Origin of the sequence: Acidovorax sp. Root267 (genome assembly GCF_001429215.1) — a bacterium.
In the GTDB taxonomy this organism is placed as follows: Bacteria; Pseudomonadota; Gammaproteobacteria; order Burkholderiales; family Burkholderiaceae_C; genus Acidovorax; species Acidovorax radicis.
The window spans coordinates 394856-449799 of the sequence record NZ_LMJC01000029.1 but is presented as its reverse complement, the minus strand read 5'-3'; the positions used below and the strand labels follow the sequence as shown (position 1 = coordinate 449799).

General features: G+C 67.0%; 53 protein-coding genes (2 of these 53 running past the window's edge). 27 read left to right on the top strand and 26 right to left on the bottom strand.

The window, feature by feature from the left end; translation table 11 throughout:
- Window positions 1–559, bottom strand: the 5' portion of a protein-coding gene (locus tag ASE39_RS18430; protein ID WP_010462987.1) for an IclR family transcriptional regulator. Its footprint begins 224 nt before the window's first position; the window shows 559 of its 783 coding nt (coding positions 1–559); the start codon lies at window positions 557–559; the stop codon falls past the left edge of the window.
- A gap of 103 nt (window positions 560–662) precedes the next feature.
- On the opposite strand from ASE39_RS18430, the gene ASE39_RS18425 reads away from it, so the two are divergent.
- Window positions 663–1676, top strand: coding sequence for a fumarylacetoacetate hydrolase family protein (locus ASE39_RS18425; RefSeq protein WP_057272073.1), 1014 nt, complete (start codon window positions 663–665; stop codon window positions 1674–1676).
- Between the two features lie 330 nt (window positions 1677–2006).
- Window positions 2007–2987 (top strand): tripartite tricarboxylate transporter substrate binding protein, encoded by a 981-nt coding sequence (locus tag ASE39_RS18420; protein WP_057272072.1) that lies wholly within the window; start codon window positions 2007–2009, stop codon window positions 2985–2987.
- 193 nt (window positions 2988–3180) lie between these two features.
- Here the strand turns inward: ASE39_RS18420 and ASE39_RS18415 are convergent, their stop codons facing one another.
- A complete protein-coding gene (locus ASE39_RS18415; protein ID WP_057272071.1) occupies window positions 3181–3594 on the bottom strand; it encodes a VOC family protein in 414 nt (137 codons plus the stop codon).
- A 256-nt stretch (window positions 3595–3850) separates the two neighbouring features.
- Here ASE39_RS18415 and ASE39_RS18410 point away from each other — a divergent pair, with 256 nt between their 5' ends.
- From ASE39_RS18410 to ASE39_RS18390, 5 genes are all read left to right on the top strand, one after another.
- On the top strand, window positions 3851–4186 hold the full coding sequence (locus ASE39_RS18410; RefSeq protein ID WP_057272070.1) for a hypothetical protein: 336 nt from the start codon (window positions 3851–3853) through the stop codon (window positions 4184–4186).
- 29 nt (window positions 4187–4215) lie between these two features.
- Entirely contained in the window at window positions 4216–4533 is a 318-nt protein-coding gene (locus ASE39_RS18405; protein ID WP_057272069.1) for a hypothetical protein, read from the top strand.
- A 314-nt stretch (window positions 4534–4847) separates the two neighbouring features.
- Window positions 4848–6011: an iron-containing alcohol dehydrogenase gene (locus tag ASE39_RS18400; protein ID WP_057272068.1), complete on the top strand. Its 1164-nt coding sequence runs from the start codon at window positions 4848–4850 to the stop codon at window positions 6009–6011.
- A gap of 120 nt (window positions 6012–6131) precedes the next feature.
- Entirely contained in the window at window positions 6132–6812 is a 681-nt protein-coding gene (locus ASE39_RS18395) for a type 1 glutamine amidotransferase domain-containing protein (RefSeq protein WP_057272067.1), read from the top strand.
- A 258-nt stretch (window positions 6813–7070) separates the two neighbouring features.
- The gene (locus ASE39_RS18390) at window positions 7071–8141 is read left to right on the top strand and encodes an alpha/beta fold hydrolase (RefSeq protein WP_242421486.1); all 1071 of its coding nucleotides are present in this window, start codon (window positions 7071–7073) and stop codon (window positions 8139–8141) included.
- A gap of 92 nt (window positions 8142–8233) precedes the next feature.
- Here the strand turns inward: ASE39_RS18390 and ASE39_RS18385 are convergent, their stop codons facing one another.
- The gene (locus ASE39_RS18385) at window positions 8234–9136 is read right to left on the bottom strand and encodes a LysR family transcriptional regulator (RefSeq protein WP_010462967.1); all 903 of its coding nucleotides are present in this window, start codon (window positions 9134–9136) and stop codon (window positions 8234–8236) included.
- A gap of 185 nt (window positions 9137–9321) precedes the next feature.
- Here ASE39_RS18385 and ASE39_RS18380 point away from each other — a divergent pair, with 185 nt between their 5' ends.
- The 6 genes from ASE39_RS18380 to ASE39_RS18355 all read left to right on the top strand — a co-directional run bounded on the left by ASE39_RS18380 (window position 9322) and on the right by ASE39_RS18355 (window position 16576).
- Window positions 9322–10050, top strand: a complete 729-nt coding sequence (locus tag ASE39_RS18380) for a pirin family protein (protein ID WP_010462965.1) — start codon at window positions 9322–9324, stop codon at window positions 10048–10050.
- A gap of 138 nt (window positions 10051–10188) precedes the next feature.
- Window positions 10189–10878, top strand: a complete 690-nt coding sequence (locus tag ASE39_RS18375; RefSeq protein ID WP_057272065.1) for a hydrolase — start codon at window positions 10189–10191, stop codon at window positions 10876–10878.
- A 160-nt stretch (window positions 10879–11038) separates the two neighbouring features.
- Complete coding sequence (locus ASE39_RS18370) at window positions 11039–12940, top strand: amidohydrolase (protein ID WP_057272064.1); 1902 nt, start codon at window positions 11039–11041, stop codon at window positions 12938–12940.
- A gap of 2 nt (window positions 12941–12942) precedes the next feature.
- Window positions 12943–13353, top strand: coding sequence for a DoxX family protein (locus ASE39_RS18365; RefSeq protein ID WP_057272135.1), 411 nt, complete (start codon window positions 12943–12945; stop codon window positions 13351–13353).
- The gene (locus ASE39_RS18360; protein WP_242421485.1) at window positions 13343–15040 is read left to right on the top strand and encodes an MFS transporter; all 1698 of its coding nucleotides are present in this window, start codon (window positions 13343–13345) and stop codon (window positions 15038–15040) included. The genes ASE39_RS18365 and ASE39_RS18360 overlap by 11 nt, the downstream gene beginning before the upstream one ends.
- Window positions 15041–15274: 234 nt before the next feature.
- On the top strand, window positions 15275–16576 hold the full coding sequence (locus tag ASE39_RS18355; protein ID WP_082615502.1) for a PDDEXK nuclease domain-containing protein: 1302 nt from the start codon (window positions 15275–15277) through the stop codon (window positions 16574–16576).
- A 75-nt stretch (window positions 16577–16651) separates the two neighbouring features.
- Here ASE39_RS18355 and ASE39_RS18350 read toward each other — a convergent pair whose 3' ends face one another.
- A complete protein-coding gene (locus ASE39_RS18350) occupies window positions 16652–18751 on the bottom strand; it encodes a molybdopterin oxidoreductase family protein (RefSeq protein WP_057272063.1) in 2100 nt (699 codons plus the stop codon).
- A gap of 128 nt (window positions 18752–18879) precedes the next feature.
- On the opposite strand from ASE39_RS18350, the gene ASE39_RS18345 reads away from it, so the two are divergent.
- A complete protein-coding gene (locus ASE39_RS18345; RefSeq protein ID WP_010462952.1) occupies window positions 18880–20028 on the top strand; it encodes an ABC transporter substrate-binding protein in 1149 nt (382 codons plus the stop codon).
- Window positions 20029–20173: 145 nt separating this feature from the next.
- Here the strand turns inward: ASE39_RS18345 and argE are convergent, their stop codons facing one another.
- On the bottom strand, window positions 20174–21334 hold the full coding sequence (gene argE / locus ASE39_RS18340; protein ID WP_057272062.1) for an acetylornithine deacetylase: 1161 nt from the start codon (window positions 21332–21334) through the stop codon (window positions 20174–20176).
- Window positions 21335–21410: 76 nt separating this feature from the next.
- Between argE and ASE39_RS18335 the strand changes: the two genes are divergently transcribed.
- The 4 genes from ASE39_RS18335 (at window position 21411) to ASE39_RS18320 (ending at window position 26985) form a co-directional block, all read left to right on the top strand.
- Window positions 21411–22622 (top strand): M20 aminoacylase family protein, encoded by a 1212-nt coding sequence (locus ASE39_RS18335; RefSeq protein ID WP_057272061.1) that lies wholly within the window; start codon window positions 21411–21413, stop codon window positions 22620–22622.
- A 118-nt stretch (window positions 22623–22740) separates the two neighbouring features.
- Entirely contained in the window at window positions 22741–23838 is a 1098-nt protein-coding gene (locus ASE39_RS18330; protein WP_057272060.1) for a M14 family metallopeptidase, read from the top strand.
- A gap of 244 nt (window positions 23839–24082) precedes the next feature.
- A complete protein-coding gene (locus ASE39_RS18325) occupies window positions 24083–25090 on the top strand; it encodes a helix-turn-helix transcriptional regulator (RefSeq protein ID WP_057272059.1) in 1008 nt (335 codons plus the stop codon).
- 233 nt (window positions 25091–25323) lie between these two features.
- A complete protein-coding gene (locus ASE39_RS18320; protein ID WP_057272058.1) occupies window positions 25324–26985 on the top strand; it encodes a tannase/feruloyl esterase family alpha/beta hydrolase in 1662 nt (553 codons plus the stop codon).
- On the opposite strand, the gene ASE39_RS18315 is transcribed toward ASE39_RS18320, so the two are convergent.
- On the bottom strand, window positions 26966–27868 hold the full coding sequence (locus ASE39_RS18315; RefSeq protein ID WP_057272057.1) for a LysR family transcriptional regulator: 903 nt from the start codon (window positions 27866–27868) through the stop codon (window positions 26966–26968). The two genes, ASE39_RS18320 and ASE39_RS18315, sit on opposite strands and share 20 nt — an antisense overlap.
- A 76-nt stretch (window positions 27869–27944) precedes the next feature.
- Here ASE39_RS18315 and msuE point away from each other — a divergent pair, with 76 nt between their 5' ends.
- From msuE to ASE39_RS18300, 3 genes are all read left to right on the top strand, one after another.
- Complete coding sequence (msuE, locus tag ASE39_RS18310) at window positions 27945–28541, top strand: FMN reductase (RefSeq protein WP_057272056.1); 597 nt, start codon at window positions 27945–27947, stop codon at window positions 28539–28541.
- Between the two features lie 45 nt (window positions 28542–28586).
- Window positions 28587–29579, top strand: coding sequence for a DUF1852 domain-containing protein (locus ASE39_RS18305; RefSeq protein WP_057272055.1), 993 nt, complete (start codon window positions 28587–28589; stop codon window positions 29577–29579).
- Window positions 29580–29655: 76 nt separating this feature from the next.
- Window positions 29656–30681 carry a methionine synthase gene (locus ASE39_RS18300; RefSeq protein WP_057229497.1) on the top strand — a complete coding sequence of 342 codons (1026 nt, stop codon included), beginning with the start codon at window positions 29656–29658 and terminating at the stop codon, window positions 30679–30681.
- A 140-nt stretch (window positions 30682–30821) separates the two neighbouring features.
- On the opposite strand, the gene ASE39_RS18295 is transcribed toward ASE39_RS18300, so the two are convergent.
- The 4 genes from ASE39_RS18295 to ASE39_RS18280 all read right to left on the bottom strand — a co-directional run bounded on the left by ASE39_RS18295 (window position 30822) and on the right by ASE39_RS18280 (window position 34723).
- Window positions 30822–31988, bottom strand: coding sequence for a mandelate racemase/muconate lactonizing enzyme family protein (locus ASE39_RS18295; RefSeq protein WP_057272054.1), 1167 nt, complete (start codon window positions 31986–31988; stop codon window positions 30822–30824).
- Window positions 31989–32036: 48 nt separating this feature from the next.
- The gene (locus ASE39_RS18290; RefSeq protein WP_199864303.1) at window positions 32037–32735 is read right to left on the bottom strand and encodes an SDR family oxidoreductase; all 699 of its coding nucleotides are present in this window, start codon (window positions 32733–32735) and stop codon (window positions 32037–32039) included.
- Window positions 32725–33699, bottom strand: coding sequence for a tripartite tricarboxylate transporter substrate binding protein (locus ASE39_RS18285; RefSeq protein ID WP_057272052.1), 975 nt, complete (start codon window positions 33697–33699; stop codon window positions 32725–32727). The genes ASE39_RS18290 and ASE39_RS18285 overlap by 11 nt, the downstream gene beginning before the upstream one ends.
- A gap of 76 nt (window positions 33700–33775) precedes the next feature.
- Window positions 33776–34723, bottom strand: a complete 948-nt coding sequence (locus ASE39_RS18280) for a dihydrodipicolinate synthase family protein (RefSeq protein ID WP_057272051.1) — start codon at window positions 34721–34723, stop codon at window positions 33776–33778.
- A gap of 116 nt (window positions 34724–34839) precedes the next feature.
- Here ASE39_RS18280 and ASE39_RS18275 point away from each other — a divergent pair, with 116 nt between their 5' ends.
- A complete protein-coding gene (locus ASE39_RS18275) occupies window positions 34840–35790 on the top strand; it encodes a LysR family transcriptional regulator (protein WP_057272050.1) in 951 nt (316 codons plus the stop codon).
- Between the two features lie 42 nt (window positions 35791–35832).
- Here ASE39_RS18275 and ASE39_RS18270 read toward each other — a convergent pair whose 3' ends face one another.
- Window positions 35833–36222, bottom strand: coding sequence for a tautomerase family protein (locus tag ASE39_RS18270; protein ID WP_057272133.1), 390 nt, complete (start codon window positions 36220–36222; stop codon window positions 35833–35835).
- Between the two features lie 100 nt (window positions 36223–36322).
- Between ASE39_RS18270 and ASE39_RS18265 the strand changes: the two genes are divergently transcribed.
- Window positions 36323–37180, top strand: coding sequence for a LysR substrate-binding domain-containing protein (locus ASE39_RS18265; RefSeq protein WP_057272049.1), 858 nt, complete (start codon window positions 36323–36325; stop codon window positions 37178–37180).
- A 45-nt stretch (window positions 37181–37225) separates the two neighbouring features.
- On the opposite strand, the gene ASE39_RS18260 is transcribed toward ASE39_RS18265, so the two are convergent.
- Both ASE39_RS18260 and ASE39_RS18255 read right to left on the bottom strand, forming a co-directional pair.
- Window positions 37226–37786, bottom strand: coding sequence for a DUF922 domain-containing protein (locus ASE39_RS18260; RefSeq protein WP_057229482.1), 561 nt, complete (start codon window positions 37784–37786; stop codon window positions 37226–37228).
- A gap of 65 nt (window positions 37787–37851) precedes the next feature.
- Window positions 37852–39486: a wax ester/triacylglycerol synthase family O-acyltransferase gene (locus ASE39_RS18255; RefSeq protein WP_057272048.1), complete on the bottom strand. Its 1635-nt coding sequence runs from the start codon at window positions 39484–39486 to the stop codon at window positions 37852–37854.
- A 249-nt stretch (window positions 39487–39735) separates the two neighbouring features.
- On the opposite strand from ASE39_RS18255, the gene ASE39_RS18250 reads away from it, so the two are divergent.
- Window positions 39736–39990, top strand: coding sequence for an acyl-CoA-binding protein (locus tag ASE39_RS18250; RefSeq protein ID WP_010462918.1), 255 nt, complete (start codon window positions 39736–39738; stop codon window positions 39988–39990).
- A gap of 79 nt (window positions 39991–40069) precedes the next feature.
- On the opposite strand, the gene ASE39_RS18245 is transcribed toward ASE39_RS18250, so the two are convergent.
- On the bottom strand, window positions 40070–41002 hold the full coding sequence (locus tag ASE39_RS18245; RefSeq protein ID WP_057272047.1) for a hydroxymethylglutaryl-CoA lyase: 933 nt from the start codon (window positions 41000–41002) through the stop codon (window positions 40070–40072).
- Between the two features lie 212 nt (window positions 41003–41214).
- On the opposite strand from ASE39_RS18245, the gene ASE39_RS18240 reads away from it, so the two are divergent.
- Complete coding sequence (locus ASE39_RS18240) at window positions 41215–42276, top strand: ornithine cyclodeaminase (RefSeq protein ID WP_057272046.1); 1062 nt, start codon at window positions 41215–41217, stop codon at window positions 42274–42276.
- 11 nt (window positions 42277–42287) lie between these two features.
- Here ASE39_RS18240 and ASE39_RS18235 read toward each other — a convergent pair whose 3' ends face one another.
- From ASE39_RS18235 to ASE39_RS18220, 4 genes are all read right to left on the bottom strand, one after another.
- Window positions 42288–42992 (bottom strand): nitroreductase, encoded by a 705-nt coding sequence (locus ASE39_RS18235; protein ID WP_057272045.1) that lies wholly within the window; start codon window positions 42990–42992, stop codon window positions 42288–42290.
- A 17-nt stretch (window positions 42993–43009) separates the two neighbouring features.
- Window positions 43010–43417 (bottom strand): polyhydroxyalkanoic acid system family protein, encoded by a 408-nt coding sequence (locus ASE39_RS18230; protein WP_057272044.1) that lies wholly within the window; start codon window positions 43415–43417, stop codon window positions 43010–43012.
- An 11-nt stretch (window positions 43418–43428) separates the two neighbouring features.
- Window positions 43429–44580: an aminopeptidase gene (locus ASE39_RS18225; RefSeq protein WP_057272043.1), complete on the bottom strand. Its 1152-nt coding sequence runs from the start codon at window positions 44578–44580 to the stop codon at window positions 43429–43431.
- A 96-nt stretch (window positions 44581–44676) separates the two neighbouring features.
- Window positions 44677–45780 carry an IPTL-CTERM sorting domain-containing protein gene (locus tag ASE39_RS18220; protein ID WP_206779134.1) on the bottom strand — a complete coding sequence of 368 codons (1104 nt, stop codon included), beginning with the start codon at window positions 45778–45780 and terminating at the stop codon, window positions 44677–44679.
- A 299-nt stretch (window positions 45781–46079) separates the two neighbouring features.
- Between ASE39_RS18220 and ASE39_RS18215 the strand changes: the two genes are divergently transcribed.
- A complete protein-coding gene (locus ASE39_RS18215) occupies window positions 46080–46754 on the top strand; it encodes a DNA-3-methyladenine glycosylase I (RefSeq protein WP_057272132.1) in 675 nt (224 codons plus the stop codon).
- Here ASE39_RS18215 and ASE39_RS18210 read toward each other — a convergent pair whose 3' ends face one another.
- The 4 genes from ASE39_RS18210 to ASE39_RS18195 all read right to left on the bottom strand — a co-directional run bounded on the left by ASE39_RS18210 (window position 46755) and on the right by ASE39_RS18195 (window position 49661).
- A complete protein-coding gene (locus ASE39_RS18210) occupies window positions 46755–47954 on the bottom strand; it encodes an MFS transporter (protein ID WP_057272041.1) in 1200 nt (399 codons plus the stop codon).
- Between the two features lie 21 nt (window positions 47955–47975).
- On the bottom strand, window positions 47976–48398 hold the full coding sequence (gene arsC, locus ASE39_RS18205; RefSeq protein ID WP_057272131.1) for an arsenate reductase (glutaredoxin): 423 nt from the start codon (window positions 48396–48398) through the stop codon (window positions 47976–47978).
- Between the two features lie 71 nt (window positions 48399–48469).
- Complete coding sequence (locus ASE39_RS18200) at window positions 48470–49147, bottom strand: DUF1045 domain-containing protein (protein WP_057272040.1); 678 nt, start codon at window positions 49145–49147, stop codon at window positions 48470–48472.
- Between the two features lie 52 nt (window positions 49148–49199).
- On the bottom strand, window positions 49200–49661 hold the full coding sequence (locus tag ASE39_RS18195; RefSeq protein WP_010462900.1) for an Lrp/AsnC family transcriptional regulator: 462 nt from the start codon (window positions 49659–49661) through the stop codon (window positions 49200–49202).
- Between the two features lie 97 nt (window positions 49662–49758).
- Here ASE39_RS18195 and ASE39_RS18190 point away from each other — a divergent pair, with 97 nt between their 5' ends.
- The gene (locus ASE39_RS18190) at window positions 49759–50727 is read left to right on the top strand and encodes an EamA family transporter (RefSeq protein WP_057272039.1); all 969 of its coding nucleotides are present in this window, start codon (window positions 49759–49761) and stop codon (window positions 50725–50727) included.
- Here the strand turns inward: ASE39_RS18190 and ASE39_RS18185 are convergent.
- The 4 genes from ASE39_RS18185 to ASE39_RS18170 all read right to left on the bottom strand — a co-directional run.
- Window positions 50672–51070 (bottom strand): RidA family protein, encoded by a 399-nt coding sequence (locus tag ASE39_RS18185; RefSeq protein WP_029414001.1) that lies wholly within the window; start codon window positions 51068–51070, stop codon window positions 50672–50674. The genes ASE39_RS18190 and ASE39_RS18185 overlap by 56 nt on opposite strands.
- A complete protein-coding gene (locus ASE39_RS18180; protein WP_057272038.1) occupies window positions 51070–52728 on the bottom strand; it encodes an AMP-binding protein in 1659 nt (552 codons plus the stop codon). Before ASE39_RS18180 ends, ASE39_RS18185 begins: the two co-directional genes overlap by 1 nt.
- A 4-nt stretch (window positions 52729–52732) precedes the next feature.
- Window positions 52733–53950 (bottom strand): acyl-CoA dehydrogenase family protein, encoded by a 1218-nt coding sequence (locus ASE39_RS18175; RefSeq protein ID WP_057272037.1) that lies wholly within the window; start codon window positions 53948–53950, stop codon window positions 52733–52735.
- Between the two features lie 164 nt (window positions 53951–54114).
- A protein-coding gene (locus ASE39_RS18170; RefSeq protein WP_057272036.1) for an enoyl-CoA hydratase family protein crosses the window boundary here: on the bottom strand, window positions 54115–54944 show its 3' portion. 25 nt of this gene lie beyond the right edge of the window; only the last 830 of its 855 coding nucleotides appear in the window; its start codon lies off the right edge, out of view — the gene reads right to left on this strand; it ends in the stop codon at window positions 54115–54117.

The following is a 54944-nucleotide window of genomic DNA, read 5'->3' as shown; positions in this document are numbered from 1 at the left end:
CCAGCAGGGCGTTCACCTCGGTCATGGTGGAGGGCAGGTCGGTGCGCCGCATCTTCACTGCGCGGGCCAACTCGTCCTTGAGCAGCGGGGCCACCACATCAGGCGCCATGTGCGCCGCAAAGCAGCGGCCGGTGGCCGACGACAACAGCGGCATCACGTCGCCCAGCCGCAAGTTGGCAGTGACAGCCTGAGGCGATTCCTCCCAGTGCACGATGGTCGGGCCGTGGTTGCCCCACACGGCCAACGCCAAGGTGTGGCCGATGCTTTCCATGAGCTCGGGCATGCGCTCGCGCGCCAGGCGCACGGCATCGAGCCGGGCCAGCGAGGCCAGCCCCAGCTTGAGGGCGGCGGGGCCCAGGTCGTATCGCGCGTTGCGCGGGTCCTGCGTGACCAGGCCCAGGCGCTGAAAGCTCACCAGATACCGGTGCGCCTTGGCCGCGCTCATGCCGGCCGAGGCCGCCACATCCTTGAGCATCAGCGGCCCGCGCGAGCGTGTCAGCCCCTCCAGCAGGGCAAAACCCACCTCGACCGATTGAATTCCTGCACGTTCTTTGTCCATGTGCACTAAAATTTGCGAGTTTTGTTTAGTTAAATCAATTTACCCAAGCGTAATTCGTGTTGGGTGAAGACTTTCAACCCCTTGAGACAAAGGTCCTGCCACCATGAAACTTGCTACCTACAAAGACGGCTCGCGCGACGGCCAACTGGTCGTTGTCTCCCGCGATCTGGGCACGGCCCATTATGCGACCGGCATTGCCAGCAAGCTGCAGCAGGTGCTGGACGACTGGGGCTTCCTCTCGCCCCAGCTGCAGGACCTGTACGACCAACTCAACAGCGGCCGCGCGCGCCACGCCTTCCCCTTTGACCCCGCCCAGTGCATGGCACCGCTGCCGCGTGCGTACCAGTGGGCTGACGGCTCGGCCTACATCAACCACGTCGAACTGGTGCGAAAAGCGCGTAACTCCGAAGTGCCGGAGAGCTTCTACACCGACCCGCTGATGTACCAGGGCGGCAGCGACGACTTCATCGGCCCGCGCGACGACGTGGTGGTCCCGAGCGAAGCCATGGGTATCGACTTCGAGGCCGAGATCGCCGTCATCACCGGCGACGTGAAGATGGGCACCAACGCCGACCAGGCGCTGGACGGTATCCGCCTGATGATGATCGCCAACGACGTGAGCCTGCGCAACCTGATCCCGGCCGAGCTGGCCAAGGGCTTCGGCTTCTTCCAGAGCAAGCCCGCCACCGCCTTCAGCCCCGTGGCCGTCACGCTGGACGAGCTGGGCGACGCCTGGGACCACGGCCGCGTGCACCTGACCGTGCAGTCCACCTGGAACGGCCGCAAGGTCGGCATGTGCGACGCCGGTCCCGAGATGACCTTCCACTTCGGCCAGCTCATCGCCCACGTCGCCAAGACGCGCAACCTGCGCGCCGGCTCCATCATCGGCAGCGGCACCGTCAGCAACAAGGGCATCACCGACGCCAGCGGCCGCACCGAGTGGCCCAAGGGCTACAGCTGCATCGCCGAAAAGCGCTGCATCGAGACCATCCAGGACGGCAAGCCCAGCACGGACTTCATGAAGTTCGGCGACACCATCCGCATCGAGGTCAAGGGCAAGGACGGCGCCAGCATCTTTGGCGCCATCGACCAGACGATTGCTGCGCCTGAAGCCTGAGCCTGAGCCGCGACGGCCACTGCAACTGCAACCGTCGCCACAGCCAGTGGCTGCTGGCAGCGTTAGCAGTAGCGGTAGCGAGCGAATGTGCAGTGGCCTTGTCCGGCAGGGCGGGCCCCGCGCACCGCTCGTTCTGCAGGGCGCGCCTGCCAGCCCACCCCCCACCCGTTCGGGCTGAGCCTGTCGAAGCCAGGGCCGAGCGATGGAACACCGTGTTCAGCCCCCAGGCTCCCGCAGCAGGTGCAAAATATCAATAAAAACAGCCTCTACCGCTTGATAGTCAAGCGCTAGCAGCTATTAAATTCATAGTAACTACAAGGAGACAGCCCCATGCAACGCAGAACCCTCTTGTCCGCCCTGGCCGCCGCAGGCGCCTCCACCGCAGCCCCGTGGGCCGCTGCCCAGCAGGCCGCCTGGCCTGACCAACCCCTGCGCTGGGTCGTGCCGTACCCGGCCGGCGGCGGCACCGACGTGCTGGCGCGCACCGTGGCCGAGGCCATGCGCCAGACCCTGGGCCAGCAGATCATCGTGGACAACCGCCCCGGCGCGTCCACCAACATCGGCGCGCAGATGGTGGCCACCGCCAAGCCCGACGGCAATACCTTCATGTCGGCCGACAATGCCGTGCTGGCCTTCAACGAGCACCTGTTCACCAAGCTGCCGTTCAACCCCGAGAAAGACTTCACCTACGTGGGCGGCATCAGCCGTTTTCCGCTGGCGCTGGTGGTCAACCCCGCGTTCGAAGCCAAGACGGTGAAGGAATTCCTGGCCTACGCGCGCGCCAACCCCGGCAAGCTCAACTACGCATCGCCCGGCAACGGCTCGCCGCACCACCTGGCGATGGAGATGTTCAAGAACCGCACCAAGACCTTCCTCACGCACATCCCCTACCGGGGCGCGGCGCCTGCGCTGCAGGACGTGATGGGCGGGCAGGTGCCCTGCATGTTCCTGGACCTGGCCGCCGGCCTGCCCGTGATCACCTCCGGCAAGGTGCGCGCCCTGGCCATCGGCTCGGCCAAGCGCGTGGCCGCGCTGCCCGATGTGCCCACGCTGGCCGAAGCCGGCGTGCCCAACACCGAGGTGTTCGCCTTCCAGGGCATCCTGGCGCCCGCCAGCCTGCCCGCTGCCATCACGGCGCGCTTGAATGCCGACCTGAACAAGGCCCTGCTCAACCCCGCCGTGGTCAAGCGCATGAACGACTTCGGCATGGAAGCCCTGCCCGGCACGTCGGAGCAGTTCCGGGCGATGGCCCGGGCGGAGTCCAAGCGTTGGGGGGAGATCATCAAAACGGCTGGGGTGAAGCTGGACTGATGCATTGATCCCCGGTGTGAGCGCCGTGCCACCAGTGAGCGCTCCAAACGAGGCATCGTCGATCTGTCCAAGCCTGCGCATCAGACTGCGACTGCAGGCTGCAGCCCAAGGGCTTGCACCAATGACCTGGCCAAGCCAGCTCCGCGGTTCGACCCACATATTTGCCGCGCCGTTTCAAGCGCGAGGAGGCAGGCTACTCCGGCAAGTGGCACACCGCTTCCACGTTGTTGCCCTCAGGGTCGATGACAAAGGCGCCGTAGTAGTGCTCGTGGTAGTCGGTCCGCAGGCCGGGGGCTCCGTTGTCCTTGGCGCCGGCGGCGATGGCGGCGGCGTAGAAGGCATCCACCTGCGCCCGGTTTGCTGCCCGCCACGCCAGGTGGCAGCCCGTGGTGGCCGGCGGGCCGCCATATGGGGAGGGGCCATCGATGAACCACACATCGGCCTTTTTGCCGTCGGGCTCCGACGCATCGGGGTAGGCAAAGCCCAGCATGTTCGAGCCGTAGTTGCCTTCAAAACACAGGCTGTAGCCGAGGGGCGCAAGGGCTGCGCTGTAGAAGGCCTTGGCGCGGCCGATGTCCGTCACGCGGAAAGTCATGTGGTCAATCATGGGGAAATTGCTCCTCTGGGTTGTCTGCATGCGTTTTGCATACATTCGAATACTGTATGTAAATACAGTATTTGTGGCAAGCGAAAACGGATGGGTGTTGTGGGCGCGAGAACCCTGCCACTGGCTCCGCACGCAGACTACCGTGGCGTTTGGGCAGGGCACGGCCTCGATTTTCGGACGCCGGGGTACAGTGCCCCAACGCGGATGCGTCCGCGGTGCGGCATTTTTTCACCCGCGCCCACCAAAGCTTTCCCCGATGTCCACTCCCACAACCCCCGAATGGGCCGACGCATTGCATCGCGCCCTGCCCATGGCCGCCCTCGTGCCGGCCGAGGTCCGCTATTTTTTCGTCAGCCCCAACGGGCAGTACGTGGCCTGCACCACCAGCGCTCTGCATTCGGTGCTGATCGACATGCAGGGGCGGCGGTACGCAGCGTTTGCCGACTGGAGCGTGCGGGCGCTGACTGATGAGGCGGTGGAGCTTGAGTCCGACGAAACCCGCATGCAGGCGTTCCCGGTCTATGCCGACCTCTGGCAGATGGCGTTGACTGACGCCACACTGCCGTGGCAGCCGGCCCTGGTTGACCGATGAAGCCGAATCATTCCTCTTCTGCTCCTGCGGTGCCGGCTCCCGTTGGGGTTGGCCTAGCGGTCCTGCTGGTGGGCCTGGGTGCGGCGGCAGCCGCACTCGGCGGCTTTGGGCATGCGGCGGGTTGTGGCACCTTTGGCATGACCTGCATCGGATCGGCCTTTGCCATTGCGTTGGGCACTTTGTGTGTTGCGGTGGTGCTGCTCCTGTGGGGCTTGCGGTCGATACCGGTGGCCGGGCCGGGCCGCTGGCGCTGGGCGGTCAAGGCACTGGTCGTTGGCATCACGGCCCTTGCGGGGATTGCGGCTTTGGTGCTGGGCGGGTTTGCGGTGCTGGTGTTGGCGAGTTAGGGCGTCGTTTAACCTCCCCGAGCTTAGAACGCTTGGGGTGGCGACCGTTGCCCTGCACGCCAGCACGGGCTCTGTTGCCAAGGCGACCGGCGGCCGGCGCAATCGCGACACAATCTCAGGGCCAACCTGGCCGCCGAGGGTGTCTACGGAGCCGTGGCGTGCAGAGCTTGTGGCGTTGCAGATGCTGCGCGCATCGCCTCCATGCCCGGGCCGTTTTGTCTTTTCGGACCACGGGCGCCAGCGCCGCCTGCGTTGCAGGTTGACCGGCGCCTGCCAATGACCCATTGGTCTCGCTTCCACCATCAAGGATCCCCATGCTGAACTTCGACTTCCACAACCCCACCCACATCGCCTTCGGCCAGGGCCGCATCGCCGACCTGGACAAGCTCGTGCCCGCCGCGGCCAAGGTGCTCATCCTCGTGGGCGGCGCCAGTGCCGAGAAGACCGGCACGCTGGCCGAGGTGCGCACGGCGCTCGCCAGCCGCCAGCACGCCACCTTCAGCGGCATCGAGCCCAACCCCAGCTACGAAACCTCGATGAAGGCCGTCGCGCAGATCCGCGAAGGCGGGTTCGACTTCCTGCTCGCCGTGGGCGGAGGCTCGGTGATCGATGCAGTCAAATTCATCGCCGCGGCCGTGAAGTTCGAAGGCGGCGACCCCTGGGCCATTCTGGAAAAGCACGGCCGCAACGTCACCGCTGCGCTGCCCTTCGGCGCCGTGCTCACGCTGCCCGCCACGGGCTCCGAGATGAACAACGGCGGCGTCATCACGCACCGCGCCAAGGGCGCGAAGCTGGCCTTTGGCAGCAACCATACCTACCCCGTGTTCTCGGTGCTCGACCCCACCAAGACCTACACCCTGCCGCCGCAGCAGCTGGCCAATGGCGTGGTCGATGCCTTCGTGCACACGGTGGAGCAGTACCTCACCTACCCGGTCAACGCGCCCGTGCAGGACCGTTTTGCCGAAGGCATCCTGCAGACGCTGATCGAGATCGGCCCGCGCCTGCTGGCCGCCCCCGAGCCCGTGTACGACGACCGCGCCAACCTCATGTGGACGGCCACCATGGCGCTCAACGGGCTGATCGGCGCGGGCGTGCCGCAGGACTGGGCCACGCACATGATCGGCCACGAGCTGACAGCGCTGCACGGCATCGACCACGCGCGCACGCTGGCCATCGTGCTGCCTGCGCTGCTGCACGAGCGCCGCGGTGCCAAGCGCGCCAAGCTGCTGCAGTACGGCGAGCGCGTGTGGGGCATCACCACCGGCACCGACGACGAGCGCATCACCGCCGCCATCGAGCGCACGCGCGGCTTCTTCGAGGCCATGGGCATCGCCACGCGCCTGTCGGGCTACGGCCTGGGCGCCGACACGGTGGGCGCCGTGGTGGCGCAGCTCGAAGCGCACGGCATGGTCACGCTGGGCGAGCAGCGCGAGATCACGCCCGCAGTGAGCCGTCGCATCCTCGAGGCCGCGCTGTAGCCCAACGCCTCCTTCGCCAGTCGGACAAGGCCCAGGTAACGCGCGCTTACCGGCCAGCGCGCTGCATGGCATACGCTGGGCCGTCCTTCCCACTTTTTCGAACACAACGAAAGGCTGCGCATGCACAAGATACTGATGGTCCTCACCTCGCACGACCAGCTGGGCGATACGGGCAAGAAAACCGGCTTCTGGCTCGAAGAGTTTGCCGCCCCGTACTACGTGTTCAAGGATGCGGGGGCCGAGGTGACCCTGGCATCGCCCCAGGGCGGCCAGCCCCCGCTGGACCCCAAGAGCGATGCGCCCGATGCGCAGACCGATGCGACGCGCCGCTTCAAGGGCGATGCCGCCGCCCAGGCGCACCTGGCCAGCACCCTGAAGCTGTCCGAGGTGAACGCGGCCCAGTTCGACGCGGTGTTCTACCCCGGAGGCCACGGCCCGCTGTGGGACCTGGCGTACGACACGCAGTCCATCGCCCTCATCGAGGCCACCCTGGCCGCTGGCAAGCCCCTGGCGGCCGTGTGCCACGCGCCCGGCGTGCTGCGCGGCGTCAAGGCGGCAGACGGCACGCCGCTGGTGCGCGGCAAGAACGTGACGGGCTTCACCAACGGAGAGGAGGCCGCTGCGGGCCTGACGGACGTCGTGCCCTTCCTGGTGGAGAACATGCTCATGTCGCACGGCGGCCTGTACACCAAGCAGGCCGACTGGCAGCCGCACGTGGTCACCGACGGGCTGCTGATCACCGGGCAGAACCCGGCGTCGTCGGAGCCGGCGGCGCAGGCGCTGCTCAAAGCGCTGGGTTGATGCCCACGGGCCGGGCTGGCCTTGCGCGCGACAGCGAGCTGGCCGCCCGGCCTCCTAACCACCAGACGGGCAACAACCCGTCACCCAGCGCTCGTTTGCGCACGGCTCGCGCCCGTCGCCTGCCGTTTCGCGTCACGCCCTTGCGTTTCGTCGCATGCCGCTGCCCCTGCCGGCCCGCGGTGCCTACAGTGCCGCCATGCCGCACCGATCATCACTCCACGGTCGCGGCCCCTGGCACTCCAAGACGAAAGGCGCACCGTGATCCTCCTCCTTACTCTTCTTTCCCTCGCCCTGCGGTGGGCAGCGCGGCACGTCCGGCCCGTGGCGGCCACCGCGTTCGTGGCGCTGGCCGCACTGGCAGGCCCCGCATCGGCCCAGCACGCCGGCCTGCGTACTCTGGTCGTGCCCGGCGACGAGCCGATCAACGTCGCGCTGTTCTACCCCACCGTGCGCAGTGCAGGCGTAGTGCAGCTGGGCCCCTGGCGCCCGGTGGTCGGCCTGGGCGCGCCCGTGTCGGCTGAGCCGCTCAAGGGGCTGATCCTGGTGTCGCACGGCACGGGCGGCAATGAACTCGCCCACCACAACCTGGCCACGCGCCTGGCCGCCGAGGGCTACCTGGTGGCCGCCGTGCGCCACCCGGGTGACAACTGGCAGGACCGCTCCATGATCACCTCGGGCCGCTACTTCGGCGAGCGCCCCCGCCAGGTCAGCCGCGTGCTCGACGCGCTGCTGGCCAGCCCCGAGTGGGGCCCCCGCATTCCGGCCGGCCGCATCGGCGCACTGGGCCACTCGGCCGGCGGCTACACCGTGCTGGCCCTGGCCGGCGCCCAGGCCGAGCCCGCCCGCGCCGCGCAGCACTGCCGCAGCGTGCAGGACGACCCCGGCTTCTGCGGCCTGGCCCAGGGCCCCAAGGCGCCGCAGCCGGCCGCTGCCAACACGGCAACATCCGCCAATGTGGTGCCGGACGGCGCCCTGGTGTCAGTGCCCGACCCGCGCATCCGCGCCATCGTCGCCCTGGCGCCCATGGCCGTGGTGTTCACCCCCGAGAGCCTCAAAGCCGTGACCGTGCCGGTGCTGCTGCGCGTGGCCGAGCAGGATGCCGTGCTGACGGGCAAGTACCACGGCGGGCTGGTGGCCGCCAATCTGCCCACCGCGCAGGCGGACACCGTGCCGGGCGCCGGCCACTTCGCCTTCATGGCCCAACCCAGCCAGAGCCTGCCGTCCGACGCGGGCGACGCCGCCGCCAACCCGGCGGGCTTCGACCGCGTGGCCTACCACGCGGTGCTGGAGGCGCAGGTGGTGCAGTTCTTCGCGCAGCAGTGGCGCTGAGTCTGACTTTTTGAGATAAAAAAGCTGCCTACCGCTTGTCTGGTAAGCGCAAAAAGCTATCAAAAGTGTAGTGCCGGCTTCCGCCGGGCCCACTAGTAAGGCAAGATTCCCGGCAGCAGCGGCCGGGCCAGCCGCTCGCACCACCACTTGAGCGCCTCGCCCCGGTGTTCGGGCTTCCAGGCCAGCCAGAAGGTCTCATCGGCCCGGGGCTCCTCCACCGGCACCTCCACCAGGATGCCGTTTTCCAGCTCCACCCGCACGCAGGCGCGCGGCACGAAGCCGTGGCCCAGCCCGGCGGCCTGGCAGGCGATCTTGGCCTGCATCGACGGCACGGTGATGCGCCGCTGGCCCGACAGCAGGCCCACCGTGCGGTCCGACAGGGTGCGCGCCCCGTCGCCCACCACCACGGCCGTGTGCTCCAGCAGGTCGCTGCGCGTGAGCGGCCGGCCCAGGCGCGCCAGCGGGTGCGACGCGGTCACGCAGAACACGAAGTCCAGGCTGCCCACCGCCACGGCCTTGTAGCCGCCGCCGGCGGGGCCTTCGCCCGCCGCCACGATGATGTCGGCGCGCCCGTCGCGCAGCGCCTCCCAGGTGCCCGTCAGCGCCTCGCAGCCGATGCGCAGGCGCGTGCCGCAGTTCAGCCCCTCAAAGGCCGCGATGTCGTCGTTGAACGCGCTGGTTGGTATCAGCGAGTCGTGCACCAGTCGCAGCTCGGACTCGAACCCGGTGGCTATCTGCCGCAGGCGCGATTCGAGCTGCCGCGCCGAGGCCAGCAGCCAGCGGCCCTCCTTGAGCAGCTCGTGCCCCGCGGGCGTGAGCGTTACGCGCGGCCCGTTGCGGGTGAACAGGGCCAGGCCCAGTTGCTCCTCGAGCTTGCCCACGGCGTAGGAGATGGTGGACGGCACCTTGTGCAGCCGCTCCGAGGCGCCCGCGAACGAGCCGTAGCGGGCAATCGCATCCACCAGTTCGATGGCTTCGAGGGAGAGTTTCAGCATGGCAAAAGGAACGGAATTTCAATCATCGAAATTATCGATGATTGAAGGCCAAACCTTTCAACCTGATGCCCTGCCATGCGCCGGATACTTCATCCATCGCAGCACTGAAGACCAATGAAATCCCGCAGATTTCAAACCGGACACCCAGTGTGAAATTCATCGACAGACATTGAAAGGAAGACACCATGCTCGACATCCGCAAAGCCCAACACCGCGGCAACGCCAACCACGGCTGGCTCCATTCGCGCCACACCTTCTCGTTCGGCCACTACCACGACGCCAACCAGCAAGGCTTTTCCGACCTGCTGGTCATCAACGACGACCGCGTGGCCCCGGGCAAGGGCTTCGGCACCCACCCGCACCGCGACATGGAAATCTTCTCGTACGTGCTGGAAGGCGCGCTGGAGCACAAGGACTCCATGGGCACCGGCTCGGTCATCCGCCCCGGCGACGTGCAGATGATGAGTGCCGGCACTGGCGTGCGCCACAGCGAGTTCAACCACTCCGGCGAAGAACCCGTGCACTTCCTGCAGATCTGGATCGTGCCCGGTGCCCGCGGCGCCGCACCCCGCTACCAGCAGGTGCACTTCAGCGAGGCCGACAAGCGCGGCCGCCTGCGCCAGATCATCTCGCCCGAAGGGGCTGACGGATCGCTGGCCGTGCACCAGGACGCCCGGGTCTATGCCGGCTTGTTCGACGGCAGCGAAGAAGCAGCCGATCTGGACGTGGGTCCGGGCCGCAACGTGTATGTGCACGTGGCCCGCGGCAGCCTGGAGGTGAACGGCGAGCGGCTGTCCGAAGGCGACGGCGCCCGCATCCGCGACGCCGGGGCCCTGCGCTTTGCCCACGGCGAAGGCGCCGAGGTGCTGGTGTTCGACCTGCGGCCCAACGAGCTGCCCACGATGCCGCACTGAGCGAATGGGGCGCCCTGAGGTGCGGGCGGGTGGGCGATGCCGCCCATCCCCTGCGCCCCGGGCCGCCGCATTGCCTTGTCTCGTTTTTTTGTTTGTTCTTCTCGACGCACCTCATCTTCAATTTCCAGGGAGTTCACCATGACCCACGCCAACACCACGACTGCCAGCACCACCGCTCGCCCCGTCGCCTACGCCAAGCCCGGCGCCACGCTGCTGAACGCCGACGACCACACCCTGGTCATGATCGACTTCCAGTCGCAGATGGCCTTTGCCACGCACTCCATCGACGCGATCACGCTGCGCTCCAACGCCGGCCTGGTGGCCAGCGCCGCCGCCGGGTTTGGCGTGGACACCATCCTCACCACCGTGGCTGAGAAGAACTTCAGCGGCCCCATGTTCGAGGAAGTGACCGCACCGTTCCCCGGCCAGGCGCTGCTGGACCGCACCTCCATGAACACCTGGGAAGACGAGGCCGTGATCGCCCGTGTCAACGCCATCGGCAAGCCGCGCATTGTGCTGGCCGGCCTGTGGACCAGCGTGTGCATCGTGGGCCCGGCGCTGTCGGCGCTGGACCAGGGCTTCGAGGTGTATGTGATCGCCGACGCGAGCGGCGACATCTCGGCCGAAGCCCACAACCGCGCCATGGAGCGCATGGTGCAGGCCGGCGCGCGGCCCATCACGGCATTGCAGTACCTGCTGGAGTTGCAGCGCGACTGGGCGCGGGGCGAGACGTACGACATGACGACGGGCATCGCCAAGAAGTTCGGCGGCGGCTATGGCCTGGGCATCACCTACGCCAAGAGCATGTTCAACGCCCACGAGGGTTAAAAAGGGCGCATCAGCCTACTGCGCGGCCGGATCCCGCACCTGTGGTCCTCACCGTACGAGAGTACGGCTGCGGTCCTCGGTGCGACCTCGGCCCGCTCGCTACGAAATCTGGTGCACTCTTTGCGCTCTGCCAATGCTGAAATTTCGAAGTCCGAAGACCATGACACAACCCGCCCAAACCCCTGACCTCATCCTGCGCAACGGCCGCTTCACCACGCTGGACCGCTCCAACCCCACGGCCAGTGCGGTCGCCATTGCGCAAGGGCGCTTCACGCACGTGGGTGACGACCGCGAGGTGATGGCGCTGGCCGGTGCGGGCACGCGGGTCATCGACCTGGGCGGGCGCAGCGTGCTGCCTGGGCTCATCGACAACCACCTGCACATCATCCGCGGCGGCCTCAACTTCAACTTGGAGCTGCGGTGGGACGGGGTGCGCAGCCTGGCCGATGCCATGGCCATGCTCAAAGCGCAGGTGGCGGTGACGCCCGCGCCGCAGTGGGTGCGCGTGGTGGGCGGCTTCACCGAACACCAGTTTGCGGAAAAGCGCCTGCCCACGCTGGCCGAGCTGAACGCCGTGGCGCCGGACACGCCCGTGTTCATCCTGCACCTGTACGACCGCGCGCTGCTCAACGGCGCCGCGCTGCGCGCCGTGGGCTATGGCAAGGACACGCCCGCGCCACCCGGTGGCGAGTTCGTGCGCGACAGCGCGGGCAACCCCACGGGCCTGCTGCTGGCCAAGCCCAATGCGGCCATCCTGTATGCCACGCTGGCCAAGGGCCCGAAGCTGCCGCACGACTACCAGGTCAACTCCACGCGCCACTTCATGCGCGAGCTCAACCGCCTGGGCGTGACCGGCGCCATCGACGCGGGCGGCGGCATGCAGAACTACCCGGATGACTACGACGTGATCCAGGAGCTGGCCGATGCCGACCAGCTCACCATCCGCCTGGCCTACAACCTGTTCACGCAAAAGCCCCAGCACGAGAAGGAAGACTTCCTGAACTGGACGGCCACCTCGCAGTACAAGCAGGGCACGGACTACTTTCGTCACAACGGCGCGGGCGAGATGCTGGTGTTCTCTGCCGCCGACTTCGAGGACTTCCGCCAGCCCCAGCCCGAGCTCGCGCCCGGCATGGAAGGCGAGCTGGAAGAGGTGGTGCGCATCCTCGCGCAGAACCGCTGGCCCTGGCGCATGCACGCCACCTACGACGAGACCATCGAGCGCGCGCTCAACGTGTTCGAGAAGGTCAACCAGGACACACCGCTGGCCGGCCTGAACTGGTTCTTCGACCACGCCGAGACCATCTCGGAAAAGTCCATCGACCGCATCGCCGCCCTGGGCGGCGGCGTGGCCGTGCAGCACCGCATGGCCTACCAGGGCGAGTACTTCGTCGAGCGCTACGGCGCCGCGGCGGCCGAGGCCACGCCCCCGGTCAAGCGCATGCTGGAGAAGGGCGTCAATGTGTCCGCCGGCACCGACGCCACCCGCGTGGCCAGCTACAACCCCTGGGTGTCGCTGTCCTGGCTCGTCACCGGCAAGACGGTGGGCGGCCTGCAGCTCACCCCGCAGCGCAACTGCCTCACCCGCGACCAGGCCCTGCGCATGTGGACCGAGAACGTCACCTGGTTCAGCAACGAGCAAGGCAAGAAGGGCCGCATCGAAGCGGGCCAGCTGGCCGACCTCGTCGTGCCCGATCGCGACTTCTTTGCCTGCCCCGAGTCCGACATCGCCGACACCACGGCCCTGCTCACCGTGGTGGGCGGCAAGGTGGTCTATGGCGTGGGCGACTTCGCGCGCTTTGACGACGCGGCCCCGCCGCCCGCCATGCCCGACTGGTCGCCCGTGCGCACCTTCGGCGGCTACGGCGCCTGGGCCGCCCAGGGAGGGCCGGACGGCGCGCCGCTGCAGGCCGTGCTGCGCAACGCGGCGGCGAACTGCGGCTGTGCCAGCAACTGCAACCTGCACGGCCACGCCCATGCCACGGCCTGGAGCAGCAAGCTGCCGGTGTCCGACCTGCAGGGCTTCTGGGGTGCGATGGGCTGCGCCTGCTGGGCGGTGTGACCGTGCCGCACGCATTGCAAATCGCCGCCACCGCGCCCTGGGTGCAAACGCTGGCGCTGCTGTGCCTGTGCGCCGCATACCTGCAGGGCGGCATCGGCAAGGCCCGCGACTTTGCGAGTGCCGTGGCCGAGGTGCGCTCGCTTGGCCTTGCGCCCGCCGCGCCCATCGCGGCTGCCACGCTGGTGCTGCAGCTCGGAGCCTCGGCGCTCATCCTGTCGGGCTGGTACCGCTGGCTGGGGGCGCTGGCGCTGGCGGGTTTCACCGTGCTCGCCGCCTTGCTGGCTGACCGCTTCTGGGCCGCGCCGCCCGCCGATCGGCAGCGCAGCGCCAACGCTTTTTTTGAACATTGGGGCCTGGTGGGCGGCATGCTGCTCGTCGCCTGGCACGACCTCGGAGGCCACCATGCCGGATAACCAACACGATCGTCACCACCACCACACCCCTGCTGCGCCCGCGCCGGCATCGGCTGCTCCGGCGGCTTCCGGCAGCTTCGCGCCGCTGGCCATCCCCGTCTTCGCGGTGCTCTGGGCCGCCACGGTGCTGGGCAACATCGGCAGCTTCATGCGCGACGTCGCCAGCGCCTGGATGGTGACCGAACTCTCGTCCAGCCCCACCGCGGTCGCGCTGATCCAGACCGCTGCCACGCTGCCCGTCTTTCTGCTCGCCATCCCTGCGGGTGTGCTGTCCGACATCCTGGACCGCCGCCGCTTCCTCATCGGTGTGCAGGTGCTGCTGGCTGCCGTCAGCGGCACGCTGCTCATCCTGGCCAACACCCACACGCTGACGGTGGAGTGGCTGGTGGCGCTGACTTTTGTCGGCGGCATCGGCGCTGCGCTCATGGGCCCCACCTGGCAGTCCATCGTGCCCGAGCTGGTGCCGCGCAGCGAGCTCAAGAGCGCCGTGGCCCTCAACTCGCTGGGCATCAACATCGCACGCGCCATCGGCCCTGCAGCGGGCGGCCTGCTGCTGGCGAGCTTCGGCGCGGCCATGGCCTACGGCCTGGACGTGCTGAGCTATGTGTTCGTGATCGCTGCGCTGCTGTGGTGGAAGCGCCCGAAGGTCGAGGCGTCGGGTTTGAACGAGCAGTTCTTCGGGGCCTTCCGCGCCGGCGTGCGCTACGCCCGCGCCAGCCGCGAACTGCACGTGGTGCTGCTGCGCGCGGCCGTGTTCTTTTTGTTCGCCAGCTCCGTCTGGGCGCTGCTGCCGCTGGTGGCGCGCCGCATGCTGGGCGGCTCGGCAGGCTTTTACGGCGTGATGCTGGGCGCCGTGGGCGCAGGCGCCATCCTGGGCGCCGTGCTGCTGCCCCGTTTGCGCAAGCGCCTGGATACCGACGGCTTGGTGCTGCTGGCATCCCTGCTCACCGCCGCCGTCATGGGCGTGCTGACCGTGGCCCCGCCCCAGTGGGCCGCCGTGGCGCTGATGCTGGTGCTGGGCCTGGGCTGGATCATCGCGCTGACCACCCTCAACGGCGTGGCCCAGGCCGTGCTGCCCAACTGGGTGCGGGGCCGGGGCCTGGCCATCTACCTCATGGTCTTCAACGGCGCGATGGCGGCTGGCAGCCTGGGCTGGGGCCTCATCGCGGGGCAGGCCGGCCTGCCGGTCACGCTGCTGGTGGGCGCGGCCGGGCTGGTGGTGGCATCGCTTATTTTTCACCGCGTGAAGCTGCCCTCCGGCGAGGCCGACCTGCAGCCCTCCAACCACTGGCCCGAGCCCCTGCTGGCCGAACCCGTGGCGCACGACCGGGGCCCGGTGATGGTGCAGATCGAATATCGCATCGCCAAGCCCGACCTGCCCGCCTTCCTGCAGGCCATGCAGCGCCTGTCTGCCGAGCGCCGCCGCGACGGCGCCTACGCCTGGGGCGTGGCCGAACACACCGGCGAGCCGGGTCGGGTCATCGAGTGGTTTCTGGTCGAGTCCTGGGCGGAGCATTTGCGCCAGCACCACCGCGTGTCCAAGGCCGATGCGGACCTGCAGGCGGAGGCTTTGCGGTTTCACCAGGGAGCGGAGCGGCCCGTGGTGCATCACTTTTTGGCGCTGGGGGCTGAGGATGCCGAAGCTGAAGCAGGCAATGGCGATGCCCGTAAAGCCCCAGGGTCATGACTCTCTGGTTAGCGTCGACTGGTTGCGCGCGCGGAGGGCTCGCTGGGTTGCTGACAGAACGCTCATAATTCCCCGTCCATCAGCCATGAGAGCCCCCTTGCTTCCACAACACCTGCCCGGCCCGCACCAGCGCACCCCCTGGCTGTCGCTGCGGCCAGGGGGGCACACAGCCCCTGAACTATCGGCTCGACGCCCGGCCTTCGCCTGCGGCGAGTCTGCTGGTGAGAACGCCTTATGACGGCTCTGCAAGCGCCATCCGACCTGCTGACGCGCATTCGCCAGATCTGGGAGTCTGCGCGCACGCAGGCGGCCCGCTCGGTCAACACGGCACATGTGTGTGCCAACTGGATGATCGGCCAGCAGATCGTCGAGGCCGAGCAGGGCGGCGCCAAGCGTGCAGAGTATGGCAAGGCATTGCTCAAAGCGTTGTCATCGCAGTTGACGGCGGACTATGGGGACGGGTTTTCCGTCAGCGCGCTGCAGTACATGCGCAGTTTTTTCCTGGCTTACCCCGACCTGCTGGCAAAACAACACGCACTGCGTGTTGTTTTGGATGTGGGACAGATTCAGCACGCAGTGCGTGGTGAATTGGGTGCGGATACTGATCGCGATTGGCGGCCCGGAGCGTTGCACCCGGGCTTGTCATGGACGCACTACCGCACGCTGCAGAAGGAGGGGCGCCGCGCAGTGCGTGACTTCTATGAAATCGAGGCGGTGAACAACGGCTGGTCTGCCCGCCAGTTGGAGCGGCAGATGCACTCTTTCTTGTTCGAGCGGCTGGCCAAGAGCCGCGACAAGCAAGGGCTGCTCGCTCTGGTCAACGAAGGGCAGGTACTGGCCCGGCCTCACGATGCCATCAAAGACCCCTATGTGCTGGAGTTTTTGAATCTGCCGGAATCGCATCGCTTGGTGGAGTCGCGCATCGAAGAAGCCTTGATCAACCAGCTGCAATCCTTCCTGCTGGAGTTGGGCAGCGGCTTTGCTTTCGTGGGGCGGCAGCGCAGGCTGACGCTGGATGGCGATCACTTCTACCCCGACCTGGTGTTCTATCACGTCAAGCTCAAGTGCTATGTCGTGATCGACTTGAAAGTGGGCAAGCTCACCCATGGGGACTTGGGCCAGATGCAGTTGTATGTGCACTATTACGACCGCGAGGTCACCGGCCCGGGTGACAACCCCACGATCGGGCTGCTGTTGTGCAGCGAAAAGAACGACGCGGTGGTGCGCTACGTGCTCGGTGACCAGAGCGAGCAGATATTTGCAAGTCGCTACCAGTTCGCCCTGCCCAGCGAGGACGCCTTGCGCGCAGAAATTCAGCGCGAGCTCGAACAGTGGGAGCAAGCGGCTCCCAAAGCGACGCGCAAAGCGAGTGTGCCCCGTACGTCGAGCCAGCCAGCAGATGCAGGTGAAGCCGTCAAGCGAGCAAAACCCGCCAAGGCAACCAAGGCGGAGGTCAAGCCCAAGGTACGGGTCAAACCGGTGAAGGTTGCAAAGCCCCGCACGAAAACCCCAGCGTCAAAAAGCCGGCTCCAGTGATTCGGGGCGGGTCTGGCGCTTCTACGCAGCCGGTGCCCAGATCTGCTGCATCCGCCGGCTGCATTGTCGGAGCACTCAGGAAGACACCGCCGGTTCAGCGCAAGCCTCCACCTCCACCAAGCAGTCATAAAACGTCGGCGCCCGCCCCAAATCCGTCAGCGCCTGGCTCGTCAACTCGTTCACGTTCGTCCCGTCGAGCCCCAGCTTGCGCCACCAGATGCCCAGGCCGTTGACCACGCCGGGGCGTGCGCGGCGGGAGACGGTGGCGTGGCACTGGTAGCTGCCGCGGTCGTTGAACACGCGCACCACGGCGTCGTTGCCGATGCTGCGGGCTTCGGCGTCGTCGGGGTGGATCTCCAGGATCGGGCGGCCTTCGATGTTGCGCAGGCTCGTCACGTTCACGAAGGTGGAGTTCAGGAAGTTGCGCGCCGGCGGCGAGATCATGGCCAGGGGGTAGCGTGCGTCGGTGCCTTGCAACTCGTAGTTGGGCAGGTGGTCGGGCAGGCCGTCCAGGCCCTGGGCGGCCAGGCGGGCGCTGTAGAACTCGCACTTGCCCGAGGGTGACGGAAAGTTGCCTTCGGCAAACAGCGCATCGGGAATGGCCACGGTGGCAAAGCCTTGGGATTCGAGCAGCGCGTAGTCCACGGCATCGCCGAACGCCTGGCGGCACAGCGCCTCGTCGGTGTCGGCAAAGCAGGGGTCGGCAAAACCCATGCGCGCGGCCAGGTCGCGGAAGATCTGGGCGTTGCTGCGGGCTTCGCCCAGGGGCTGGATGGCGGGGCGGTTGAGCACCACGTCGGTGTGCCCGTAGGACAGGTGCACGTCCCAGTGTTCGAGCTGCGTGGTGGCGGGCAGGATGTAGTCCGCGTAGTCGGCGGTGTCGGTCTTGAAGTGCTCCAGCACCACGGTGAAAAGGTCTTCGCGCGCAAAGCCGCGCACCACCTTGCCCGAGTCCGGGGCCACGGCCACGGGGTTGCTGTTGTAGACCACCACGGCCTCGACCTTCGGGCCGAAGGCGGGCGATGCCTCGCGCAGCAGGTCGTCGCCGATGGTCGTCATGTTGATGGTGCGCGGCACGCGCCCTGCGGCCGCCTGGGGCATCAAATCGGGCCGCTGCAGCACCGCGCGCTGGGCCGGGAACTGGCCGGAGCTGGACAGCAGCAAGCCGCCGGCGCGGTGGCGCCAGGCACCGGTGAGGGCGGGCAGGCAGGTGACGGCGCGCACGGCATTGCCGCCGCCGCGCACGCGCTGCATGCCGTAGTTCAGGCGGATGGCGGCGGGCTTGGTGGTGCCGTAGTCCTGGGCCAGCTGGCGGATCTGCTCGACCGGAATGCCGCAGACTTCGGCGGCGCGCTCGGGCGGCCACTGCAGGGCGCGCTCGCGCAACTGGTCCCAGCCCAGCGTGTGGCGCGCGATGTAGTCGTGGTCCAGCCAGTCGTGGGCGATCAGTTCGTGCATCAGTGCCAGGGCCAGCGCGGCGTCGGTGCCGGGGCGCAGGGCGATGTGCTCGTGGCACTTGTCGGCCGTCTCGCTCTTGCGCGGGTCGATGCACACCAGCTTGGCGCCACTCCTCTTGGCCTGCTGCGCGTAGCGCCAGAAGTGCAGGTTGCTGCCGATGGAGTTGCTGCCCCAGATCAGGATGAGCTGCGATTCGGCGAAGAACTCCACCTTCATGCCCACCTTGCCGCCCAGGGTCTGCGTCAGCGCCTCGGCGCCTGCCGACGCACAGATGGTGCGGTCCAGCAGCGATGCGCCCAACTGGTGGAAGAAGCGCCGGTCCATGCTCTCGCCCTGCACCATGCCCATGGTGCCGGCGTAGCTGTAGGGCAACACGGCTTCGGGAGCGCGCGCGGCGATGGACTGCAGGCGCTGGGCGATGTCGTCCAGGGCTTCGTCCCAGCCCACGGGCGCGAATTGGCCGCTGCCCTTGGGGCCTGTGCGCTTGAGCGGAGTGAGCACGCGCTCGGGGTGGTAGCTGCGTTCGGTGTACTTGCTCACCTTGGCGCAAAGCACGCCGTCGGTGTGGCGGTGATCGGGGTTGCCCTGCACGCGGGTGGCCACGCCGTTTTCCACCGTGGTGATCAGGGCGCAGGTGTCCGGGCAGTCGTGCGGGCAGGCCCCGCGCACCTGAATCGGTACAGACAGAGGGGAATTGGCGGCAGAAGACGTGTGCATTCTGTGGGTTGATCGTTAAACTGCAAGCAGGGTTGGAAACGGCGTGCATAGGTTGCCGCAGTTCCAAGGAGGCTGCCTGAAGGCAGCGCAGAGGGTTCACCCTCTTTTACAAGAGCAGAGATTTCACCATGAACCAACCGGTATTGGGGCGCAGGCAGTTTTCCGTGGGCTTGGGTGCGGCAGCCCTCGGGGGCTTCCATCTGGCACACGCGCAAAGCGAAGGCCGGATTGTGCTGGGGCAGTCTGCCGCCTTTACCGGCCCTGCCGCGCAGCTGGGTGTGCAGTTCAACCTGGGCGCCAAGCTCTTTTTCGACCAGCTCAATGCGCAGGGTGGCGTGGGCAAGCGCACGGTGGAAATCCGCACCATGGACGACGGCTACGAGCCCGACCGCTGTGCCGAGAACACCAGGAAGCTCATTGCCGAAGACGTGTTTGCCCTGTTTGGTTACATCGGCACGCCCACCAGCTTGGCGGCGATGCCCATCTTCACCAAGGAAAAAGTGCCGTTTTTCGGCCCCTTCACCGGCGCCGAGGCGCTGCGCCAGCCTTTCAATCGGCTGATTTTCCATGTGCGTGCTTCGTACTATGACGAGACCGCGCTCATCGTGCGCCAGCTCACCAACCTGGGACTCAAGAAGATCGCGGTTTTCTACCAGAACGATGCCTATGGCAAGGCCGGGCTCGATGGTGTGACAAAGGCGCTGACAGAGCTCAAGCTCGCGCCTGTGGCCACCGCCACGGTGGAGCGCAATTCGACCGACGTGAAAGCGGCCGTCGACAAGCTGGTGCCGGCTAAGCCGGATGCCGTGGTGCAGATCACCGCCTATGCCTCGGCCGCAGCCTTCGTGCGCGCAGCGCGCAAGGCGGGCTTTGGCGGCACGTTCTACAACGTGTCGTTTGTGGGCACCCAGGCGCTGGCCGATGAGCTGGGCAAGGATGGCGCTGGCGTGGTGGTGTCGCAGGTCGTGCCTTCCCCTTACCAGCCGTCGCGCCAGATCACCCGCGAGTTTCTCGAAGCCATCAAGAAGGGTGGCGACAAGGTGCAGGCCAATTACTCGAGCATGGAAGGCTACTTGGCAGCCCGGGTGTTCACGGAGGGCCTGCGCCAAGCCCAGGGCAGTGGAAAACCCACGCGCGAAGGGCTGATTGCCGGCATCGAGTCCTTGGGCAACCAGGTGGTCTCGGGCTTTCCCATTGCGTTCAGTGCCACCAGCCATGCGGCATCGAAATTTGTCGAAATGTCGATGCTGACCGGTGATGGGCGAGTGAGGACTTGATATCCCCCTGAGCCGCTTCGCGGCTTCCCCCAAGGGGGACGCCACCCGTGGCCTGGCGGAGCCAGTTCCACGGTGGCGCTGGCCTTGGGGCGCGCCAGTTGCGGGTGGGACGGGCGTTGTCTACCGTCTGTCGAATGTCTGTGTTTCAGCCAATGGCCGTGGTGCGCGCCAGGCCCTGCATGAACGCCTCGCACCGGCCGAGCTGTTCCAGGCTCACGTACTCGTCGGGCTGGTGCGCCTGCTGGATGCTGCCGGGGCCGCAGACCACGGTGGAGATGCCGGCGTTCTTGAACAGGCCGGCTTCGGTGCCGAAGGCCACGAGGGTGGTGCTCTTCTCGCCCGACAGGGTCTGCGCCAGGCGCGTGACCGGGTCGTCCTTGCTGCCCAGAAAGCTCGGGATCTCGCAGATGGTTTCAAACGAGAAGCCGGCCGCGGGCGCCACCTGCTTCATGCGCGGCTCCAGTGATTTGGCATACGCCACCACCTCGGACTGCATCTGCGCGGCGTTGGCCGTGGGCAGGTCGCGGAATTCGTAGCGGAACTCGGCGTCGCGCGGCACCACGTTGTCCGCGATGCCGCCGTGGAACTGCCCTACGCTGGTGGTCGAGAACGGCACGTCAAAGCCCTCGAAGCGGGTTTCGTTCTTTTCAAAATCTTCTGCCATGTCGCGCACCCGGCCCACCACGCGGGCGGCCATCTCGATGGCGTTGACGGAATGCGGCGTGAGGGACGAATGCGCCTCCTTGCCCCGCACGCAGCACTTGTAGCGGTACACGCCCTTGTGGGCGATGGCCGGCACCATACTGGTGGGCTCCCCCACGATGCACGCCAGGGGCTTGATGTTCGCGTCGCGCAGGTCGGCGATCAGCTCCTTCACGCCGAAGCAGCCGATCTCTTCTTCGTAGCTGAAGGCCAGGTGGATGGCGAAGGGTGCATGGCTGTTCAGGAACTGCTCCGCATGTGAGACGGCAATGCCGATGAAAGCCTTCATGTCGGCGCTGCCGCGCCCGTAGAGCCTGTCGTCCTTCACGAGCGCGCTCAGCGGGTCCATGCTCCAGTCCTGGCCATCCCAGGGGACGGTGTCGGTATGGCCCGACAGGATCACCCCCGCCGACTTGCCTTCGCCCAGCGTGGCAAACAGGTTGGCCTTGGTTTTGTCGGCATTGAAGGTCAGGCGGCTTTTGACGCCCAGCCGTGCCAAGTGGTCACGGATGAAATGGATCAGCTCCAGGTTGGACTGGTCGCTGACGGTGTTCATGCGTACGAGGGTTTGCGCAAGTTCGAGGGCGTGTGGGGAAAGCTTCATGTTGCAGTGCAAATAAACCCCGGGTGGCGCAAGGCAGGCCAGCGGGCTAGACTGTGAGATCGTAAGGACACATATCATGAACGTTATCGACTCCATCGTCACCCAGGCGGCCAGTATTGCAGCGGTGCGCCGGGACATTCACGCGCATCCCGAGCTGTGCTTCGAAGAGGTGCGCACCGCTGACGTGGTGGCCCAAAAGCTCACCGAATGGGGGATTCCGATCCACCGCGGCCTGGGCAAGACGGGCGTGGTGGGCATCGTCAAGGGCCGCGACGGCGGCGCCAGCGGCCGGGCCATTGGCCTGCGCGCCGACATGGACGCCCTGCCCATGCAGGAGTTCAACACCTTCGCCCACGCGAGCAAGCACCAGGGCAAGATGCACGCGTGCGGCCACGACGGCCACGTGGCCATGCTGCTGGCCGCGGCGCAGCACTTTGCCAAGCACCGCAATTTCGACGGCACCGTGTATCTGATCTTCCAGCCCGCGGAAGAGGGCGGCGGTGGTGCCCGCGTGATGATCGAAGACGGCCTGTTCGAGCAGTTCCCCATGGAGGCCGTGTACGGCATGCACAACTGGCCCGGCATGCCGGTGGGCACGTTTGCCGTGAGCCCCGGCCCGGTGATGGCTTCCACCAGCGAGTTCAAGATCACCCTGCGCGGCAAGGGCGGCCATGCGGCCCTGCCGCACACCGGCATCGACCCGGTGCCGATCGCCTGCCAGATGGTGCAGACCTTCCAGACCATCATCAGCCGCAACAAGAAGCCGGTGGATGCGGGCGTGATCTCGGTCACCATGATCCACGCGGGCGAGGCCACCAACGTGGTGCCCGACAGCGTGGAACTGCAGGGCACGGTGCGCACGTTCACCGTGGAGGTGCTGGACCTGATTGAAAAGCGCATGCGCCAGATTGCCGAGCATACCTGCGCGGCGCACGACGCCACCTGCGAATTCGCGTTCGTGCGCAACTACCCGCCCACCGTCAACTCGCCCGCCGAGGCCGAGTTCGCGCGCAAGGTCATGACCGAGATCGTCGGCGAAAGCCATGTGCTGCCCCAGGAGCCCACCATGGGCGCCGAAGACTTCGCCTACATGCTGCAGGCCAAGCCCGGCGCGTACTGCTTCATCGCCAACGGCGACGGCGCGCACCGCGAGATGGGCCATGGCGGCGGCCCCTGCATGCTGCACAACCCGAGCTACGACTTCAACGACGACCTGATCCCGCTGGGCGCCACCTACTGGGTCAAGCTGGCCGAGCAGTGGCTGGCCCAGCCCACGACGACGGCCTGAGCACCACCACCGCTCTGCAACCGTTGATTCTGGTTCTGTCTTGAAACCCTGGGCGCCCTGTGTGCCCCGGGTTTTCTTTTGTCCCCCTCCCCCCCCCCGACCCCTGAAAGCCCCGCCCATGATCGGCATCCCCAGCGCCTTTTCCTCCAGCTACGCAGAAGCCCGCACCAAGTTTCTGGAGGGCGCCGCCGCAGCCGGCCTGCCCATCGAATCCCATGCCCACCCGCTCAAGGGCCGTGATGGCGAAGACCTGGCCATGGACGTGGTGCGCGATGGCCCGGCCGATGCCAAGAAGCTGCTCATCGTGAGCAGCGCCTGCCACGGCGTGGAGGGCTACTGCGGCAGCGGCGTGCAGGTGTTTGCGCTGCACGACCAAGAGTGGCGCGACAAGGCACGTGCCGCCGGCGTGGCCACGCTGTACATCCATGCGCTCAACCCGTATGGCTTCTCGCACGTGCGCCGTTTCACGCACGAGAACGTGGACCTGAACCGCAACTTCCAGGACTTCAGCCAGCCCCTGCCCGTGAACAAGGCCTACCGCGAGGTGCAGCCCCTGCTGCTGCCCGAGCAGTGGCCGCCCTCGGCCGAGAACGCCGCCGCCCGGCAGCAGTACATCGACACGCATGGCGAATCCGCCTGGCAGGCCGCCATCTCGCAGGGCCAGCACGAGTTTCCGCAGGGCGTGTTCTTTGGCGGCACCGAGCCCACCTGGAGCAACCGCACGCTGCGCCAGGTGCTGCGCCAGCATGGCGCCAACGCATCGCACATCGCCTGGATCGACCTGCACACGGGCCTGGGCCCCAGCGGCCACGGCGAACGCATCTACGCCGGCAAGGACGACGCCGACTCCGTGGCCCGCGCCCGCGCCTGGTGGGACGGTGGCGGCGCCACGCCGGTCACTTCCATCTACGACGGCTCCTCGACGTCGGCCTTCCTCACCGGGCTGATGTGGAACTCCGTCTACGACGAATGCCCCCATGCCGAAACCACAGGCATTGCGATGGAATACGGCACCGTGCCGGTGCTGGAGGTGATGGACGCGATCCGCGCCGAGCAGTGGCTCAACCTGCACCCCGAGGCACCGGCAGAGCAGCATGCCCAGATCAAGGCGCAGATGCTGGCCGCGTTCTACACCGACACTGACACGTGGAAGGGCCAGATCGTGAGCCAGGCGCGCCAGTCGATGTTCCAGGCGGTGGATGGCCTGGCCCGATAGATAGGTCGAATCGGCCTCTTGTGCTTAACCATTGAGCGCAAGGCGCTATAAAAAATATAGTGTCCGGTGGATGTGAGGCCGTTTGCGATGCGGCGCGCGGGGCGCACGACGGCGCGGGTGCACGCTCTGCGCGGGCCGGGGGCGCTGGCGTCGTGCGCGCGGCGGCTACCATCGCCCCAAAACCAGGAGACCGCGCCATGGCCTTTGCACCCACCGCGCTGCGCGCAGCGCAGCACCCGCTCCGATGAGCGTGCCAGGCCCCCAGCCCGGCGCAGGGCCGCACCCCGATGCCGTGCGGGCGCTCAGCCGCAGCCTGCTCGCGCTGGGGCAGCTGGCGCGGCACACGCAGCCCCAGGACATGCTGCACCAGGCCCTGCAGACGCTGCAGGCGCTGGTGCCGTTCGACTCGGCCTGGTGGGGCGAGATGTCGGCAGGCGACGTGCACACCAGCCCTCGCAACTGGCTGCATGGCAGCATGGGCCTGAGCCAGAGCTTTGCGCAGGAATGGAATGAACTGTCTGCCGTGGACGAGTTCGCGCGCCAGTCCATGAGCCGGCTCGGCGTGGTGATCCGCGAACGCGACGTGACCGGCGACATCGCCGAACACGCCAAGGTGCTGGCGTTCAGCGAGCGCCATGGCCTGTACCACTGCATGGCGCTCACGGCCGAGCTGCCGCACAGCGGCCTGCTGTTTTTCGTCTCGGTGTACCGCCCGCAAGCCCGCACCGAATTCACTGACGAGGAGACCGTACTGTTCGGCGAGTTTGTCGTGCACCTGCTGCAGCACTGGCACCACCGGCTGCAGGCGCTGCAAAGCGATTCGCCCAGCCGCCCGTGGGACAGCTTTGCTCTCGCCGAGCCTTCGGGCGATCTGCTGTTTGCGGGGCTGCGCATCAGCCTCGCGCTGGGCAAGGCCCACCCCGGCTGGGCAGGCACGCGGCTGCCGACGGCTGTGGTGCAAGACCTTGCGCGCGCGCCGTGCACCGTGGCCGTGGGCAAGGCCTGCCGCCTGCGGATGGAACCCTGCGGCTCGCTGGTGGCCATCAGCATCGCATCGCGCCACCCGAAGTCGCCGCTGGCGCCGCGCGAACTGAGCGCGGCCATGCTCTACGCGCAGGGGCGCTCACACAAGGACATCGCCGCCACGCTCGGGCTCACGCCCGCCACCGTGCGCACGTACCTGCGCACCGCCTATGCGGCGCTGGGGGTGAGCAACAAGCTGGAGCTGGTGGCGGCGCTGCGCACCGCCTGAGGCGTTCAGCGCGCCTGGTGCCTGGCGTCTCGTGCCGGTCGCGGCGCGGGCGAATGCGGGTGCTCGGTAGTTTCCCGGGCCCTCTGCATTTGCAGAGGCTGCAACCGAGGCTTCTTTTTCTATCGTCCGCACCGGAGCCGCAAGGGCTGCGTTGGCGGTGCTGCAACCAGGGTTGTAGCGGCTGCGTCCTGCAGCCCGGCTCCTTCAAAACCCCTACAACAGGAGACCGACGCATGACATCCATCCCACCGCGCGCCATCGAAGCGCCCTCTCGCCACTCCCGCAGTACCCACGGCACCCAAGGCACTGCGGCACGCCACCGGTTCCGGGTCATCGGCGGCCTGGGCGCCGCTGCCGCGCTGACGCTGGCAGCCTGCGGGGGCGGCGGCAGCGACGCCGCGCCGCCCCTGGCCGCCAAGCCACTGGCCGAAGCCTGTGCCGCCTACACCTCCGCCGCGCTGCCCCATGGTGCCAAGGTCACCCGCACCGAGCTGCGCAAGGCCGACAGCATGCTGCCCGACGTGTGCATCGTGCGCGGGCAGATCGTCTCGTCGCCCGAGTCCACCATCAACTGGGCGGTGGAGCTGCCCACGCTGGCCCAGTGGAACGGCAAGACGCTGACCATTGGCGGCGGCGGCTTTGACGGCTTCATCCCCACCGACGACCCGTGGTACCAGCAGCTCGTGGGGCCGTCCGCCCACGCGTACGTGAAGATCAGCTCCGACTCGGGCCACCAGATTCGCGGCTTCGCCTGGGGCAAGAGCGATGTCGCGCTGCGCAACCATGCGTTCGACGCCAACCACTTCGTGCTCGAGGTCGGCACGGCGATCGCCACCGAGTTCTACGGCAAGCGCCCCGTGCGGCGCTACCACATGGGCCATTCCAACGGCGGGCGCTCCGGCCTCATCGCCACGCAGAAGTACCCCAAGGACTATGACGGCGTGGTGGCCATGGAGCCCGCCGTCAGCCAGCAGGCGCACCAGGTCAACCTGGGCCCCACGGTGCTGCGGCACATCTTCAAGAGCCGCGACAACTGGCTCAGCCCCGCCAAGATCGCGCTCTACGCCAAGGCCGAAACCGCCGCCTGCGATGGCCTGGATGGCTTGAAGGACGGCATCATCGGCAACGTCGAGGCCTGCAGTTATGTGCCTACCGACCTGCTGTGCAAAGGGGCCGACAACGACACCTGCCTCACGGCCGGGCAGATCGAATCGATCCGCCTCATCTACGGCGACCACCGTACGCCCGTGACCCTGTCGCGCGGCGCGATGGGCTATCCGCGCTACGGCCGGGGCGGGGCGTCCACCTCGGACTGGCAGTCGTACATGTTCGGCACCAGCTTCGACGCCCCCGATTCGTTCAACCACATGGCCGTGACGGAAGCCGCGCGCCTGGTGGAGGGCAACCCCAACGCCAGCGTCCTGAGCCACGACCCCACGCAGTACCAGGCGCAGTACGCGCGGCTGGCCGAGATGATCGACGGGACCGACCCCGACATCTCCGCCTTTGCCGACAACGGCGGCAAGCTGCTGATCTGGTATGGCCTGGGCGACACCTGCGTGTCGGTGTACCGCACGGCGGAGTACTTCGACTCGGTCAAGCAGCGCCTGGGCGCCAGCAAGGTGCAGGGCTTTGCGCGCATGGTCACCTCGCCCTCCAACGGCCACGACCTGGACGGCGCGGGCACCGAGCCGCGCTCCATTGACCTGCTGGCGGCCATGGATGCCTGGGTGGAAAAGAGCACGGCGCCTGACAAGCTGGTCGCCACCAAATTCGCACCCGGCACCACAACGCCGGTGGCGCAGCGCCCGGTGTGCGAGTACCCGAAGTTCCCGCGCTACAACGGCACGGGCGACCAGGCCAAGGCCGAGAGCTTCACCTGCTCTGCGACGTAGGCACTGCGGTGCGGGCCAGTTCGATGAAGGCCCGCACGTAGTCAATGGCGGTGTCCGTCTCGCGTGCCCCGAGGAAGATCTGCTTGGCGATGCCGCGCGCGCCCAGCCGGACAGGCACTACGTCCATCTTGGCCGCGTACTCTTCCACCAGCCAGCGCGGCAGGGCGGCCACCCCGCGGCCGCTGGCCACCATCTGCAGCATGATGTCGGTGGTTTCGATGGCTTTGTGGCGCTTGGGCGTGACACCGGCCGGCAACAGGAACTGGCTGTAGATGTCCAGGCGCTCGATGTCGACGGGGTAGCTGATGAGCACTTCCTGTGTCAGCTGCTGGGGCTTCACATAGGCCGCCGAAGCCAGGGCATGGCCCTTGGCCACCACGAGCACCTGCTCGTAGTCGAACACGGGTTCGAACTTCAGCCCTGGCTTGAACAATGGGTCGGGCGTGACCAGCAGGTCGATCTCGAAGCCGAAGAGCGCGCCGATCCCGCCGAACTGGAACTTCTGCTTGACGTCCACGTCCACGTCGGGCCATGCGGCCAGATAAGGGGATACCACCTTGAGCAGCCACTGGTAGCAAGGGTGGCATTCCATGCCGATGCGCAGCGCACCGCGTTCGCCCTGTGCAAACTGGCCCAGGCGCTCTTCGGCCAGGTCCAGCTGCGGCAGCACGCGGTTGGCCACTGCCAGCAGGTACTGGCCGGCCTGCGTGAGGCGCAGGCTTCGACCTTCGCGCAACCACACGTCGGTGCCCAGTTGCTGCTCCAGCTTCTTCATGCTGTGGCTCAGGGCCGACTGGGTCAGGTTCAGCACGCCTGCAGCGGCCGTCAACGACCCTTGTTTTTCGACCTGCTGGACGATGCTGAGGTGGATGCGCTCAAGCATTCAGATGATCCTTTTTCATGGATTTATGAAATAAGACCATTTTACTTCATCGATAACCACCACTAGCATCCACCCCATGAAAGCAAACACGGCACATCCACCACTGCGCATCGTCGCGGTTTCTGGCGGGCTGCAGCGTCCCTCCAAGGCTGCAACCCTGGCAGGGCATCTGCTGGACCTGATCGCCGACGAACTCCCGTGCGAACAGCGCCTGGTCGAACTGGGCCAGCTCGCACCGCAGTGGGCCGGCGCTGTCTGGCGCTCGCAACTGCCCGACACGGTGGAGCAAGCGCTGGCTGCGGTCGAGCAAGCCGACGTTCTGGTGGTGGCAACACCGGTCTACCGCGGCTCCTACACGGGGCTGTTCAAGCACTTCTTCGACTTCATTCACCAGGACGCCCTGGTCGACAAGCCGGTCCTGCTGGCGGCCACCGGTGGCAGCGAGCGCCATGCCCTGGTGATCGACCACCAGTTGCGGCCGCTGTTCAGTTTCTTCCAGGCGCGCACCTTGCCGCTGGGCGTCTTTGCCACAGACCCCGATTTCGCCGACCACCGGCTGCAGAGCGAAGCCCTGATCGAGCGGGCCCGGCTGGCAGTCCAGCGGGCAATGCCACTCATTGAACTGGCGCGGCACGCCAGGCCCTTGCAGGCCGAAGACGTGGTGCTGGCCTGAGCCGTGAACCGCCCCTCCTCCCCCCCATCAGCCCACCCGATCGCCATGAAACAAGAACCCGCCTTTCACCTCAAGAGCATCAGCTTCGATGAAAACTACCAGCCATCGGACAGCACGCGCATGACCACCAACTTTGCCAACCTGGCCCGGGGAGCCAGTCGGCAACAAAACCTGCGCAACACGCTGAAGATGATTGACAACCGCTTCAACGACCTGGCGCATTGGGACAATCCGACGGGGGACCGCTACTGCGTCGAGCTGGAGATCATCTCGGTCGAGATGAGCATAGATGCCAAGGCTGGCAATGCTGCTTTTCCGTTGATCGAGATACTGAAAACCTGCATCCTCGACAAGACGGCGAACCGACGCATCCCTGGCATTACAGGGAACAATTTTTCCTCCTACGTGCGCGACTACGACTTCAGCGTGCTGCTTCCTGAGTACAACGCCCATCGCGCGCAATTCAGTACCCCCCATGATTTTGGTGACCTGCATGGAAAGCTGTTTCAGCAGTTCGCCAAATCGAGCATCTACAAGGAGCGCTTCGGCAAGCCGCCCGTCATCTGCATCAGCGCTTCGACCAGCAAGACCTATCGACGCACCGGCAACCAGCACCCGGTACTGGGCATCGAGTACCAACAGAGTGAGCTGTCCTGGACCGACCAGTACTTCGCAAAAATGGGGATGCAGGTCCGATTCTTCATGCCTGCAAATGGCGTCGCGCCGCTGGCGTTCTACTTTCACGGGGACCTGCTGGGCGACTACACGAGCCTGGAGTTGATCGGCACCATCAGCACGATGGAAACCTTTCAGAAGATCTACCGCCCCGAGATCTACAACGCCAATTCAGCGGCGGGAAAACTCTACCAACCGAGCCTGGAGAACCAGGATTATTCGTTGACGCAGATCGTGTATGACCGGGAAGAGCGCAGCCAGTTGGCTGTCAAGCAGGGCAAGTTTGCGCAGGAGCACTTCATCAGGCCGTACAAGAAGGTCCTGGAGCAATGGGCTGATGCTGCTGCTGCCCACGCCCACTGAATACTCGGCTTCCATCACCAGGCCAGTGTCCCGGAATATGCTCACCCACCCCTCTTTGCTTCAAAGGAATTGTCAGATGTTTGAAACCTCCATCGCAGGCAGCCTGCCCAAACCCGCCTGGCTGGCTGAAACCAACAAGCTCTGGCCGCAGTGGATGGCCGAGGGCGATGCGCTGCGCCAGGCCAAGGCCGACGCCACCCTGCTGTGGATCAAGGCCCAGGAAGACGCGGGCCTGGACATCGTGGGCGACGGCGAGCAATCGCGCCAGCACTTTGTGCACGGCTTCCTCGAGCAGGTCGAAGGCATCGACTTCGAGCACAAGGTGAAGATGGGCATCCGCGACAACCGCTACGACGCGATGGTGCCTCAGGTGGTCTCGGCCCTGCGCCTGAAGGGCCGCGTGCATGCCTTCGAGGCACAACTGGCGCGCGCACACACCAGCAAAAAACTGAAGTTCACCCTGCCCGGCCCGATGACCATCGTCGACACCGTGGCAGACCGCTTTTACGGAGACAAGGTCAAGATGGCCTTCGCGTTTGCGGAGCTGCTCAACCAGGAAGCGCTGGCGCTGCAGGCCGATGGCGTGGACATCATCCAGTTCGACGAACCCGCCTTCAACGTCTACATGAAGGACGCCGCCGACTGGGGCGTTCAGGCGCTGGAGCGCGCAGCGCAGGGCCTGACCTGCACGACGGCGGTGCACATCTGCTACGGCTACGGCATCAAGGCCAACACCGACTGGAAGAGCACCCTGGGCGACGAATGGCGCCAGTACGAGGCAGTGTTCCCCGCGCTGGCCAAGAGCAGCATCGACCAGGTGAGCCTGGAATGTATCCATTCCCATGTGCCGCCCGACCTGATGAAGCTGCTGGCCGGCAAGGACGTGATGGTTGGCGTGATCGATGTGGCGAGCGATGTGGTCGAAACCCCCGAGGAGGTGGCGGACACCATCGCCCGGGCACTGGAGTTCGTGCCCAAGGAGCGGCTGTTCCCTTGCACAAATTGTGGTCTGGCGCCCATGGGGCGGGACGTCGCCTGGCGCAAGCTGAAAGCGCTGGCAGAGGGCACAAAGCTGGCCAAGGAACGGCTCGCCGTGGCGTAACGCCAGCCGGATTGTCTTGGTGTTGCGCCCGCTGGGTGACTCCGTCAGACATCGGAAACTGAAGTGGCCGCCAACGCGGCCACTTCAAATTTCATAGCTGCCAGCTATTGCTCAACAAGCGCTGGAGCCCCATTTCACTGTCAAGACGCCAGCGCGCGCATCTCCGCGATCAGGTCCGACTTGCCCTCGAAGCCGATGCCCGGCAGTGGCGGCAGCGTGACGTAGCCGTTCTCGACCTTCACGCCGTCAGGGAACCCGCCGTAGGGCTGGAACAGGTCGGGGTAGCTCTCGTTGCCGCCCAGGCCCAGGCCCGCGGCAATCGCCAGTGACATCTGGTGGCCGCCGTGGGGGATGCAGCGGCTGGGGGACCAGCCGTGTTCCTTGAGCATGTCGAGCGTGCGCAGGTACTCCACCAGGCCGTAGCTCAGTGCGCAGTCGAACTGCAGCCAGTCGCGGTCCTTGTGCATGCCGCCGTGGCGGATCAGGTTGCGCGCGTCCTGCATCGAGAACAGGTTCTCGCCCGTGGCCATGGGGCCTTTGTAGACCTCGCCCAGCTTGGCCTGCAGCTCATAGTCCAGCGGGTCGCCGGCCTCTTCGTACCAGAACAGCGGGTACTGCGACAGGGCCTTGCCGTACTCGATGGCGGTCTGCAGGTCGAACCGGCCGTTGGCGTCCACCGCCAGTTGCTGGCCCGGGCCCAGGATCTTGAGCACCGACTCGATGCGCTCGCAGTCTTCGGCCAGCGTGGCGCCGCCGATCTTCATCTTCACCACCGAGTAGCCGCGCGCCAGGTAGCTTTCCATTTCACGCTGCAGCGCCTCAAGCCCCTTGCCGGGGTAGTAGTAGCCGCCAGCGGCATAGACGAACACGCGCGGGTTGGGCGTGCCGTTGCCGTAGCGCTCGGCCAGCAGCTGGAACAGCGGCTTGCCCGCGATCTTTGCCGTGGCGTCCCACACGGCCATGTCGATGGTGCCCACGGCCACCGAGCGCTCGCCGTGGCCGCCGGGCTTCTCGTTGATCATCATGCGGGCCCAGACCTTGTGCGGGTCGAGGTTTTCGCCGGTCTCATCCAGCAGGCTGCCGGGTTCGGCCTCCAGCACGCGCGGGATGAAGCGGTCACGCATCAGCGCGCCCTGGCCGTAGCGGCCGTTGGAGTTGAAGCCGTAGCCGATCACCGGCTTGCCGTCGCGGATCACGTCGGTGACCACGGCCACCAGGCTGAGCGTCATCTTCGAGAAGTCGATGTAGGCGTTGCGGATGTCCGACTTGATGGGACGGGTCGATTCGAGGATGTTGACGATCTTCATGGTGGTCGTGGTGGTGGATAAAACAAAAAAATGAAAGGCGGCAAACGATCAGCGGGCGAGCGACGAGCCTCCGCAGATCGCGATGTCCTGCCCCGTGATGGCCGCAGCAGGGTCGGAGAGAAGAAAGCCCACCAGCGCGGCGATCTCGGCCGGCTCGATCAGCCGGCCAATGGGCGGAAGGCGCGGCGCACTCCCGGCGCGCGCCGGGTCGTTCAACATGCTGGTGGCCGTGGCTGCGGGCGAGACGACATTCACCGTCACACCCTGCGCGGCCACCTCGGCCGCCCAGCTGCGTGCCAGCGCGATCAACGCAGCCTTGGTCGCGGCGTACTGCCCGCGCCCGGCCATGCCTTGCGCCACGCGGCTGCCGATGAACACCACGCGTCCTCGGCCGCGCTGGGCCATGCCGGGCACGATGGCATCGGCCAGGCGCGTGGCGGCGTCCACATGCAGGCGCCACATCAGCTCGCCGCCCGCATGGTCGAGCTGGCCCAGCGGCCCCACGCGCAGCACGCCGGCCGCATGGACCAGCGCGTCCACCGCGGGCAGGGCAGCGGCCACGCGGGCGATGTCGGCGCCTTCGGCCAGGTTGACGGGCGTGTGGGTGAACGATGGATCGACGATCGACGGCTGCGCAACGTCCAGACCGCTCACACGCCAGCCGTCTGCCAGCAGCGATTCGGCGATGCTGCGGCCTATGCCGCTGCTGGAGCCGGTGACCACGGCGTGGCGGGCTTTACTCGACACGGATATTGCCCTCGGTGACGATCCTCTGGGACCGCTCCATGTCGCTGCGCTGGAACTTGGCGAAGTCCTCGATGCTGCCCGGCGTGGTGAGCAGCCCCTGCTCGCGCAGCTTGGGTGTCATCTCGGCCAGGGCCTTGTTCACCTCGGTGTTCAGCCGCTGGGTGATGTCGGCCGGCAGCTTGGCCGGGCCCCACAGGCCATACCAGCTGTAGAACTCGTAGCCCGGAATCATCTCGCCCACCGTGGGCACGTCGGGCAGGCTGGCCGCGCGCTGCGCGGAGGTGACGGCCACCACGCGCAGCATGCCGCTCTTGTGGTACTGCAGCGAGCCGAGGATCGGGTCGATGAAACCGTCTATCTGCCCGCCGATCAGGTCCTGGAACGCAGGCGCCGTGCCCTTGTACGGCACGATCAGGTAGTCGAGCTGGCCGGCGCGCTTCAAGAGCTCGGTCGACAGGTGACCGGCCGACCCGATGGAGCCCACGGCGAAGGTCATCTTGCCGGGGTTGGCCTTGGCGTACGCCATCAGCGACTTGATGTCGGTGACGGGCAGGTTCTTGTTGATGGCCACCGACAGCGGCGCCTTGGCCACCAGCGCCACGGGCGTGAAGTCCTTGACCACGCCGTAGGGAACGGACTTCATGGTCATGGGCGCGGTGGTGAAGGTGGACGCGTTGAACAGCAGCGTGTAGCCGTCGGCCGGCGCCTTGGCCACCACGTCGCCGCCGATCACGCCGTTGCCGCCGGGCTTGTTCTCGACGATGAAGTTCTGGCCCATCTGCTCGCCGAGCTTTTGCGCCAGCTGGCGGCCCACGGTGTCGAGCGTGCCGCCGGGCGGGAAGGGGATGACCACCCGCACCGGCTTTGTGGGGTAGGCCTGCGCAAAGCTGCTGGCTGTCATTGCGAGCGTGGCGGTGCCCAGGGCGGTGCGCAGGGTGATGCTGAGAAATTGATTGCGTCGCATGGTGTCTTGTCTCCGGTCTTTTTGTTCGAGAACTACCAACGCGGGGGATTCAAAATCCCCCGCCCACATCCATCACTCAGCGCTTGAGCAGACCCGCCTGCTTCACCGCAGCGCGCAGGGCTTCGACTTCCTTCGCGTTGGGCGCCTCGGTCGGTGGGCGCACGGTGGCGTCGTCCAGCACGCCGGCCAGGTACATGCCGCCTTTCATGCGGGCATGGGCCTCGCCGGTAGGCTCGCCGCCGCCGTATACCGCGTCCTTCAGCGGCGTGATGACGGCCTGTACTGCCATGGCCCTCTTCAAATCACCGGCCTTCACCGCGTTCCACAAGTCGATGATGAGCTGCGGGATGAACGTGGCAAAGCCCACCAGCGCGCCGTCCACGCCCTGCACCATCGAGGCGAGCAGGTACTCGTCGTGGCAGGTCAGGATGGCCTTGGACGCATCGGCCTCGCGGATCGCCTGGATGTCGCGGGCGTACTTGTTCATGTCGCGCTGGCCCACCTTGAAGGCCTGCAGATAGGGCAGCCGGGCCAGGTCGGCCAGCAACTGCGACGAGTACGAGGCTCGCGTCCAGGCGGGGTAGACGTGGCAGACCAGGTCGGCGCTGGGTGCAGCCTGGTGGATGGCCTCGAAGTACTGCAGTGCGTGGCCGGGCGTGAAGCCAAAGCGCAGCCAGTGGTGCGGGGGCATCACGTCGAGCGCCACCGCGCCCGCCTCGACGGCGGCGCGGGCATGCTCTGCCGCATCGGCCAGGCCTTCGCAGACGATGGAGGAGATGACCGGCACAGGCCGTGCCAGGCCCTTGAGCTCGTCGGCCACGATGCGGGTGACCTCCGCGCGCTCGGCCGGCGTCAGCGAAAAGACCTCGCCCGTGTGGCCGTTGGTCATGATGGCCACCACGCCCTCGTGGCCCGCCAGCCAGGACGCGAGCTTGCGCAGCGCGGGCTCGTCGATGCGGTGGTTCGGGGTGAAGGGGCACGAGATGGCGGGGATGATCCCGCGATAATTCGAGATGGCAGGCATGCTTTTTTGTCTCCGTAAGGGAAAGCGGGTGAACGACGGGGTGGATCATTTCCCGTGGCGCGCCAGCGGTCCAATACTTCAATCGCATACAACTATCGCAAGGCAGGAACGCACCCATGGGCCCTGGCAACCGACCGCTGGATCTGGAGTGGCTGGAGGACTTTCTGGCCCTGGCCGAGACCGGCAATTTCTCGCGCGCGGCCGAGGCGCGCTCGATTGCCCAGCCCGCGTTCAGCCGCCACATCCGGGCGCTGGAGGACTGGGTGGGCGTCGAGCTGTTCGACCGCAGCGCGCACCCCGCGGCGCTCACGCCGGCTGGGCAGCGGTTCCTGCCGCTGCTCGAGACCATCCTGGCCAACCTGGAAGCCGCGCGCATCAAGGCCCGCGCCGCGCACGACGTGGCCGCCGCCAGCCTGCGCTTTGCGGCCACGCACGTGCTGTCGCTCACCTTCTTTCCGCGCTGGCTGGTGGGCATCGAAGCCCGGTTGCAGATGGGCCCCATCCAGACCATGTCCGACAGCTCGCATGCCTGCGAGGACCTGATGCTGCAGCGCCGCGTGCAGTTCGTGCTGTGCCACGGCCACCCCGATGTGCCGGGCCGGCTGGACGAGGCGCAGTACCCGGTGCTGCGCCTGTCGGACGATGTGCTGCTGCCGGTGAGCGCGCCCGCCCCGGCGTCGCCCGGCCAGCCGCTGCACGCCATCGTGCAGAAGGACCCGGTGCCCGTGCTGGCCTACAGCGAGGCCTCGGGGCTGGGCCGCATCATGCGGTCGCGCATGCGCCACCTGTTCAGCGAAGGGCCGGACGCCGCCATGCCGCAGGGCGTGTCGGTGGTTTTCACCGCGCACCATGCGGTGTTGCTCAAGACCATGGCGCTCGAAGGCCGTGGCGTGGCCTGGCTGCCCGAGAGCCTGATCACCGATGAGCTCAAGGCCGGCACGCTGGTTGCCGCGGGCGGCAGCGACTGGAGCCTGCCGGTGCAGATCCGCCTGTACCGCCAGCGCGCCGAAATGTCGCCCATGGCCGAGGCGGTGTGGGAGCTGTCCGCGTCGCTGGCGGCGGCCTGAGGCCTCTGCCGCCCACCTGGGCTGCGGGTGCCGGGTGCTGCGCTACGCAGGCTGCGCGTACTGTGCCAGGCCGTGTCCGAACGACCAGTTCTCCTTGGCCACTTCCACGATGTTCACGAACACGTCCTCAGGCCTAAGGCCCGGGCTCTCGCCCAGCAATTGGGCGATGCGCGCGAGCAGCGCCTTCTTCTGCTCCGCCCCGCGCGTGTTGTTGGCGGTGATCTGGATGAACACCACGTCGTCGCTTCGCGCCACGCCCAGGTAGGTGGGGCTGTAGCGGAAGTTCGCGGCGTCGTGCTCGGTGATGGTCATGAACTGGTCGTCCTCGGGCACGTTGAAGGTCTCGCGCATCGCGCGGTACAGCGTGTCAAAGATGGCCTGGCGGTAGGCCGCGGGCTTGCCGGCGCGCATGGCAATGTGGATGAGGGGCATCGCAGGGTCCTTGGTGAACAACAACAAAAAGGAAGAGGCTGGCGAAATGCTATCCATATGAATATGCTATGGATATCTATTTCAGAAATGTCGAAATCAAATGGTTGAGCGATCCCTGGACCTCGATGCCGTCGAGGCCTTTGTGCGCATTGCCGAGCTGGGCAGCTTCACCCGCGCGGCCGAGGCCATGGGCACGGCGCAGGCCGCCGTCAGCCTCAAGCTGCAGCGGCTGGAGGCGCGCCTGGGCTGCAGGCTGATCGAACGCACGCCGCGGCACGTGCAGCTGTCGGCCCGGGGCGCGGCGTTTCTCGAACATGCCCGCGAGCTTCTGGCCGTGCACGACCGCGCATTGGCCTCTTTCGTTCAGGCCCGCCAGCGCCTGACCATCGGCATCAGCGACCACGTGGCCGGGCCCGAGCTGCCCGCGCTGATCGCCCGCATGAATGCGCAAGACCCGCAGCTGTTGATCGAGATCCGCATCGGGTCGTCGGGCGACCTGCTGCAGGCCTACGACCGGCGCGAGCTCGATGCCGTGCTGGCCCGCATGCATGTGGGCCGCAGCGACGGCGAGCTGCTGGCCGAGGAACCGTTTGGCTGGTTTGCGGCCCCCGGCTGGCAGCACCGCGCGGGSGAGCCGCTGCCGCTGGCCACGCTGGCCGAGCCCTGCGGTGTGAGGGCGATGGCGGGGCGGTCGCTCGACGCGGCGGGCATCGCGTGGGCCGAGGTTTTTGTGGGTGGGGGGATCGCCGCGGTGACTGCAGCGGTGATGGCCGGGCTGGGCGTGGCGGCGCTTGCGCCGCGCATGCTGCCGCTAGGGGCGGTGGAGGTCGGCACGCGCCTGGGCTTGCCCGAGCTGCCGCGCCTGCCGGTGCTGCTACACACACGCATCACGGACGGCCGCCCGCGCGATGCGCTGGGAGCGCTGTCGGCGGCTTTCCGCAGTGCGGTACGGGGATAACGCACAAGCCTGCTTGCTTGCTTAGTTCGTTCGTTCTTGGCTGGCTCACTCCAGCTTGGCGCCTTGGGATGCGCCGTGGCGCGTGTCGCGGTCGTACTGTTTCTCGCGCTCTGCATGTTCGCGCAGCAGACGGTGGCCAAGCTCATTGGCCTGGCGCTCCAGCGCCGCGCAATCGGATGCGGCAGGAAGTTGTGCAATGCCTTGGTCGACGGCACGGGCGGCGTCGCGGCCGAACTGCACGTGGCCTTGCTCGTGGCGTGACAGGGCTGGCACGTATCGGTCAAACACCGCCTGCTGGGAGGGGGTGGCGCGCCGCAACTCAGGCAACTGCACTTCGGTGCGCAAACGTGTAGTGACCTCCGTGATGCGGCACTGGCCTGATGCTTCGCTTTGCCAGCGGAAGGTCCAGCGGACATTCCACCGGGTGTGGCCGTGAAAGCGCTGCCCGTTCGTGGTGATGGGGGTGGCTGCGTTGAGTGCCTGCCGCAGCGTTTCGGAGGGGTGTGCATTCACGGCATACGGGCGCTCTGCATGCTCCTCGATCACGGCCGCCTGCGCGCAGGCCCCCGCCGTCCATAGCGCGAGCGGCAGGGCGGTGTTTTTCACCAGAGATCGCCGCGCAGGGGCGACCAGGCCGCGAAGTGCCGCAGGGTTCTCAGCTGATCGCCACCTCATTCGCCCCACGGCAGCATCAGCGTGAGCAGCGACAGCTGGTCGAACTCGGGCGCAAAGGCATCGATGATCCGCTGCGGCTCGGGGCACAGGGTGGTGTCGGTGATCACGCCAAATTGCACGCCGCCGCCATAGCTCAGGATGGAGACCCCGAGGCCGATGTCGCCCGACTGCGGCACCCAGAACATGCACTGCGTGACGCGCGAGCCGCACAGCGTGAGCTGCTCCTTGGGGCCGGGCACGTTGGTCATCACCGCCGTGGTCTTGCGGCCAAACAGGTTGAGCAATGCGTCCTGGGCGGGTTTGATCATCAGGCCCGCCACGGCCAGCATGGCAAACGCCAGGATGGGCTGGGTGCTGCCCTTGAGCGCGTTCATGCGCTTGCGCACCTCGTACACGCGCTCCACCGGGTTGGCCATGCCGATGGGAAGCACCAGGGGCACCAGGCCGAAGCGGTTGCCCAGCTTCCAGGCTTCTTCCATGGGGCGCAGGTTGACGGGGATCATGGCGCGGATTTCCTGGCCTGTGGGATCGTCGCCCTGGCTGCGCAGGTAGCCGCCGATGGCCCCTGCCACGCAGGACAGCAGCACATCGTTGATCGAGCAGTTGAGCGCCTTGCCGATGGCCTTGACCTCTTCCAGCGGAATGGGCGGGCACCACGCCACGCGCTTTGCGCTGCCCGGCTGGCCCTTCAGGCGCGTGGGCGAGTCGTCGGGCATCAGCGCGAGAGCGGCGGCATCGCTGACCAGCTGGTAGGCCACGCGCGCCATGTCCATGGTGCCGGCCAGCCCGTGGTGCATGGCTTTTTCTGGGTCGCCCAGCATCTGCAGCGACTTGGCCGCGCTATCGCCTGCCAGGTCCAGCGCCTTCACCGTGAGGCCAGTAAAGGGCTTGATGAGTGCGTCGGCGATCCAGTCCTCGGCCGTGGCGGCCTCTTTGTCCGCGCGCGGCTTGCGTTTGGGTGGCTCGGAGCCGCCATCGACCAGCGACATGGTCACCGAGATCAGCGCGATGCCATCCGCAATGCAGTGGTGGATGCGCACGATGAGCGCACTGCCCGGCTGACCGTCGTCGCCCACGAAGTCTTCGATCAGGTGCATCTGCCACAGGGGGCGGCGCGCATCCAGCGGCTGCATGGCGAGTTCGCCCACACGGTCCTGCAGCGCGCGCTGCATGCTGTGGCCTTTCTGGTGGGGCAGCTTCTCCCGCAGCACGTGGGCAGCGATGTCGAAGTTGCGGTCTTCCACCCAAGTGGCGCCCGCCGCGTCTTCCACCACACGCTGGCGAAAACGCGGGTACTGCAGCAGGCGCTGCTGCACGCGTTCGCAAAGCGCGTCCCAGCCGATGCCGGGCGAGAGGGTCCACACGCCGTTGATCATCATGAGGTTGCTGTGCGAGTCCATGCGCAGCCAGGCGGTATCGACCTTGCTCATGCGCTCGCCCGACAGGCCCAGCATGCCGGTGGCGGCGCGGCGTACGTTCTTCTGCACCACGGTGGCGGCCTTGCGGGCGGCCGGGGGCAGGGCCTGGGCGGCTCTGCGGGCCACATCGGGGGCCTGGGCGCGCACCTTGCGCAAGGTGGGGGCTGCGCCTTCGAGGGCGGTGGCGCTGGGGGCGGGAATGCGGGTCACCATCAGATGTACACCTGTTGTGTTTGTAAGGACTGGCGCAAACAAGGATGAATCGCCCGTTTCCTGGCAAGGAACCAGCACGTGGCTTCATCCCGGTTGGCACAAGCCGTGTTTTTTGGGGGCTTGCCTCTATGGATCGCACCGCTTGGCGCGGCGCGCAGCCCGTAAGATACAACGCAGCAACCTCTTGCCAACACCGTTCTTTCCCTCCCCCTTCCTCATCTTTCGATTTCCATCCAAGGAGCAACCGACATGGCCGACCTGAACGCCACCTTCGAAGCCGCTGTGGCCAATTCCAAGAACCTCAGCGAGCGCCCCGACAACGCCACGCTGCTCAAGATCTACGCGCTGTACAAGCAGGCCACGACTGGCGATAACACCGAGAAGAAACCCAGCTTCTCCGACATGGTGGGCCGTGCCAAGTGGGATGCCTGGAACAACCTCAAGGGCACCGAGGCCGATGCAGCCAAGCAGCAGTACATCGACCTGATCACCTCGCTGAGCTGACACCCACGCGTCTGGCCGCCTGGCCAGAAAGACAAAAAGGCGACCGAGGTCGCCTTTTTTGCATTCCAGGACAACAGCTTCAACGGCGCATTGCGCCGGGCGCCCACCCTTTGGGCAGCCCCGCCTCTGGCGTCATGCCATAGATCGGCTCGCCAGGCAGCCCCACCTGCAGCGGCGCACGTGCGGCCATAAGGCGCTCCAGGTCGACACCCGTGCCAATGCCCATGGCCTCGAACATGAACACCAGGTCTTCTGTCACCACGTTGCCCGATGCGCCCGGCGCATAGGGACAGCCGCCCAGGCCGCCCAGAGACGCATCGAACGTGCGCACCCCCACGTCGTAGGCCGCCAGGCAATTGGCCAGCCCCAGGCCCCGCGTGTTGTGCATGTGGGCCGCCCCGGCCCGGGTGCCCAGCTCGGCGCGCAGGCGCGTGAACAGGCGGCGCACCTGCGCCGGGTTGGCCATGCCGGTGGTGTCGGACAGCCCCACCTCGTCGGCGCCCGCCTCGGCGCACAGGCCCGCAAGCCAGATCACATCGTCCTCGGGCACCTCGCCCTGCAGCGTGCAGCCAAAGGCCGTGGACAACCCCACCTCCACCAGCATGGCGGGAGCCTGTGTATCGCGCAGGTGGACCACGGCGCGCACTTCCTCGACCATGGCCTCGCGCGTCTTGCGCACATTGGCCTGCGAATGTGCGGCGCTGGCCGACACCGGCAGCGTGACCTTGTGCACACCCGCCGCCAAGGCTGCCTCGGCGCCGCGCAGGTTGGGCGCCAGCGCCATCACGGTGACGCCGGGGTGGGCCAGCGCATGGCGCACCACCTCGGCCACATCGGCCATCTGGGGCAGCAGGCGCGCCGGGACAAACGAGCCGACTTCGATCTCGCGCAGGCCGGCCGCCACCAGCGCATCAATCCAGCGCAGCTTGTCGGCAGTGGGCATGGTGGCCTTCACGGACTGCAGGCCGTCGCGTGGACCGACTTCGCTGATGAGGATGTCCGAAGGCGTCATGGTGCGGAATGTTGTCGGAAGGGCATAGATTGCGCCCGGTAGGGGGAGGATAGCGCGCCCACGCCACCAGAGCGTGGGCGCCGGCTATTGTGCAAAGTGGCAATTTCCCCTGCCATACCGGCAAACTGGCCTGCAATATGCGGCAGTTTGGGCGATTCCCATTGCTGCGACGCTCCAGGACACTGCTTCTATCCCACCCGGAGACAAGCACCATGCCTTCCAAAAATCACTTTTCCACCCTTTACCTCAGTGCGCCCGATGTCATCGCATTGGTGCAACGCAAGGGCGTCGAGGCCTGCCTGCGCGGCATGGCCGACTACCTGCATGCCGACTACCTGCGCTGGAACGCCTTCGACAAATCGGCGCGTGTGGCCAGCCATTCGCGCGACGGCGTGATCGAGCTGATGCCCATTGCCGACGACCAGACCTATGCGTTCAAGTACGTCAACGGTCACCCCAAGAACACGCGCTGGGGCTTGTCCACGGTGATGGCGTTTGGCGTGCTGGCCGATGTGGCCACGGGTGCGCCGCTGCTGTTGAGTGAGCTCACCCTCACCACCGCCCTGCGCACCGCCGCCATGTCGGCCGTGGCCGCCCGCGCTCTGGCCCGTCCCGGTGCACGCACCATGGCGCTGATCGGCAACGGCGCCCAAAGCGAGTTCCAGGCGCTGGCCTTCCACCACCTGCTGGGCATCGACACCCTGCGGCTGTTCGACACCGACCCGGCCGCCACCGCCAAGCTGCAGGCCAACCTGCAAGGCACGGGCCTGCGCACCGTGGTCTGCACCAGCACGGCCGAGGCCGTGCGCGGCGCCGACATCGTGACCACGGTGACGGCGGACAAGACCAATGCCACCATCCTCACGCCCGACATGCTGGCACCGGGCATGCACATCAACGCAGTGGGGGGCGATTGCCCTGGCAAGACGGAGCTGCATGCCGATGTGTTGCGCCAGGCGCAGGTATTTGTCGAATACGCGCCGCAGACGCGCATCGAAGGCGACATCCAGCAACTGCCGGCCGACTTTGCCGTGACCGAATTGTGGGAAGTGCTGGCGGGCCTGCGTGCCGGCCGGGCCAGCGATGCGGCGGTGACGGTATTCGATTCCGTGGGCTTTGCGCTGGAGGACTTTTCTGCGCTGCGGTTCCTGCGCGACGCGGCCACCGAGTTGGGCATGGGCCAGCCCATCGAACTGATTCCCGAACTGTCAGACCCCAAGGACCTGTTCGGGGTGCTGCGCACGCGCAGCCCCTTGTTGCGCGCTGCCGCCTGATATCCGCTCGGTCAGTCCCGCCACACCACGCTGCCCGCCGGATCGGCACGCGTGGTGCGGAAATGGTTGGCCGGATGTTCCGGGTCCGCCATGCCGAACGAGATGCCGCAGACGATGGTGCGGTCCTCGCCAATGCCCAGCACCTCGCGCAGCACGCCGGGGTAGGAGGCCAGCGCAGCCTGTGCGATGGAGCCCACGCCCAGGCTGTGCGCGGCCAGCATGAAGTTGCTCACATACGCGCCGCAGTCCACCGCACCATAGACGCCCAGCGCCTCGTCGCTGGTGATGATGGCCACATGCGGTGCGCCGAACATCGTGAAGTTCTGCGCCGCCTGGCGGGCCGAGGCCTCGCGGTCGCCCTTGGCAATGCCCAGCGCTTCGTACAGGCCCCAGCCACATTCGCGCCGCCGCTCCTGGTACACCCCCCGGTATTCGCGGGGCCAGGGCAGGTCGGGCGCAGGGGCCGCTGTGGCCATGTGGGCCGACAGTGCGCTGCGCAGGCGCTCCAGCGTGGCGCCACTGGCAATGGTGAGCTGCCAGGGCTGCGCATTGCACCACGAGGCCGTGCGCTGCGCTGTGGCCAGGATGCGCTCGATGGTCGCGCGTGGCAGGGGTTCGGGCAGAAAGGCGCGGCAGCTGTAGCGGGTGTGGAGCAGTGTGGAGAGGGTGTCGAATGCCGGGCTGTAGGTGGCAGAGTCCGTGGCGGTGGATGTCATGGTCAGGGCCCCGGCGGCTACGCCTTCTTGGCCTTGGGTGCGGGTTTCGCCGCTGCTTTGGTGGCCGGCTTGTCTGCACCCGCCTCCGCCGCGTGTTTCTTCTTGTCGGCGGCGGGCTTCTTGGCGCCGGGGTGGGGCGCATTGAGCAGGGCGTCGAGCTGTTCGCCAATTTCGGCCTCGATGCGGTCCTTGAACGCGCCGAACAGAAAACCGAGCTGTGCCTTCATCTCGAACTGGTGGGCATCCACCAGCAGCGTGCCCTTGACGCCCGAGCGGGTGAAGGTCAGCAGGTCCTCCTTCTCGCCTTCTTCGTAGGTGCATTCCATGTCGAATTTTTCTTCGGCCTTTTCGGCCCAGGAGAAGGCGACCTTGCGGGCTTCCTTGAAGCCCAGGTGGTGGTCGCGGTGGATGTGGATGTCGGGCATGGGTCGTCTCCTTAGGGCGTTGTCTGGGAAGGCCGCAGTGCGCGCAAGGCCTCGTGGCGTTGAGGCTGGGGCTGCTGCGTCAGTTGTCGTACGGCATCATAAAACCGGGGCCAGTCGCGGCCTTCGCGCTCAAACAGGGCTTCGAATCGGGGCACCAGTTCGTCGTAGGCGGCCTGGGCGGCAAAGCTGGCGTTGTTGGCCTTGGCCACCCAGCGGTCGTAGCCCGTCACTTGGGCCGTGGTGGCCTGGGGGGCGGGGCCGCCTGGTGTACCCAGCCAGCGTGCGCGCAGGGCTGCGTAGTCGGTGCGAAAAGCCTCCATTGCTTCAATTTTCATAGCTGCTAGCGCATTACCACCAAGCGCTGGGGCCTCTTTTTGTTCATAAATGGCTGCCAGCCGGGCGCGTGTGGCGCGCGTCAGCGCGCGGAAGGCGCTGCGCCGCGCCTCGCTGGTGGCAAACGCCTCGCGCGCCTGCGGGGTGGACTGGGTTGCCAGCCACTGCGCAATGCCGATGCGCTCCACGGCCGTGGCGAACGACTCGTTGAACAAGGTGTCGTTCTTGGCATAGACCACCTGGTGCGCCAGCTCGTGGAACAACAGGCGCACAAAGTCGCCCTCGGGCCAGGCGATGAAGGTGGAGAGCAGCGGATCGCCCCCCGCCCAGTTCATGTAGCCCAGCGTGGAGTACGCGGGCACGCCATACACCTCCACCTCCAGGCCTTGCGCGGCCAGTTCAGCCGCCTCGGCCTGCGCGGCGCCCTCGGTGAAGTAGCCCCGGTAGCCAATGCAACCCGTGACCGGGAAGCACCAGGTGTGCAGCGTGAGGGAGTACGGCGGCGCGGCCACCACGTTCCACACGGCGGCGGGGCGTTTGAGGTCCGCATAGCGGCGGTAGCTGGCGTTGTCGGGCAGGCCCAGCTCGGCCACGGCAAAGGTGCGGGCACGCTGCGCCAGCTGCAGCCGCTCGCGCAGGGCGGGGCTGATGTCGGTGCGGGCGATCCAGCGGTCAATGGGCTCGGCCGCCTGCATGATCTGCATGTGCCCCTGCACCGACTGCCAGTAGTAGCCCAGCATGCTGGCGGGTCCGGTGGTGCTGGCGCAGCCCGCCAGGGCCAGGCTGGCCAGCGCGATCGCAAAACCGGGGCGCAAAAGGGACGGGCGCATACAGGCAACGGGAGGGGGCGGGTGGACAGGCCGGCGCGCAGCGCGCGCCAGGGGGAACATCAGTGTAGATGTAGGCAGTCGCAGCGCGCGAGCCGCTTACCCAGCCTTGCGTCGGCCCCGCGAGCGCATCGCCGCCGAGCCGGCCAGCAGGGCCGCCAGCAGCGCCAAGGCTTGTGGCGAAAGTGCTGGCACCGCCACAGCCGGGCTGACCGCGAACAGGCCTGAGAACGTGGCCGCGTTCTGAGGGTTGCCCTGGGCGTCGAGTGCGCCGCTCACCTGGATGCTGATGGCTGTGTTGACCGCGCCGTTGCCAATGGTGAAGTTCTGCACATAGTGGGTGCTGTCCAGCCAGCTGCCCGCAGCGGGCGCAAGAACAGCGCCTCCGCCCGAGACCACTCCCGCCATCGTGGGGGCCACGGAGGTGTCCATGGGTTCGCTGAAGGTCGCGGTCAGCGCCAGGTTTCCACCTGCATCCCCCGCCTGGATCGCGCCCTGGCTGGGTACGAGGGCCGTGAGCGTGGGGCGCTTGGTATCGATGCTGAACACGCTGGTGAGCAACTGGGCGGTGCTCTTGAAGTTCGGGTCGTCGCGGCGTCCGACGCCGCCAGGGATCAGCGCATCCACGCTGCTGAACTCGTCTCCGCCTTCCGCGATGGTCCACGTCACCCTGAGCAGCGTGCGGCTGGCCCATTGGGATTGCACGTTGCTGAAAGACCCCAGCATGCCCCCCGCCACAGCCGGGAAGGTGATGTTCGGGCACAGGAAAGCGTTCAGGGTCGTGCCGCAGCCCCCGTAGTCGGTCGCCCTGTCGTAGCGCACGAAGAACTGCACCACCTTGCCCGCATCCGCCGTGGTGATGGGGCGCGCGCCCGCCGGGCTCACGATCGTGTTGTCGGGAAGAATAAAGCCCACCATATCGATAACGCTGGGCGGCGGAACGTACATGAGCCCGAAGACGTCAGCCTGCAATGCGGGCATTTGCAGCTCGCTGTTGGTATCGCGTGCGCCAGACACCGCGACGTCCACATTGAGCATGGTCGTCACGACCGCGCTGGTTTGGTAAGTCTGCTGGAATGTGTTGGCATCAAGCCACGATGCGCCCGTGGGCGACATGGAGCCCAGCGCGTTTTCTCCGGGTGTCGGAAACGAGATCACAGGCGCCACCGTGGTATCCATGGGGCTGTCGTAGATCACTGTCACATTGACGGTCTGGTTCTGGACAGCAGGGCTGGAAGGCCCGGTAATCAACATGACCACAGGGGCCGCGTGCGCAAGGCCGGTAGTGAGCAATGCCGCCACCCAGACCCACTGCGCCCCTGTGCGCAACCACTGCCGTAGCGGTGCGAATGTGGCGCCTGGTTCGGCTGCCCTTTTGTTTTCTTGCTGACGCATCGCACTCTCTGCCCGTCTTCGTGGCTGCCGGCGGAGAGTTGTGGCCATCCGCAATGAACCCGGGATTTTACCGGCGCGCCGCAGCGTGGGGCATGCAGAATCACACCATGACCGACGCTCTCGACACCGCCTTCCCCACTGTTGCCGATTTGCCTGCCGGACTGTTCGCCGATGAAGCGCAGTGCCCACGCTGTGCCTGGTGCCAGGCCACGCCTTTCTACCGCCACTACCACGACCAGGAATGGGGCTTTCCGGTGGCGGACGACCGGCGGCTGTTCGAGAAGATCTGCCTGGAGGGCTTCCAGTCGGGCCTGAGCTGGCTGACCATCCTGAACAAGCGCGAGGGGTTTCGCGCAGCGTTTGCGAACTTCGATGCTGAGCAGGTTGCCGCTTTCGGCCCCACCGATGTCGAGCGCCTGGTGCAGGACGCGGCCATTGTGCGCCACCGGGGAAAGATCGAGTCCACCATCAACAATGCACGGCGCGTGCTGGAGCTGCGGCGCGAGTTCGGCTCACTCGCACACTACGCGTGGCGCTACGAGCCTGCCGCCGCCGACCGGCCCGAGCGCCTCACGCGCGAGGTGGCGCGCACCCTGTCCACGTCGCCCGCGTCCATCGCCATGTCCAAGGACCTGAAAAAACGCGGCTGGAGTTTTGTGGGCCCCACCACGGTGTATGCCTTCATGCAGGCCATGGGGCTGGTGAACGACCACCTGGAGGGTTGCCATTCGCGCGCCCCAGCGCTCAAGGCGCGGGCGGAGTTTGTGGCGCCGCGCGGTTGATCAGCGCTGCGCCACGGGCCGCAACAGCCACAACGCTCCGAGCGCTGCCAACCCCAGCAGCGTGGTGGCCCACAGGGCGGCAGCGCCCACACCATCGATCAGCATGCCGAACAGCACGGGGGCAAAGGCCTGTGCCACGCGGGCAGGCACCATCATGAGGCCCTGGCGGGCGCCGTAGCCTGCAGGCCCAAACAGCACCAGCGGCAGCGTGCCCTTGGCAATGGTCAGGATGCCGTTGCCGGCCCCGTGCAACACCGTGAACACCGCGGCTGCGGGCCCGCCCACCACCATCAACAAGGCCGCGCCCACCGGGTGGGCCACCGCCGCCAGCTGGGCTGACAGCAATGGATGCAGGCGGCGCAGGAAGCCAAACTCCAGCAGGCGCGCCGCCACTTGGGCCGGACCCACGAGCGCCGCCATGGCCACCGCCGTCTGCAACGATGTGCCACTGGCCTGCAGCAGGCGTGGCAGATGGGCCGCCATGGCAGTGCTGGTGAACCAGGTGACGGCAAACACGAAGGACAGCAGCACGGTGGTGCGCAGCGCGTGGTCGGGAGCGGGCGATGCAGGTGTGGCTGTTGTGGCGGCGGTGGAAGAGTGTGTACCGGCTCCTGTGGTTGGGCCCTTCTCTTCGGACGCGATGCGCGGCAACCAGCCGTTCAGCGGTAAGCCCACCAGCAAATGCAATGCTGCCCATCCCACGCACGCGCCGCGCCAGCCCCATTGCACTTCCATCCAGGCCGACAGCGGCCAGCCCACGGTGCTGGCAAAACCCGCAATCAGCGTGATGCCGGTGATGGCACTGCGTGCGCCCTGGCCGTACAGGCGCACCAGCGTGGCAAACGCGGCCTCGTACAGGCCGGACCCCATGGCCACGCCCATCAGCACCCAGGCGGAAAACAGGCCCACGGGGCCCTGCGCCAGCGCCATGCCCGCCAGGCTGGCGGCAAACAGCAGGTTGGTGCCCACCAGCACCGGTCGCCCGCCGTGGCGGTCGATGGTCCGACCCGCAACCGGCCCCAGCAACGCCGACACGATGAGCGCCACCGAGAACGCTGCGAACACGGTGGGGGTGGCCACGCCCAGATCGCGCGCCATGGGCACGGCCAGCATGGCGGGCAGGTAGTAGGACGAGGCCCAGGACAAGGTCTGGGCCGTGCCCAGGCGAGCCACGGTCCAGCGTTGTGAGGCGGCGGTCATGCGCCGCAGTGCGCTACGGCCTCAGACACGCTGGCCCTGGGCATTGGTCACGACTTCGCCATCTTCCTTGGTAAAGGCGCCTTGCTGGGGGGCGGGCAGGATATCCAGCACCTTCTCGGACGGGCGGCACAGCCGTGTGCCCACGGGCGTGACCACGATGGGGCGGTTGATGAGGATGGGGTGCTGCAGCATCGCTTCGACGAGCTGCGCGTCGGTCACGCCCGGCGCGTCCAGTTGCAGCTCGGTGAAGACCGCTTCCTTGGTGCGCACGGCATGGATCACCGGTTCACCCGTGGCGGCGATCAGCGCCAGCAGGGTGGCGTGGTCAGGTGGGGTCTTGAGGTATTCGATGATTTCGGGCTCCACGCCGCTGTTGCGGATCATGGCGAGCGTGTTGCGGGACGTACCGCATTTGGGGTTGTGATAGATCGTGACGGAAGGCATGGCGGTGTCGGTGGTGGTCATTGAATTGGCTGTGGGCGGGTGGCAAGCTGTGCCAGGCGCTGTTCCAAGGGCTAAGGTGCCATCTCCACGTGGTCCAGCAGCACAAAGTCAGCGCCCGGCGTGGGCTCGGCAAACAGGGCCAGGCTGTTGAACTTCAGCGTGGGCAGGTCAGAGAAATATTCCTGCGCGGCATCAAAAACCAGGGCCTGCGTCTGCGCATCCACCTGCTGCAACGGGCCGGTGAGGGGCAGGTGAAAGCGGAACGCCTGCTGCGCCAGCGGATGTTCGCTGCGCAACGGTTCGGTGCCGGATGGCGGAGCGGCCAGGCGGTGCAGCGCGGCATGGCCGGCTGCAGCGGTTTCCTGCAAGGCGCTGTTGGCGGCGTGGGACGCAGGCAGCACCAGCGCCAGAACGTCGCCCACGCGCTCCACATGCAGGGTTGGCAATACACAGGGCATGAGGCTGTGGGCCAGCGCCTGTATGGCCTGGTGCAGCGTGAGCCAGTCCGTGCCGGGTGCCAGCGCAAAAGGCGCCAGGAGCGGGGCCTGCCAGCCACGGCGGCGCGGTGCGGCCGTCAGCCGGTGCAGGTCGTCAGCGGAAACCCCTGCAATACCGAGCTGCTGCAGGGGCTTCACCAAGGCGGCGCAGCGGCCCAGCCAATGGCTGCCGGCCAGCCAGCCCAGGCTGCCGGGGTTGGGGGCAAAAGACACCGCATACCGGTAGGCGGCGGAGGGCGCATCGTGGGCCATGGCGGGTGTTAGGAGCCTGTCGGACTTGGAAATCGTCGGCTGCAAATCGACCTCAGCCACCCTTGTCCCCGCTCATCCAGCCCAGGTCCAGCGGCCGGTCCTCGAACTCGGTGTTGAGCACCACGGTGCTGGTGGTGCGGGCCACACCGGCAATGGCCTTGATTTCGTAGATCACATCCTCCAGTGCGCGCGCATGCGTGGTGCGCACCTTGGCCAGAAAGTCGTATTCGCCCGCCACGCTGTGAAGTTCTTCCACCTGGGGCATGGCGCGCAGGCGCGGTGCCACGTCACGGCAATGGATGCCGCCGTCGTTGCGGATGGCCACGAAGGCGGTGAAGTTGAGCCCCACGCGCTCCGGGTCCACGCTGATCGAAAAACGGCGGATCACGCCTTTGTCCAGCAGCTTCTTCACGCGTTCGTGCACGGCGGCCGTGGACAGTCCCACTTCGGCCCCCACGTCGGCATAGGAGCGTCGGCCATCCGCTCCCAATGCCGAAATAATTCTGGCGTCCATGTCATCTGTCTGAATATTTGCTTGCATATCCGATTGATTTTGGTAAAAATTCCGAAAACCTCACGGTTTCCATAAATTATTCGGTAAGGTGGAGAATATGCCGGCAATTTTCAACGCGCAACCCCGATCACAGCGAAGCTGGGCCGTCGCCATAGCGCTGCTGCTGGTCTATGTGGTGTGGGGCACCACCTACTTCGCCATCGGCATTGCGGTGCAGACCATGCCGCCGCTGCTCATGAATGCCATCCGTTTTCTGTGCGCGGGCGGCGTGATGTTGCTGATTGCGCTGTGGCAAGGCCATGCACTGCCCACGCGGGTGCAGTGGCGCAATTCGGCGGTGGTCGGCGGCTGCATGGTGTTCCTGGCCATGAACCTGATGGGCTTTGCGCAAAAGCTGGGCATTGGTTCGGGCCTCATGGCCACGGTGGTCACCACCATGCCGATGTGGCTGGCGCTGTGGTCGCGCTGGGGCGGCGAGCGGGTGCCTTTCACCAGCTGGATCGGCCTGGCGCTGGGCGTGGTGGGCGCGCTGCTGCTGGCGCTAGAGGGCGATTTTTCGGCCACCTGGCTCGGTGCGCTGCTGGCCTTTGGTGCGCCGCTGTGCTGGAGCATCGGCTCGTATGCATCGCGCAAGCTCTCGTTGCCCGCACCTGCCATGGCCTCGGCCGCGCAGTGGTTTGCGGGCGGCGCGATGGGGCTGGTGGTGGCGCTGTGGTTCGAGCCGCTCTCGGCTCTGGGCCAGGTCAGCGCCAAGTCGTGGGCGGCGTGGGTCTATCTGCTGGTGTTTGGCACGCTGGTGGCGCTCAATGCGTATCTGTGGTTGCTGCAGAACACGTCGGCCGCGCTGGCGGGCAGCTATTCGTTTGTAAACCCTGCGGTGGCGCTGCTGGTGGGCGTGGCGCTGGGCGGCGAGCTGCTGACGGGCTGGGTGTTTGCCGCGCTGCCGTTGATTGGGGCGGCGCTGGCGTTCATCCTGTACGGGCAAGCGCTGCAGCGGTGGCTGGAAAAGCTCAGTCCGGGATTACGGCGGTTGCTTCAATCTCGATCTTCGCGCGCTCTTCCATGAGCCCCGCCACCTGCACACACGCCATCGCCGGGAAGTTCTTGCCCAGCACCTCGCGGTAGACAGCACCCAGCTCCTTCAGGCGGCTGTTGTATTCGTTGCGGTCGGTCACATACCAGGTCAGCCGCACCAGGTGCTCGGGGCCCGCACCACCGGCCTCCAGCACCGCACGCACATTCAGCAGGGTTTGCCGGGTCTGGGCGATGAAGTCGTCGCTCTCGAACTGCTGCTGCGCGTTCCAGCCGATCTGGCCGCCGGTGAAGACCATGGTGCCGCGTGCGGCCATGCCGTTGGCATAGCCCTTGGGGGCCACCCAGCCCTCGGGTTGCAATACTGTGTTCATCATCATGTTGTTTTTGTAGAGGAAGGAGCCGCAGCGCCCTGGCGCAGCTTGAAGCGCTGCAGTTTGCCGGTTTCGGTGCGGGGCAGGGTCGCGACGAACTCCACCACGCGCGGGTATTTGAACGGGGCGATGGTGGCTTTCACATGGTCCTGCAAGGTCTTGACCATGGCTGCATCGCCTGTGTGGCCGGGCTTCAAGACGCAGATGGCCTTGACCACCATGCCGCGCTCCTCGTCGGGCACGCCGATCACGCCGCACTCGGCCACGGCGGGGTGGCGCAGCAGGGCGTCTTCAACCTCGGGGCCGCCCACGTTGTAGCCGGCGGTGATGATCATGTCGTCGTCGCGCGCCTGGTAGAAGAAGTACCCGTCGGCGTCCTGCGTGAACGCATCGCCCGGGTAGTTCCAGCCGTCCTTCACATACTTGGCCTGGCGCGGGTCGTCGAGGTATTTGCAGCCCGTGGGGCCGATCACGGCCAGCTTCCCTACCGTGCCCAGCGGCACCTCATGGCCACCGTCGTCCACCACCTTGGCGATGTAGCCGGGCACGACTTTGCCGATGGCGCCGGGGCGCGTTTCGCCGCCTGCCGACGAGACAAAGATGTGGAACATTTCGGTGGCGCCGATGCCGTCCGTCATGTCGATGCTGGTGGCGTTCTTCCACAGCTGGCGCGTAGCGTCGGGCAGGCCCTCGCCGGCGCTCACGCTGATGCGCAGCTGCGGCAGGCCGATCTGTTGGGCGAACGGCGCCATCTGCCGGTAGAAGGTGGGCGCGGTGTAGCAGATGGTGACGCCCGCGTCGCGCATCAGTGTGACCATGGTCTCGGGTGTGTAGGGCTGGTCGGGGAAGTACACGCTGGCCCCCGCCCACATGGGGAATACCAGCAGCCCGCCCAGCCCGAAGGTGAAGGCCAGCGGCGGCGAGCCGGCCACGATGTCGTCGGGCGTGGCCTTGAGCACGTGGCGCGGCCAGGCCTCGCAGGCGGCCAGGACGTCGCGATGGGTGTGCACCGCGGCCTTGGGCGCGCCGGTGGTGCCGGAGGTGAAGGCCATCAGCGCGATGTCGTCGGCCGCCGTGGGGCAGGGCGGTGTGGTGCCCGGCTTGGCCTGGGCGCGCTGGATCAGGTCGGCCGCGTCGGGCGCGGTGTGGAACGGTACGATGGCGGCCAGCACGGGTTGCTGCGCCTGCGCAGCCTGCAGTTCGGCCAGCAGGCGGCCGTCGCACAGCGCCAGCGTGGGCTGTGCGCGTTCGATGATGCTGGCCAGCTCGCCCGCGCGCAGCAGCGGCATGGTGGCCACCGCGACCAGGCCGGCGTACACCGTGCCCAGCCAGGCCAGTGCCATCTCCACCGTGTTGCCGCCGCGCAGCAGCACGCGGTTGCCGGGCACGAGGCCGTGGTCCTGCGTGAGCACTTCGGCAATGCGCGCGGCCTCGGTCCAGGCGTCGCGGTAGGTGTACGTGCGGTGCGGGCCGCGCAGCAGCGGGCGGTCGTTGTGGCCGGCGCGCTCGGCCTGTTCGAACAGGGCGAGCACCAGGTTGGCCTGGTCTGCGATCTGTAGTTCGGGCAGGTCGTAGCGCATGGTCGGCAAGGCGGATGCGGGTGGCAGCCGGTCGTGCACGAAATGGTCGGGCTGGGCCGAGGGTTGAGAAGAGGCTTTCATGCGATCACTCCTGCAAAACGGCCTTGCCGATGATGAGTTGCTGCACTTCGGTGGCGCCTTCGTAGATGCGCAGCGAGCGGATGTCGCGGTACAGCGACTCGACCTTGCTGCCCACTTCCACGCCGCGCCCGCCGTGCAGTTGCAGTGCCATGTCGATGACGCGCTGGGCGTTTTCGGTGGCGGTCATTTTTGCCATCGCTGCCTCGGCGGTTACCCGGGTGCCACCGCGCTTTTCGCCCTCGTCGCGCAGCCAGGCCGCACGGTAGGTGAGCAGCGCGGCGCCGTCCACCAGCGCGGCCATCTCGCCGATCTTGGCCTGCGTGAGCTGGAAGTCCGCCAGCGTCTGGCCGAACATGCGGCGCTGGCGCGCGTGGTGCACGGCCTCGGCCAGTGCGCGGCGCGCCATGCCCAGCGCCGCAGCGGCGACCGACGCGCGAAAGATGTCGAGCGTGCGCATGGCCAGTTTGAACCCGCCGTTCTCTTCACCGAGCAGTGCGGTGGCGGGTACGGTGCAGTTGCTGAACTGCAGCGTGGCCAGGGGGTGCGGCGCCATCACGTGGATGTGGTGCGAGGCATCCAACCCTGGCGTATCCGCATCGACGATGAAGGCGCTGATGCCGCGCGTGCCGCCCGCCGGGTCGGTCTTGGCGAACACGCAGTAGAAGTCGGCGATGCCGCCGTTGCTGATCCAGGTCTTGGTGCCGGTCAAGGAATATGAGTCTTTTGGGCCGCTACCGCTGGATGAATAAGCACTGGTAGCTATCGTTTGCATAGCACCCACGTCCGAACCCGCCTCGGGCTCGCTGAGCGCAAACGCCGCGATCAGCTCCCCGCGCGCCACGCCCTGCAGGTAGTGCGCCTGCTGCGCCGGGCTGCCCGCCAGCGTGATCGCGCCGCTGCCCAGGCCCTGCATCGCAAACGCAAAGTCCGCCAGCGGCGAGTGGTAGGCCAGCGTCTCACGCAGCAGCACCAGCGCGCGTGAGTCCAGCGCGGGCAGCGCGCCGCCGTGTTCGGCGGGCACGCAGTAGCGCAGCCAGCCGCCCGCGCCCAGGCGTTGCACCCAGTCGCGGCAGGCGGCGCGGTCGTCGGTTTCATCGACCTGCTGCGCGGCAGCCCAGGGCACCAGGCCCTCGGCCAGCGCGCGGTGGGCGTCGTCGAAGAAGGGCAGGGCCAGGTGCGCCGTCGATGGCGGGCGGGGGGCCGGGGGCGTTGCAACGTGCATGGTTAGAAGGTGTGGATGAGCCCGGCGTGGCCGAGCAGACTGCGAAAACGCGGCCGATTTAGGCGCAAAGCACAGCCATAGCCTGAGCTATGGCGAGCATTTGCAACGACGAGCGGGTGTGTTTTGGCGGGATGAGCGGGCATGGCGGGTTCGTTCACACCTTCTTAATCTCCCTGGAACACGGGCTTCTGCTTCGCCGCAAACGCCTCGTACGCACGCCGGAAGTCTTCGGTCTGCATGCAGATCGCCTGCGCCTGCGCCTCGGCCTCGATGGCCTGCTCGATGGTCATGCTCCACTCCTGGCTCAGCATGGTCTTGGTCATGCCGTGGGCAAAGGTGGGGCCGTCGGCCAGAGTGCGCGCCGTGGCCTGCACGTTGGCCAGCAGGTCGGCGCTCTCATACAAATCGTTGAAGAAGCCCCAGGCCAGGCCTTCATGCGCCGTCATCGCGCGGCCGGTGAACAGCAGCTCGCTGGCGCGGCCCTGGCCGATCATGCGGGGCAGCAATGCGCAGGCGCCCATGTCGGCGCCGGCCAGGCCCACGCGGGTGAAGAGAAAGGCGGTCTTCGTGGCCTCGGTGCCGTATCGCATGTCGCAGGCCAGCGCCATCATGGCGCCCGCACCGGCGCAGATGCCGTCGATGGCGCCCAGGATGGGTTGCGGGCAGGCGCGCATGGCCTTGATCAGGTCGCCCGTCATGCGCGTGAACTCCAGCAGCTCGGGCATGGTCATGGTGGTCAGTGGGCCGATGATCTCGTGCACGTCGCCGCCGGAGCAGAAGTTGCCGCCCGCGCCGGTGACGACGATGGCCTTCACGTCGGTGGCAAACCGCAGCGCGTAGAAGAAGTCGCGCAGCTCCGAATAGCTCTGGAAGGTGAGCGGGTTCTTGCGGTCCGGTCGGTTGAGCGTGACAGTGCCCACGCCAGCATCGAAGCTCCACGCGAAATGCTCGGCCACATAGCTGGCCTGGGGGTTGAACTGCTCGCGCATGGGGT

What these genes read in the sequence shown, in the direction of transcription:
- ASE39_RS18425 (WP_057272073.1), top strand. Translation starts at nt 663, where the DNA reads ATGAAACTTGCTACCTACAAAGACGGCTCGCGCGACGGCCAACTGGTC.
- ASE39_RS18420 (WP_057272072.1), top strand. Translation starts at nt 2,007, where the DNA reads ATGCAACGCAGAACCCTCTTGTCCGCCCTGGCCGCCGCAGGCGCCTCC.
- ASE39_RS18415 (WP_057272071.1), bottom strand. Translation starts at nt 3,594, where the DNA reads ATGATTGACCACATGACTTTCCGCGTGACGGACATCGGCCGCGCCAAG.
- ASE39_RS18410 (WP_057272070.1), top strand. Translation starts at nt 3,851, where the DNA reads ATGTCCACTCCCACAACCCCCGAATGGGCCGACGCATTGCATCGCGCC.
- ASE39_RS18400 (WP_057272068.1), top strand. Translation starts at nt 4,848, where the DNA reads ATGCTGAACTTCGACTTCCACAACCCCACCCACATCGCCTTCGGCCAG.
- ASE39_RS18395 (WP_057272067.1), top strand. Translation starts at nt 6,132, where the DNA reads ATGCACAAGATACTGATGGTCCTCACCTCGCACGACCAGCTGGGCGAT.
- ASE39_RS18385 (WP_010462967.1), bottom strand. Translation starts at nt 9,136, where the DNA reads ATGCTGAAACTCTCCCTCGAAGCCATCGAACTGGTGGATGCGATTGCC.
- ASE39_RS18380 (WP_010462965.1), top strand. Translation starts at nt 9,322, where the DNA reads ATGCTCGACATCCGCAAAGCCCAACACCGCGGCAACGCCAACCACGGC.
- ASE39_RS18375 (WP_057272065.1), top strand. Translation starts at nt 10,189, where the DNA reads ATGACCCACGCCAACACCACGACTGCCAGCACCACCGCTCGCCCCGTC.
- ASE39_RS18370 (WP_057272064.1), top strand. Translation starts at nt 11,039, where the DNA reads ATGACACAACCCGCCCAAACCCCTGACCTCATCCTGCGCAACGGCCGC.
- ASE39_RS18360 (WP_242421485.1), top strand. Translation starts at nt 13,343, where the DNA reads ATGCCGGATAACCAACACGATCGTCACCACCACCACACCCCTGCTGCG.
- ASE39_RS18355 (WP_082615502.1), top strand. Translation starts at nt 15,275, where the DNA reads ATGACGGCTCTGCAAGCGCCATCCGACCTGCTGACGCGCATTCGCCAG.
- ASE39_RS18350 (WP_057272063.1), bottom strand. Translation starts at nt 18,751, where the DNA reads ATGCACACGTCTTCTGCCGCCAATTCCCCTCTGTCTGTACCGATTCAG.
- ASE39_RS18345 (WP_010462952.1), top strand. Translation starts at nt 18,880, where the DNA reads ATGAACCAACCGGTATTGGGGCGCAGGCAGTTTTCCGTGGGCTTGGGT.
- argE (WP_057272062.1), bottom strand. Translation starts at nt 21,334, where the DNA reads ATGAAGCTTTCCCCACACGCCCTCGAACTTGCGCAAACCCTCGTACGC.
- ASE39_RS18335 (WP_057272061.1), top strand. Translation starts at nt 21,411, where the DNA reads ATGAACGTTATCGACTCCATCGTCACCCAGGCGGCCAGTATTGCAGCG.
- ASE39_RS18330 (WP_057272060.1), top strand. Translation starts at nt 22,741, where the DNA reads ATGATCGGCATCCCCAGCGCCTTTTCCTCCAGCTACGCAGAAGCCCGC.
- ASE39_RS18325 (WP_057272059.1), top strand. Translation starts at nt 24,083, where the DNA reads ATGAGCGTGCCAGGCCCCCAGCCCGGCGCAGGGCCGCACCCCGATGCC.
- ASE39_RS18320 (WP_057272058.1), top strand. Translation starts at nt 25,324, where the DNA reads ATGACATCCATCCCACCGCGCGCCATCGAAGCGCCCTCTCGCCACTCC.
- ASE39_RS18315 (WP_057272057.1), bottom strand. Translation starts at nt 27,868, where the DNA reads ATGCTTGAGCGCATCCACCTCAGCATCGTCCAGCAGGTCGAAAAACAA.
- msuE (WP_057272056.1), top strand. Translation starts at nt 27,945, where the DNA reads ATGAAAGCAAACACGGCACATCCACCACTGCGCATCGTCGCGGTTTCT.
- ASE39_RS18305 (WP_057272055.1), top strand. Translation starts at nt 28,587, where the DNA reads ATGAAACAAGAACCCGCCTTTCACCTCAAGAGCATCAGCTTCGATGAA.
- ASE39_RS18300 (WP_057229497.1), top strand. Translation starts at nt 29,656, where the DNA reads ATGTTTGAAACCTCCATCGCAGGCAGCCTGCCCAAACCCGCCTGGCTG.
- ASE39_RS18295 (WP_057272054.1), bottom strand. Translation starts at nt 31,988, where the DNA reads ATGAAGATCGTCAACATCCTCGAATCGACCCGTCCCATCAAGTCGGAC.
- ASE39_RS18285 (WP_057272052.1), bottom strand. Translation starts at nt 33,699, where the DNA reads ATGCGACGCAATCAATTTCTCAGCATCACCCTGCGCACCGCCCTGGGC.
- ASE39_RS18280 (WP_057272051.1), bottom strand. Translation starts at nt 34,723, where the DNA reads ATGCCTGCCATCTCGAATTATCGCGGGATCATCCCCGCCATCTCGTGC.
- ASE39_RS18275 (WP_057272050.1), top strand. Translation starts at nt 34,840, where the DNA reads ATGGGCCCTGGCAACCGACCGCTGGATCTGGAGTGGCTGGAGGACTTT.
- ASE39_RS18270 (WP_057272133.1), bottom strand. Translation starts at nt 36,222, where the DNA reads ATGCCCCTCATCCACATTGCCATGCGCGCCGGCAAGCCCGCGGCCTAC.
- ASE39_RS18255 (WP_057272048.1), bottom strand. Translation starts at nt 39,486, where the DNA reads ATGGTGACCCGCATTCCCGCCCCCAGCGCCACCGCCCTCGAAGGCGCA.
- ASE39_RS18250 (WP_010462918.1), top strand. Translation starts at nt 39,736, where the DNA reads ATGGCCGACCTGAACGCCACCTTCGAAGCCGCTGTGGCCAATTCCAAG.
- ASE39_RS18245 (WP_057272047.1), bottom strand. Translation starts at nt 41,002, where the DNA reads ATGACGCCTTCGGACATCCTCATCAGCGAAGTCGGTCCACGCGACGGC.
- ASE39_RS18240 (WP_057272046.1), top strand. Translation starts at nt 41,215, where the DNA reads ATGCCTTCCAAAAATCACTTTTCCACCCTTTACCTCAGTGCGCCCGAT.
- ASE39_RS18235 (WP_057272045.1), bottom strand. Translation starts at nt 42,992, where the DNA reads ATGACATCCACCGCCACGGACTCTGCCACCTACAGCCCGGCATTCGAC.
- ASE39_RS18230 (WP_057272044.1), bottom strand. Translation starts at nt 43,417, where the DNA reads ATGCCCGACATCCACATCCACCGCGACCACCACCTGGGCTTCAAGGAA.
- ASE39_RS18225 (WP_057272043.1), bottom strand. Translation starts at nt 44,580, where the DNA reads ATGCGCCCGTCCCTTTTGCGCCCCGGTTTTGCGATCGCGCTGGCCAGC.
- ASE39_RS18215 (WP_057272132.1), top strand. Translation starts at nt 46,080, where the DNA reads ATGACCGACGCTCTCGACACCGCCTTCCCCACTGTTGCCGATTTGCCT.
- ASE39_RS18210 (WP_057272041.1), bottom strand. Translation starts at nt 47,954, where the DNA reads ATGACCGCCGCCTCACAACGCTGGACCGTGGCTCGCCTGGGCACGGCC.
- arsC (WP_057272131.1), bottom strand. Translation starts at nt 48,398, where the DNA reads ATGCCTTCCGTCACGATCTATCACAACCCCAAATGCGGTACGTCCCGC.
- ASE39_RS18200 (WP_057272040.1), bottom strand. Translation starts at nt 49,147, where the DNA reads ATGGCCCACGATGCGCCCTCCGCCGCCTACCGGTATGCGGTGTCTTTT.
- ASE39_RS18195 (WP_010462900.1), bottom strand. Translation starts at nt 49,661, where the DNA reads ATGGACGCCAGAATTATTTCGGCATTGGGAGCGGATGGCCGACGCTCC.
- ASE39_RS18190 (WP_057272039.1), top strand. Translation starts at nt 49,759, where the DNA reads ATGCCGGCAATTTTCAACGCGCAACCCCGATCACAGCGAAGCTGGGCC.
- ASE39_RS18185 (WP_029414001.1), bottom strand. Translation starts at nt 51,070, where the DNA reads ATGATGAACACAGTATTGCAACCCGAGGGCTGGGTGGCCCCCAAGGGC.
- ASE39_RS18180 (WP_057272038.1), bottom strand. Translation starts at nt 52,728, where the DNA reads ATGAAAGCCTCTTCTCAACCCTCGGCCCAGCCCGACCATTTCGTGCAC.
- ASE39_RS18175 (WP_057272037.1), bottom strand. Translation starts at nt 53,950, where the DNA reads ATGCACGTTGCAACGCCCCCGGCCCCCCGCCCGCCATCGACGGCGCAC.